This is a genomic window from Mycobacterium nebraskense, from assembly GCF_002102255.1.
Taxonomy (GTDB): Bacteria; Actinomycetota; Actinomycetes; order Mycobacteriales; family Mycobacteriaceae; genus Mycobacterium; species Mycobacterium nebraskense.
In genome coordinates this window covers 1-43,321 of record NZ_LQPH01000112.1, presented here as the reverse complement: position 1 = coordinate 43,321, position 43,321 = coordinate 1, and the positions used below count along the sequence as shown (strand labels likewise).

The 43,321-nt window shown below is 67.2% G+C and carries 36 protein-coding genes, 1 tRNA gene and 1 pseudogene; 21 read left to right on the top strand and 17 right to left on the bottom strand.

The genetic code is table 11. The features are described from left to right. Positions 1–117 precede the first annotated feature (117 nt). Positions 118–450, bottom strand: coding sequence for a chorismate mutase (locus AWC17_RS13325; RefSeq protein ID WP_082123234.1), 333 nt, complete (start codon positions 448–450; stop codon positions 118–120). A gap of 554 nt (positions 451–1,004) precedes the next feature. Between AWC17_RS13325 and pcrA the strand changes: the two genes are divergently transcribed. After that, complete coding sequence (pcrA, locus tag AWC17_RS13320) at positions 1,005–3,338, top strand: DNA helicase PcrA (RefSeq protein WP_047323788.1); 2,334 nt, start codon at positions 1,005–1,007, stop codon at positions 3,336–3,338. A 130-nt stretch (positions 3,339–3,468) separates the two neighbouring features. On the opposite strand, the gene AWC17_RS32705 is transcribed toward pcrA, so the two are convergent. Next, positions 3,469–4,047 carry a hypothetical protein gene (locus tag AWC17_RS32705; RefSeq protein WP_046184146.1) on the bottom strand — a complete coding sequence of 193 codons (579 nt, stop codon included), beginning with the start codon at positions 4,045–4,047 and terminating at the stop codon, positions 3,469–3,471. A 1-nt stretch (position 4,048) separates the two neighbouring features. Beyond that, positions 4,049–5,098: a M23 family metallopeptidase gene (locus tag AWC17_RS13310; RefSeq protein ID WP_244193496.1), complete on the bottom strand. Its 1,050-nt coding sequence runs from the start codon at positions 5,096–5,098 to the stop codon at positions 4,049–4,051. 323 nt (positions 5,099–5,421) lie between these two features. Between AWC17_RS13310 and sucC the strand changes: the two genes are divergently transcribed. The 3 genes from sucC to AWC17_RS13290 all read left to right on the top strand — a co-directional run bounded on the left by sucC (position 5,422) and on the right by AWC17_RS13290 (position 9,152). After that, positions 5,422–6,585 carry an ADP-forming succinate--CoA ligase subunit beta gene (gene sucC, locus AWC17_RS13305; protein WP_046184147.1) on the top strand — a complete coding sequence of 388 codons (1,164 nt, stop codon included), beginning with the start codon at positions 5,422–5,424 and terminating at the stop codon, positions 6,583–6,585. 16 nt (positions 6,586–6,601) lie between these two features. Continuing rightward, positions 6,602–7,504 (top strand): succinate--CoA ligase subunit alpha, encoded by a 903-nt coding sequence (sucD, locus tag AWC17_RS13300; protein WP_046184148.1) that lies wholly within the window; start codon positions 6,602–6,604, stop codon positions 7,502–7,504. A gap of 127 nt (positions 7,505–7,631) precedes the next feature. Further along, the gene (locus AWC17_RS13290; RefSeq protein WP_046184149.1) at positions 7,632–9,152 is read left to right on the top strand and encodes an acetyl-CoA acetyltransferase; all 1,521 of its coding nucleotides are present in this window, start codon (positions 7,632–7,634) and stop codon (positions 9,150–9,152) included. 89 nt (positions 9,153–9,241) lie between these two features. Here AWC17_RS13290 and AWC17_RS13285 read toward each other — a convergent pair whose 3' ends face one another. Next, positions 9,242–10,090 carry an LLM class F420-dependent oxidoreductase gene (locus AWC17_RS13285; RefSeq protein WP_046184150.1) on the bottom strand — a complete coding sequence of 283 codons (849 nt, stop codon included), beginning with the start codon at positions 10,088–10,090 and terminating at the stop codon, positions 9,242–9,244. 209 nt (positions 10,091–10,299) lie between these two features. Between AWC17_RS13285 and AWC17_RS13280 the strand changes: the two genes are divergently transcribed. The 7 genes from AWC17_RS13280 to AWC17_RS13250 all read left to right on the top strand — a co-directional run bounded on the left by AWC17_RS13280 (position 10,300) and on the right by AWC17_RS13250 (position 19,195). Then, on the top strand, positions 10,300–11,193 hold the full coding sequence (locus AWC17_RS13280) for a DUF5336 domain-containing protein (RefSeq protein WP_046184159.1): 894 nt from the start codon (positions 10,300–10,302) through the stop codon (positions 11,191–11,193). Between the two features lie 48 nt (positions 11,194–11,241). Further along, positions 11,242–12,612 (top strand): cell division protein PerM, encoded by a 1,371-nt coding sequence (locus tag AWC17_RS13275; RefSeq protein ID WP_046184151.1) that lies wholly within the window; start codon positions 11,242–11,244, stop codon positions 12,610–12,612. 21 nt (positions 12,613–12,633) lie between these two features. After that, positions 12,634–13,281, top strand: coding sequence for a phosphoribosylglycinamide formyltransferase (purN, locus tag AWC17_RS13270; protein ID WP_046184152.1), 648 nt, complete (start codon positions 12,634–12,636; stop codon positions 13,279–13,281). Next, positions 13,278–14,861, top strand: a complete 1,584-nt coding sequence (gene purH / locus AWC17_RS13265) for a bifunctional phosphoribosylaminoimidazolecarboxamide formyltransferase/IMP cyclohydrolase (RefSeq protein ID WP_046184153.1) — start codon at positions 13,278–13,280, stop codon at positions 14,859–14,861. Before purN ends, purH begins: the two co-directional genes overlap by 4 nt. Positions 14,862–14,902: 41 nt before the next feature. Then, on the top strand, positions 14,903–16,297 hold the full coding sequence (locus tag AWC17_RS13260; protein WP_046184154.1) for a sigma 54-interacting transcriptional regulator: 1,395 nt from the start codon (positions 14,903–14,905) through the stop codon (positions 16,295–16,297). Further along, a complete protein-coding gene (locus AWC17_RS13255; protein WP_046184155.1) occupies positions 16,290–18,278 on the top strand; it encodes a vWA domain-containing protein in 1,989 nt (662 codons plus the stop codon). Before AWC17_RS13260 ends, AWC17_RS13255 begins: the two co-directional genes overlap by 8 nt. Before the next feature lie 68 nt (positions 18,279–18,346). After that, positions 18,347–19,195, top strand: coding sequence for an aldo/keto reductase (locus tag AWC17_RS13250; protein ID WP_046184156.1), 849 nt, complete (start codon positions 18,347–18,349; stop codon positions 19,193–19,195). A gap of 3 nt (positions 19,196–19,198) precedes the next feature. Here the strand turns inward: AWC17_RS13250 and AWC17_RS13245 are convergent, their stop codons facing one another. From AWC17_RS13245 to AWC17_RS13215, 7 genes are all read right to left on the bottom strand, one after another. Then, positions 19,199–19,801 carry a DUF1707 SHOCT-like domain-containing protein gene (locus AWC17_RS13245; protein WP_046184157.1) on the bottom strand — a complete coding sequence of 201 codons (603 nt, stop codon included), beginning with the start codon at positions 19,799–19,801 and terminating at the stop codon, positions 19,199–19,201. A gap of 106 nt (positions 19,802–19,907) precedes the next feature. Next, positions 19,908–20,687, bottom strand: a complete 780-nt coding sequence (locus tag AWC17_RS13240) for an enoyl-CoA hydratase family protein (RefSeq protein WP_047323782.1) — start codon at positions 20,685–20,687, stop codon at positions 19,908–19,910. Between the two features lie 10 nt (positions 20,688–20,697). Next, the gene (locus AWC17_RS13235) at positions 20,698–21,864 is read right to left on the bottom strand and encodes an acyl-CoA dehydrogenase family protein (RefSeq protein WP_046186178.1); all 1,167 of its coding nucleotides are present in this window, start codon (positions 21,862–21,864) and stop codon (positions 20,698–20,700) included. Then, entirely contained in the window at positions 21,865–23,853 is a 1,989-nt protein-coding gene (locus AWC17_RS13230) for an ATP-binding protein (protein WP_046186177.1), read from the bottom strand. A 5-nt stretch (positions 23,854–23,858) separates the two neighbouring features. Next, positions 23,859–25,448: an acyl-CoA carboxylase subunit beta gene (locus tag AWC17_RS13225; protein WP_197083491.1), complete on the bottom strand. Its 1,590-nt coding sequence runs from the start codon at positions 25,446–25,448 to the stop codon at positions 23,859–23,861. Between the two features lie 2 nt (positions 25,449–25,450). Continuing rightward, positions 25,451–26,599 (bottom strand): acyl-CoA dehydrogenase family protein, encoded by a 1,149-nt coding sequence (locus tag AWC17_RS13220; RefSeq protein ID WP_046186175.1) that lies wholly within the window; start codon positions 26,597–26,599, stop codon positions 25,451–25,453. Then, complete coding sequence (locus tag AWC17_RS13215) at positions 26,596–28,314, bottom strand: acyclic terpene utilization AtuA family protein (RefSeq protein WP_047323780.1); 1,719 nt, start codon at positions 28,312–28,314, stop codon at positions 26,596–26,598. The genes AWC17_RS13220 and AWC17_RS13215 overlap by 4 nt, the downstream gene beginning before the upstream one ends. A 309-nt stretch (positions 28,315–28,623) precedes the next feature. On the opposite strand from AWC17_RS13215, the gene rpmF reads away from it, so the two are divergent. The 5 genes from rpmF (at position 28,624) to AWC17_RS13185 (ending at position 33,303) form a co-directional block, all read left to right on the top strand. Beyond that, positions 28,624–28,797 carry a 50S ribosomal protein L32 gene (gene rpmF / locus AWC17_RS13210; RefSeq protein WP_007168835.1) on the top strand — a complete coding sequence of 58 codons (174 nt, stop codon included), beginning with the start codon at positions 28,624–28,626 and terminating at the stop codon, positions 28,795–28,797. A 127-nt stretch (positions 28,798–28,924) separates the two neighbouring features. After that, the gene (gene mprA, locus AWC17_RS13205; protein WP_046186545.1) at positions 28,925–29,611 is read left to right on the top strand and encodes a two-component system response regulator MprA; all 687 of its coding nucleotides are present in this window, start codon (positions 28,925–28,927) and stop codon (positions 29,609–29,611) included. Positions 29,612–29,627: 16 nt separating this feature from the next. Continuing rightward, complete coding sequence (locus tag AWC17_RS13200) at positions 29,628–31,187, top strand: HAMP domain-containing sensor histidine kinase (protein ID WP_046186544.1); 1,560 nt, start codon at positions 29,628–29,630, stop codon at positions 31,185–31,187. A 68-nt stretch (positions 31,188–31,255) separates the two neighbouring features. After that, positions 31,256–32,746 carry a S1C family serine protease gene (locus AWC17_RS13190; RefSeq protein WP_047323779.1) on the top strand — a complete coding sequence of 497 codons (1,491 nt, stop codon included), beginning with the start codon at positions 31,256–31,258 and terminating at the stop codon, positions 32,744–32,746. Next, positions 32,746–33,303, top strand: a complete 558-nt coding sequence (locus tag AWC17_RS13185) for a MogA/MoaB family molybdenum cofactor biosynthesis protein (RefSeq protein WP_046186242.1) — start codon at positions 32,746–32,748, stop codon at positions 33,301–33,303. Before AWC17_RS13190 ends, AWC17_RS13185 begins: the two co-directional genes overlap by 1 nt. 7 nt (positions 33,304–33,310) lie before the next feature. Here the strand turns inward: AWC17_RS13185 and mscL are convergent, their stop codons facing one another. From mscL to AWC17_RS13165, 4 genes are all read right to left on the bottom strand, one after another. Beyond that, positions 33,311–33,769, bottom strand: a complete 459-nt coding sequence (gene mscL / locus AWC17_RS13180; protein ID WP_046186241.1) for a large-conductance mechanosensitive channel protein MscL — start codon at positions 33,767–33,769, stop codon at positions 33,311–33,313. 66 nt (positions 33,770–33,835) lie between these two features. Next, a complete protein-coding gene (locus AWC17_RS13175; protein ID WP_046186240.1) occupies positions 33,836–34,513 on the bottom strand; it encodes an SAF domain-containing protein in 678 nt (225 codons plus the stop codon). A gap of 66 nt (positions 34,514–34,579) precedes the next feature. Then, positions 34,580–34,915 carry an FmdB family zinc ribbon protein gene (locus AWC17_RS13170; RefSeq protein ID WP_082123171.1) on the bottom strand — a complete coding sequence of 112 codons (336 nt, stop codon included), beginning with the start codon at positions 34,913–34,915 and terminating at the stop codon, positions 34,580–34,582. Positions 34,916–35,003: 88 nt separating this feature from the next. Beyond that, positions 35,004–35,603: a 5-formyltetrahydrofolate cyclo-ligase gene (locus tag AWC17_RS13165; protein ID WP_046186239.1), complete on the bottom strand. Its 600-nt coding sequence runs from the start codon at positions 35,601–35,603 to the stop codon at positions 35,004–35,006. Positions 35,604–35,679: 76 nt separating this feature from the next. Here AWC17_RS13165 and AWC17_RS13160 point away from each other — a divergent pair, with 76 nt between their 5' ends. From AWC17_RS13160 to AWC17_RS13140, 5 genes are all read left to right on the top strand, one after another. Next, positions 35,680–36,591 (top strand): UTP--glucose-1-phosphate uridylyltransferase, encoded by a 912-nt coding sequence (locus AWC17_RS13160; protein WP_046186238.1) that lies wholly within the window; start codon positions 35,680–35,682, stop codon positions 36,589–36,591. 88 nt (positions 36,592–36,679) lie between these two features. Beyond that, positions 36,680–37,972 (top strand): molybdotransferase-like divisome protein Glp, encoded by a 1,293-nt coding sequence (gene glp / locus AWC17_RS13155; RefSeq protein WP_047323778.1) that lies wholly within the window; start codon positions 36,680–36,682, stop codon positions 37,970–37,972. Next, positions 37,972–38,646, top strand: coding sequence for a GNAT family N-acetyltransferase (locus tag AWC17_RS13150; RefSeq protein ID WP_197089813.1), 675 nt, complete (start codon positions 37,972–37,974; stop codon positions 38,644–38,646). The genes glp and AWC17_RS13150 overlap by 1 nt, the downstream gene beginning before the upstream one ends. Positions 38,647–38,832: 186 nt before the next feature. Then, positions 38,833–39,870 carry a divisome protein SepX/GlpR gene (gene sepX, locus AWC17_RS13145; RefSeq protein WP_046183715.1) on the top strand — a complete coding sequence of 346 codons (1,038 nt, stop codon included), beginning with the start codon at positions 38,833–38,835 and terminating at the stop codon, positions 39,868–39,870. Between the two features lie 50 nt (positions 39,871–39,920). Further along, a tRNA-Ala gene (locus tag AWC17_RS13140) sits at positions 39,921–39,993 on the top strand. Positions 39,994–40,773: 780 nt separating this feature from the next. On the opposite strand, the pseudogene AWC17_RS34180 reads toward AWC17_RS13140, so the two are convergent. Beyond that, positions 40,774–41,052 (bottom strand): annotated as a pseudogene (locus AWC17_RS34180) (transposase); the annotation flags it as partial. A gap of 122 nt (positions 41,053–41,174) precedes the next feature. Continuing rightward, complete coding sequence (locus AWC17_RS13130; protein WP_046183713.1) at positions 41,175–41,828, bottom strand: hypothetical protein; 654 nt, start codon at positions 41,826–41,828, stop codon at positions 41,175–41,177. Positions 41,829–43,321 lie beyond the last annotated feature (1,493 nt).

Sequence of the window (43,321 nt, the reverse complement as noted above, 5' to 3'; positions counted from 1 at the left end):
CGAGGCCACTCCGCCCTCGGCGGACGACCACCAATCAGCCGACTCGCTGCCTGACAACAACGTGTCAGGTCACGACACCTAGCAGCCGGACGCGACCCAGCCAGGTGATGGCCCGCCTCAGTGGCCGAGCCGGCCCCTGCCCAACCGCAGGAGCAGGATCGCGAGGTCCTTACCGTCGGGACCGAGCTCGCTGTAGCGCTCGATCACCTTCATTTCGCGGCTGTGGACGAGCCGTGTGCCGCCGGATGCCATCCGTACCTTGCCGATCGCCTGAGACACCTCGGTGCGCCGCTTCACCGCGGCGAGGATCTCCGCGTCCAAGCGGTCGATCTCGTGGCGCAACTCGTCGACGCTCAACTCTTCGGCGGCCGCCGTCTGTGGGGTTTCCACCGTCTCAACCTTCATCTCTGCTAACTCCGCATTCTCGGGATGTGGGGGCTGTGGTCTCATCCGGTTTCGGGCCTCACAAAAGAGACGAGCCCCGATCTCCGGAAGTGGACCACGGGGCTCTCTGAAAGCAGCTAGACCACGGGGACCGCTAACCGGTACCCGTAGCAAAATCGGCGGCAGTTCGGGGTGGGGCGCTGCCGGCGGCACTGCGCGTTGAGCACTAAACGAGTGTGCCACTAAAAACAGCTTCGGCGCAAAAAGGGGCTTGTGAGCTGGCTATTGCGCGGTCGGCGACCGAACGGCGACTCCCGGTGTTCGATTGTGCCGACGCCCAGCCGTGGTGGCTCGCCGGTATGGATTCCATTTACACCGGGCGAAATTGAGCGCTTATCGCGGATTGCGCGAGATTGACGGCCAGGCAAACTAGAGCGCGATTATGAGTGGCTTTTAGACTCGGGTCTAATTGGTCACCGTTTCAAACGCCCGGCGCGTATTGGATTGCAAAACACCCTTTTTGCAGGCCCGGATATGCCCGGCGAAGGGTGGTCGGAGCACTAGCCTGGTCTGACGCCTGGGCGCGTTGCGTCGGTGGGCGGCGGTAAGTTTGGACCAACATGAGTGTGTACGCAACCGATGCCAATGTGGCCTCCGACGCAGATCAGCTGCTGGAGGGCCTCAACCCGCAACAGCGCCAGGCGGTGGTGCACGAGGGTTCGCCGCTGTTGATCGTGGCGGGGGCGGGCTCGGGCAAGACCGCGGTGTTGACGCGCCGCATCGCCTATCTGATCGCAGCGCGCGGTGTCGGGGTGGGGCAGATCCTGGCCATCACCTTCACCAACAAGGCCGCGGCCGAGATGCGTGAACGCGTGGTGCGCTTGGTGGGCAACCGGGCCCGTGCCATGTGGGTGTCCACCTTCCACTCGACGTGCGTGCGCATCCTGCGCAACCAGGCGTCGCTGATCGAAGGCCTCAATTCCAACTTCTCTATCTATGACGCCGACGATTCCCGCCGTCTGCTGCAGATGATCGGGCGCGACATGGGGCTCGACATCAAGCGCTACTCACCCCGATTGCTGGCGAACGCGATCTCCAACCTGAAGAACGAGCTGATCGACCCCGCCGAGGCGGTGGCCAAACTAACGGATGATTCCGACGACCTGGTCCGCACCGTGGCCTCCGTTTACGGCGAATACCAGCGGCGGCTGCGCGCGGCCAACGCGCTGGACTTCGACGACCTGATCGGCGAAACCGTCGCAGTACTGCGGGCCTTCCCGCAGATCGCCCAGCACTACCGTCGCCGGTTCCGTCATGTTCTGGTCGACGAGTATCAGGACACCAACCATGCGCAGTACGTGCTGGTGCGGGAACTGGTCGGTCACGACGGCACGGAATCGCCCGACGATGTGCCGCCGGCGGAATTGTGCGTGGTCGGCGACGCTGATCAGTCGATTTATGCGTTCCGCGGTGCCACCATCCGCAACATCGAGGACTTCGAGCGCGACTATCCGGAAGCGACAACCATTCTGCTGGAACAGAATTACCGCTCGACGCAAAACATTCTGTCGGCGGCCAATTCCGTGATAGCGCGGAACTCCGGACGGCGGGACAAACGGCTGTGGACCGACGCCGGCGCCGGCGAATTGATCGTCGGCTACGTCGCGGACAACGAGCACGACGAGGCCCGGTTCGTGGCGGAGGAGATCGATGCGCTCGCCGACCGGGGCGAGATCAGCTACAACGACGTGGCCGTGTTCTATCGCACCAACAACTCGTCGCGGTCGTTCGAAGAGGTGTTCATCCGCGCGGGCATTCCCTACAAAGTCGTTGGGGGAGTGCGGTTTTACGAGCGCAAAGAGATCCGCGACATCGTCGCCTATCTGCGGGTGCTGGACAACCCCGGTGACGCGGTCAGCATGCGGCGCATCCTCAACACCCCGCGCCGCGGCATCGGTGATCGTGCCGAGGCTTGCGTGGCGGTGTACGCCGAGAACACCGGCGCGAGTTTCGCCGACGCGCTGGTGGCCGCGGCCGAAGGCAAAGTGCCGATGCTCAATTCGCGCGCGGAGAAGGCGATCACCGGTTTCGTCGAACTGCTCGACGAGCTCCGGGGCCGCCTCGACGAGGATCTCGGCGATCTGGTCGAGTCCGTGCTCGAACGTACCGGATACCGCCGGGAGCTGGAGTCCTCCACCGATCCGCAAGATCTGGCCCGCTTGGACAACCTCAACGAACTCGTCAGTGTGGCACACGAATTCAGCACCGACCGGGCCAACGCCGTCGCGTTGGGCGAGTCGTTACAGGCCCCGGACGACGAGGACGTGCCGGACACCGGTGTGCTGGCGGAGTTCCTGGAACGGGTATCGCTGGTTTCCGACAGCGACGAGATCCCCGACGACGGCGCCGGCATGGTCACCCTGATGACGTTGCACACCGCCAAGGGGCTGGAGTTCCCGGTGGTGTTCGTCACCGGCTGGGAGGACGGAATGTTTCCGCATATGCGGGCGCTGGACGATCCGACCGAACTGTCCGAGGAGCGGCGGCTGGCCTACGTCGGCATCACCCGCGCCCGCCAGCGGCTGTATTTGAGCAGGGCCATCATCCGCTCCTCCTGGGGGCAGCCGATGCTGAACCCGGAATCGCGCTTTTTGCGGGAGATTCCGCAGGAACTCATCGAGTGGCGGCGCACCGCGCCGGCCCCGTCGTTCAGCGCGCCGGTGAGCGGCGCCGGCCGGTTCGGTACGCCGCGCGCGGCCCCGACCCGCTCGGGCGCGGGCAAGCGTCCGCTGCTGGTGCTCGAGCCCGGCGACCGGGTGACTCACGACAAGTACGGGCTGGGCCGCGTCGAGGAAGTGTCCGGGGTAGGCGAATCAGCCATGTCGCTCATCGATTTCGGCAGCGCCGGACGAGTCAAGCTGATGCACAACCACGCCCCGATCAGCAAGCTCTAGCCGCCACGGGCGCGTAGCCCATCACTCACACGGATAGCGCCTGCGGACCATTAGATGATTCGGGAATCCGATATCGCAGGTGATAGCGGATTCGAAAGTCGCCTAAAGGTCGGCCGGGCTCGCACCCGGGTCAGACCTCCAGCCAGCGTTTGGTTCGCGGGTGCATGGCCAGCACCACGCTGGCGATCGGCAGCAACGGCAGCAGGTGCACGATCCACGCGACACGGGCACCCGCGATGAACACACCGATGTAGGTCAGCACCGCGACCACGGCGCCAACCACGATGAGGTAGCGCCCAAAAGGCCGGTGCTGCAGCAACATGATCACGCCGGAAACGGTGGTGATGGCGAACACCAGGGCGAGGAACGCCACGGCGATGCAGAACAGGCGGTCGGTCCGCCACCAGCCGGCGATCAGGTCGGTCGCCACCACCGAGGTGGCCCACCCACTGATGATGCTGACCGCGCAAGCGGCGACGGCGGTCCGGTCGCTCGGCACATCGGCCGGCGCACCCAAAGTTGCTCGGCGCCCCGCGCGAGAAGCGCCCTGGTACGGCGGTGGCTGTGACGGAATGTGGGTGGTCGGGGATTCCGCCGCTACGGGGACCGGTCCGGTGGGTGCCCGGCGGATGATCCGCGTCTTGGAGTCCGACGGGGAAGTGGACTCGGGCGGCTGGGGACCGGGAAGCGGTTGATTCGGCGCGGTCACCTCAACCAGCGTAGTTACCGACCATAAGACCCCGCTTAGCCAGCCACGGCACGGGGTCGATTCGTTCGGTGCCGCCCTGGAGCACCTCGAAATGCAGGTGCGGGCCGGTGGAGTTACCCCGGTTGCCCATGGTGGCGATCTGGTCGCCGGCCATCACGCGCTGGCCGGCGCTGACCAGCGTGGTGTTGACGTGGCCATAGAGCGTCACCGTGCCGTCGGCATGGCGCAGCTTGACCAGCATGCCGTAGCCGGCGGCGGGGCCCGCATCGATCACGACGCCGTCGGACACGGCGAAAATCGGTGTTCCGATCGAGTTGGCCAGGTCGACGCCGGCGTGCAGGACGCCCCAGCGGTAACCGAAGTTAGAGGTGAAGATGCCCTTCGTCGGCATCACATACAGCGGTTGCTGCAATCGCGCCTCACGCTGAGCGCGATCGTTGGCGAAAGCAACGCCCTTGGCGAGCTCTTGGTTGTGTACCGCGGCGGTCGCGACCGGCTCGAGCGCGACCACCTGGGCGCCGCGGATGGTGTTGTTGCCCGACCCGCCGGTGAGCGCCGACGCGTTCGCGGTCAGCACGGCGTCGGTCTTGGGCGTATCGGCGTGGCTGGTTGCGGTGTGGGCGGCCGCTGCGGCCGCGCCGGCGGCCATCGCCGAGATCAGCAGGCGACCCCTGGCCGCGCTGGTCGGTTCCTTGCGATGCTGCCCGCCGCGTCGTCCCACACCCACAACATCGACGGTGTGCGTGCGACCCGGACGCGGAGCGGCCGCGGGTTCGACGACCACGCGCGGCAACACCTCGGTTACCGGGGCGGCCAGCCACAGCGTGGCCGGATCGTCGGCCTCGTTCAGGTCGTCAAGCTCGGGAGCCAGCAACACTTGCGCTTCGTTGTCGAAGGGCGAGTCGTTGCTGTAGTCGAGCTCGCCGAGATCGCTGACCTCGTCGCGCCAATCGAAGTCATCGAAGTTGAAGCCGTCGAGCGGGAGGATTTCGGTGACTTCGTTGCGATCGGGCTCAATTCCCCGGCCGCCGGCCGCGCGACTAACCCTCACCACGCCTGCTGTTTCAGCAGTAGAAGGAGCCAAACGGTGCTGGGACAAGCTGAAATGTCCTCGTATCGTGACCATAACGTTATCTGGACCCTAGGACGGTATCCGCTAACTCGCGGAACTGGCAACCTCGTCGCGCAATCCGGTGGAAATTGTGATTTGGGTCACGAACCGGGTGCGCCGGGATGCCGTGAGCTGTGCCACATCGCCGGACGCGCCGGAAAGGGCCGGTTGGCCAGTGGATACAGTTCGTCCGTGCGAGTTGCCGAGCGCGGCACCGCCCATCAAGAGGCCTAGAAGTTGAGTCGAGCGAAGACAGAGAGTCCATGGACCTTTTCGAGTATCAAGCAAAAGAATTGTTCGCCAAGCACAACGTACCGACTACTCCGGGACGGGTGACCGACACCGCCGAGGGCGCCCGGGACATCGCCACCGAAATCGGTCGTCCGGTGATGGTCAAGGCGCAGGTGAAGGTCGGCGGTCGCGGCAAGGCGGGGGGCGTCAAGTACGCGGCGACTCCCGAAGACGCCTACGAACACGCCAAGAACATCCTCGGCCTCGACATCAAGGGTCACGTCGTCAAGAAGCTGTTGGTCGCCGAGGCCAGCGACATCGCCGAGGAGTACTACATCTCCTTCCTGCTCGACCGGGCCAACCGCACCTATCTGGCCATGTGCTCGGTGGAGGGCGGCATGGAAATCGAGGAGGTCGCCGCCACCAAGCCTGAGCGGCTGGCCAGGGTTCCGGTCAACGCCGTCAAGGGTGTCGACCTTGCGACCGCGCGTTCCATCGCCGAGCAGGGCCACTTGCCGGCCGAGGTGCTCGACGCGGCCGCGGTGACCATCAACAAGCTGTGGGAGCTCTTCGTCGCCGAGGACGCCACCCTGGTCGAGGTCAACCCGTTGGTGCGCGACCCGCAAGATCGAATCCTGGCGCTGGACGGCAAGATCACGCTCGACGCCAACGCCGACTTCCGTCAGCCCGGCCACGCCGAGTTCGAGGACCGCGACGCCACTGACCCGCTGGAGCTCAAGGCCAAGGAACACCACCTCAACTACGTCAAGCTCGACGGCCAGGTCGGCATCATCGGCAACGGCGCGGGCCTGGTGATGTCGACCCTCGACGTCGTCGCCTATGCCGGGGAGAAGCACGGGGGCGTCAAGCCGGCCAACTTCCTCGACATCGGCGGTGGCGCCTCGGCGGAAGTGATGGCCGCCGGGTTGGACGTGGTCCTGGGCGACCAACAGGTCAAGAGTGTGTTCGTCAACGTCTTCGGCGGCATCACCTCTTGCGACGCGGTGGCCACCGGCATCGTCAAGGCGCTGGAAATCCTCGGCGACGAGGCCAACAAGCCGCTGGTGGTGCGCCTCGACGGCAACAACGTCGAGGAGGGCCGCCGCATCCTGGCCGAGGCCAACCACCCGCTGGTGACAGTGGTGCCGACGATGGACGAGGCCGCCGACAAGGCCGCCGAGCTGGCGAGCGCCTGAGAAAGGACTTGGAAACGTGTCGATCTTCTTGAACAAAGACAACAAGGTCATCGTCCAGGGCATCACGGGCAGCGAGGCCACCGTGCACACCGCCCGAATGCTGAAGGCGGGCACCCAGATTGTGGGCGGCGTCAACGCGCGCAAGGCGGGCACCACCGTCACGCACGAGGACAAGGGCGGCCGGATTATCAAGCTGCCGGTGTTCGGCGGCGTCGCCGAGGCGATGGAGAAGACCGGCGCCGACGTGTCGATCATCTTTGTGCCGCCGAAGTTCGCCAAGGACGCGATCATCGAGGCCATCGACGCCGAGATCCCGCTGCTGGTGGTCATCACCGAGGGAATTCCGGTGCAGGACACCGCGTTTGCGTGGGCCTACAATGTGGACAAGGGCAGCAAGACCCGCATCATCGGCCCGAACTGCCCCGGCATCATCACGCCCGGCGAGGCGCTGGTGGGCATCACGCCGGCCAACATCACCGGTTCGGGCCCCGTCGGGCTGGTGTCCAAGTCCGGCACGCTGACCTACCAAATGATGTACGAGCTACGCGATTTCGGGTTCTCGACGTCGATCGGCATCGGCGGGGACCCGGTGATCGGGACCACCCACATCGACGCCATCGAGGCGTTCGAGAAGGACCCCGACACCAAGGTCATCGTGATGATCGGTGAGATCGGCGGCGACGCCGAGGAGCGTGCCGCCGACTACATCAAGGCCCACGTCTCGAAGCCGGTCGTCGGGTACGTCGCGGGATTCACGGCGCCAGAGGGCAAGACGATGGGCCACGCCGGCGCCATCGTGTCCGGCTCGTCGGGCACCGCGGCCGCCAAGAAGGAAGCCTTGGAGGCGGCCGGCGTCAAGGTCGGCAAGACCCCGTCGGCGACCGCGGCGCTGGCCCGGGAGATCCTGCAGAGCCTGTAGCGGGTCGCCACCATCGAACCGTGGCGATCGCGAGCGCGGCGTGGCCGGGCGAAGCGGGTCGCCACCATCGAACCGTGGCGGCCCCCCGATTAGGCCTGGGGACGGACCTGCGGTAGATAGTGGGTCTATGAATCTCGACCCGAACACCCCCGTCCTCGTCGGCGTGGGGCAGGCCGCGGAGCGCATCGACGACCGGAACTACCGCGGAATGTCGCCCGTCGAGCTGGCCGCCGCGGCGGCCAATGGCGCCGTCGACGACTGTGGTGCCGAGGACGTCGCGGCGGCGATCGACACCGTGGCCGGTGTCAGGCAGTTCGAGATCTCCGGCATGATCAATGCGCCGCTGGGGCGGTCGAACAACTACCCGCGATCCGTGGCCAACCGCGTCGGCGCTTCGCCCGCCCGCGCAATTCTCGAGATCGTCGGCGGCCAGGGACCCCAGCACCTGATCAGCGAGCTGGCCGGCGAGATCGCCGCGGGCCGCTCTCGGGTGGCGATGGTGTTCGGTTCGGATGCGACGTCGACACTGCGCTACTTCGCGAAAGCCGAAGCCAGGCCCGACTTCACCGAGACGGTCGACGGTGACTTGGAAGACCGGGGCCAGGGCATCGAGAAGCTCGTCTCGCGCTACACCGTCATTCACGGTCTGACCAGCGCGCCGATCCAGTACGCGCTGCTGGAGAATGCCCGGCGGGCCGGGACCGGCCTGGGGCCGGCGGAGTACCGGCGGCAGATGGGTGAGCTGTTCGCGCCGTTCACCAAGATCGCCGCCAGCAACCCGTTCGCCGCCGCACCGGTGGAGCGCACGGTCGACGAGCTGATCACCGTGACCGAGCGCAACCGGATGATCGCGGAGCCGTACCCGCGGCTGATGGTCGCCCGCGACCAGGTGAACCAGGGCGCGGCCGCGCTACTGATGTCGGTCGACGCGGCGCGTCGCCTCGGGGTGCCCGAGGAGAACTGGGTGTACCTGCACGGCCACGCCGACCTCGAGGAGCAGGCCCTGCTGCAGCGCCCCGATCTCGGGCATGCGCCGTCGCATGTTCTGGCGGTGCGCGAGGCGCTGGCGATGGCCGGCATCGGCATCGATGATGTCGCCACCTTCGATCTGTACAGCTGCTTTCCGGTGCCGGTGTTCAACATCTGCGACGGCATGGGCATCGCGCCCGACGATCCGCGCGGCCTGACCCTGACCGGCGGTCTGCCGTTTTTCGGCGGGGCCGGCAACAACTATTCGATGCATGCCGTCGCCGAGACCGTCGCGCAATTGCGAAGGACCCCGGGTGAATTCGGTCTCGTCGGCGCCAACGGCGGCATCCTGAGCAAGTACTCGGTCGGCGTGTACTCCACCACTCCGGCGGGATGGAAGCCCGACCGCAGCGCGCAGGCGCAGCAGCAGGTCGCCAACTGGCCGACTGAGGCGGTGACCGAGAACGCGGACGGTGTCGGCACCGTCGAGACCTATACGGTGCGGCGCGACGACGGCCGCCCGACCGGGATCATCATCGGCCGGCTGGACGACGGTAGCCGGTTCCTTTCCACCACCGAAGACGACGAATTGATCGCGCTGCTGATCGACGGCGACCCGCTGGGACACTCGGTGCGGGTCCGCTCCTTCGACTACGGCAACCGCTGCACGTTGGCCTGACGCCGGGTCCTTCCGCGACACATAAACCACGCACACGACACGCCCGGTGCGGGTCGCCGTGGTTTAAGTCTCGCGGATACGAAGGGTTCTCAGACGAGGGCGGCCAGCTTGCCGGCCAGCCGCTCGACATAGGCGACGACCTCGTCCTCGGCGCGGTCCGGCAGGCCGAACAGCACCTCGGTCACCCCGAGCTCGGCCCATTTGGCGAGCTTCTCGGGGACCGGCTTGAAGTCCAGCGCGACGATCTGTGGGGCGCCGTCGCGGCCGGCGGCCGCCCAGGTGTCCTGCAGCAACTTCACCGGTTCGTCGATATCGAAGTCGCGCGGAGTGGTGATCCAGCCGTCGGCGCTGCGGGCGATCCACTTGAAGTTCTTCTCGTTTCCGGCCGCGCCGACCAGCACGGGAATGTGTGGCTGCACGGGCTTGGGCCACGCCCAGCTGGGCCCGAACTTGACGAACTCGCCGTCGTAGGCGGCTTCCTCTTTGGTCCACAGCTCCCGCATGGCTTCGATGTATTCGCGCAGCATGGTGCGGCGCCGCGCGGGCGGCACGCCGTGGTCGGCGAGCTCGTCGGTGTTCCACCCGAACCCGACGCCGAGGCTGACTCGCCCGCCGGACAAATGGTCGAGGGTGGCAATGCTTTTCGCCAACGTGATCGGGTCATGTTCGACGGGCAGCGCCACCGCGGTGGACAGCCGCACCCGCGACGTGACGGCGCAGGCCGCGCCCAGACTTACCCATGGGTCTAGTGTCCGCATGTATCGGTCGTCCGGCAGCGATTCATCACCCGTCGTCGGATGGGCGGCCTCCCGCTTGACCGGGATGTGGGTGTGTTCAGGCACGTAAAAGGTCGTGAAGCCGTGTTCGTCGGCAAGCTTCGCGGCCGACGCCGGAGAGATGCCACGGTCGCTGGTAAAAAGCACAAGCCCGTAATCCATGGAGAGAATTAGAACGTGTTCTACCTCCGCTGAGCAAGCTGCCGCCGTGGCCGCTGTCCCGAAGTGCGCTAGCGTGGTTGATCGATCGCGTCGCAACGCAACCGCCGTGCACGGCGTTTATGGAACGGCGCGCCCGCAAGCACAGCGTCGCGACCCAACTGTGGCGCCCGCAAAGGCACTTCAAGGCACTGGAAGCAACAGGAGGAGCCATGACCTACTCGCCCGGTAGCCCCGGATACCCACCCGCGCCGTCCGGCGGCTCCTACGCAGGCGCCACCCCGTCGTTCACCAAGGACGACGACGGCACGTCGAAGCTCCCGCTCTACCTGAACGTCGCTGTGGTCGTGCTCGGCCTGGCGGTGTATCTGCTGAATTTCGGGCCGACGTTCACCATCGGCGCCGACCTCGGCCCGGGCGTCGGCGGACGTGCCGGCGATGCGGGTACCGCGGTCATCATCGCGGTGCTGGCCGCGCTGCTCGCGGGGCTTAGCCTGCTGCCCAAGGCCAAGAACTACGCCGGAATCGTCGCGGTCATCGCGGTTCTGGGTGCGTTGCTCGCCGTCACCGAGACGATCAACCTGCCCGCCGGGTTTGCGGTCGGCTGGGCGATGTGGCCCCTGGTGGCGTGCAGCGTGCTTCAGGCGATCGCCGCTGTCGTCGTCGTTCTGTTGGACGCGGGCGTGATCACGGCGCCGACGCCGCGGCCGAAGTACGACCCCTACGCCCAGTACGGGCAGTACGGGCAATACGGGCAATACGGCCAGCAGCCCTACTACGGTCAGCAGGGCGGCCAACAGCAGCCGCAGCACCCCGGCTACGGGTCGCAGTACGGCGGTTATCCCGCCAGCCAGGCCCCCACCCAAACCGCCGTTGCGACCGGCGGTTTCGGTGCCCAGCCCGCGCAGTCCGGGCCGCAGCCGGCCGCGCAGCAAGGACCGTCCACGCCGCCCACCGGCTTCCCCAGCTTCAGCCCGCCGCCCGCGGCCGGTGCGGGCTCCGAGGGTTCGGCACCCAATTACTCCAACCAGGCCGGGGGCCAGCAGCCCTACGGCCAGGGCCAGGAGCAGTCGCCCTCGTCGCCGTCTGGTCCAGCGCCGTCCTAACCATGCGCCTTCGCGCCTAGTCGGGGACGTGCGCCAAGAGTGACACGGGTGGAGGACAACCGGCCAGCGGGCGCTCGCCAGGCGCGTGACCTGGTCCGGGTCGCGTTCGGCCCGGCCGTGGTGGCCTTGGTCATCATCGCCGCGGTCACGCTGTTGCAGCTGTTGATCGCCAACAGCGACATGACCGGGGCGCTGGGCGCGATCGCCAGCATGTGGCTGGGCGTGCACCAGGTGCCGATTTCGATCGGCGGCCGCGAACTGGGCGTGATGCCGCTGCTGCCGGTGCTGTTGATGATCTGGGCAACGGCGCGCAGCACGGCTCGGGCCACCTCTCCGTATTCCTCGTGGCTGGTGGTCCGCTGGGTCGTCGCGTCGGCGCTGGGCGGCCCCCTTTTGATCGCGGCGATCGCCATGGCCGTCATCCATGACGCCTCGTCGGTGATCACCGAGCTGCAGACGCCCAGCGCCCTGCGCGCGTTCGCCAGTGTGCTCGTCGTGCATGCCGTCGGTGCCGCGATCGGCGTGTGGTCCCGGGTGGGCCGACGGGTGTTGGCGGTGTCGTCACTCCCGTTTTGGCTGGGCGACGCGCTGCGCGCCGCGTCCGCCGGTGTGCTGGCGCTGCTCGGGCTCTCCGGCTTGGTCACGGCGGCTTCGCTGGTGGTGCATTGGGCGACGATGCAAGACCTCTACGGGATCACCGATTCGATATTCGGGCAGTTCAGCCTCACGGTGCTGTCGATGTTGTACGCGCCCAACGTCATTGTCGGCGCCTCGGCGATGGCGGTGGGGTCCAGCGCTCACCTCGGCTTCGCGACGTTCAGTTCGTTCACCGTCTTCGGCGGCGACATTCCGGCGCTGCCGATCCTGGCCGCCGCCCCCAGGCCGCCGCTGGGCCCGGTGTGGGTCGCGCTGCTCATCGTCGGCGCGGCGTCCGGGGTGGCGGTCGGACAGCAATGCGCTCGGCGTGCGTTGCCGCTGATTCCGGCAATGGCCAAGCTTCTGGTCGCTTCGGTTGTCGGCGCGCTGGCGATGTCCTTGCTCGCATACGGCGGCAGCGGGCGGCTGGGAAACTTCGGCGATGTCGGCGTCGACCAGGGCGCATTGTTGATCGGGGTGTTCTTCTGGTTCTCGGTCGTGGGCGGGATCACGCTGGTGATGACCGGTGGCGTCACGGCCCGGCCCCGCCGACCCAAGCCCGTGCCGGCCGCGGCCGAAGAACCGGCCGACTTTGCCGGGGTCTTGGACGAGCCGGACGACGAGCCGGACGACGAGCCGCCGGCGGATTTTGCCGATCACGACGACTTCGCCGCGCACGACGCGCTGGTCAGCGACGACGACGCATCGGTGAGCGACGACGACGTCGCGCCGCCTCCCGACGAAGCGGAGCCGACCGCGACCGACCGCGAGCGCGGCGAGTAGCTCCCACTAGGCTCTCTCCTTGTGGCCGAACCGCTCCATGTGCCCCCGAGTGCGCCGGCGCGGGTGGTGGTGCTGGCGTCGGGCACCGGGTCGCTGCTGAGCTCCCTGCTCGACGCCGCCGTCGGCGACTACCCGGCCCGCGTGGTCGCGGTCGGTGCCGATCGCGACTGCCTGGCCACCGAGATCGCCGCGGGGGCGGCACTGCCGACTTTCACCGCCCGGCTCGCCGATCACCGTGACCGCGCCGCCTGGGATGCGGCCATCACCCAAGCCACCGCCGCGCACTCGCCCGATCTGGTGGTGTCGGCGGGCTTTATGAAAATACTTGGGCCCCAGTTCCTTTCGCGTTTCTACGGACGGATCATCAATACGCATCCGGCATTGTTGCCGGCCTTCCCGGGTGCGCACGGCGTGGCCGACGCGTTGGCCTACGGCGTCAAGGTCACAGGTTGTACGGTGCACCTGGTGGATGCCGGGACGGACACCGGGCCGATCTTGGCGCAGCAATCCGTGCCGGTGCTCGACGGCGACAGCGAAGAGACCCTGCATGAACGCATCAAGGTCACCGAACGGAAGCTCCTGGTGGACGTGGTGGCCGAGATCGCGACCGGCGGCCTGACCCTGGTCGGAAGAACAGCGACGATCGGACGAAAGGCGACCCAGCAATGAGCACCGACGACTGGCCGGAGACGGCGAAAAGGCCGATCCGCCGCGCGTTGATCAGCGTCTACGACAAGACCGGGCTCGTCGAACTCGCGCGGGGACTGGCGGAGGCGGGCGTCGAGATCGTCTCGACCGGATCGACGGCGAAGACCATTGCCGAAAAAGGGATTCCGGTCACGCGGGTGGAGGAGCTGACCGGCTTTCCCGAGGTGCTCGACGGCCGCGTCAAGACGCTGCACCCCCGGGTGCATGCCGGCCTGCTGGCCGATCTTCGCAAACCCGAGCACGTCGCGGCGCTAGACGAACTCGGGATCGCGGCGTTCGAACTCGTCGTCGTCAACCTGTATCCGTTCAGCGAGACCGTCGATTCCGGCGCGAGCATCGACGAGTGCGTCGAGCAGATCGACATCGGCGGGCCGTCGATGGTCCGCGCGTCCGCGAAGAACCACCCCAGCGTGGCGGTGATCACCGACCCCCGCGGCTATGACGGGGTGCTTGTCGCGGTGCGTCACGGCGGCTTCACCCTCGGCGAGCGCAAAAAGCTCGCGGCGCTGGCGTTTCAGCACACCGCGGAATACGACATCGCGGTGGCGGGCTGGATGGAGTCGACGCTGGCGCCCGAGCATCCGCCGACGGCGTTCCCCAAGTGGTTGGGGCGCAGCTGGATCCGCTCGACGATGCTGCGCTATGGCGAGAACCCGCACCAGCAGGCGGCGCTCTACAGCGACCCCGGTGCCTGGCCGGGACTGGCGCAAGCCGAGCAGCTGCACGGAAAAGAGATGTCGTACAACAACTTCACCGACGCGGATGCGGCCTGGCGGGCCGCCTTCGACCACGAACAGACCTGCGTCGCAATCATCAAGCACGCGAACCCCTGTGGGATTGCCATTTCGTCGGAATCGGTGGCCGACGCGCATCGCAAGGCCCACGAATGCGATCCGCTGAGCGCCTTCGGTGGCGTCATCGCGGCCAACACCGAGGTCAGCCTCGAGATGGCCGAGTATGTGAGCACGATCTTCACCGAAGTCATCGTCGCGCCCGCGTACGCGCCGGAGGCTCTGGAAGCCCTGACGCGCAAGAAGAACGTCCGGGTGCTGGTGGCCTCCGAGCCGCTGACCGGTGGCACCGAGCTGCGGCCGATCAGCGGTGGGCTGCTGGTGCAGCAACGCGACGAGCTCGACGCGCACGGCGACAACCCGGCGAACTGGACCCTGGCGACGGGGTCGCCGGCCGATCCGGCGACGCTGACCGACCTGGTCTTCGCGTGGCGGGCGTGTCGCGCGGTCAAGTCGAACGCCATCGTGATCGCCGGCGGCGGCGCCACCATCGGCGTCGGCATGGGACAGGTGAACCGGGTGGACGCCGCTCGGCTGGCCGTCGAACGGGGCGGCGACCGAGTCCGCGGTGCGGTCGCGGCCTCGGACGCGTTCTTTCCGTTCCCCGACGGACTCGAGACGCTGACCGCCGCCGGGGTGAAAGCGATCGTGCACCCCGGAGGGTCGGTCCGTGACGACGAGGTGACCGCGGCGGCAGCCAACGCCGGCGTCACGTTGTATCTCACCGGGGCCCGCCACTTCGCTCACTGAACGCTCAGCGCGTGGGGCCATTCCCCAACGCGTACTTTGGAGTGGTGCCATCACCCAGCAATCTGCCCCGCACCGTCGGCGAGCTGCGCGCCGCCGGCCATCGTGAACGGGGAGTCAAACAGGAAATCCGCGAAAACCTGCTGACGCGCCTCGCCGACGGCGCGGATGGGGAAGCGGTCTGGCCCGGGATCCTGGGTTTCGAGGACACCGTCCTGCCTCAGCTGGAGCGGGCGCTGATCGCCGGACACGACGTCGTCCTGCTCGGCGAACGTGGTCAGGGCAAGACGCGACTCCTGCGTGCCCTGGTCGGGCTGCTCGACGAGTGGACGCCGGTGATCGCCGGGGCGGAATTGGGCGAGCATCCCTACTCGCCGATCACGCCGGAGTCGATCCGCAAGGCCGCCACCCTGGGCGACGACCTGCCGGTGGAGTGGAGGCACCGCAGCGAGCGCTACACCGAGAAGCTGGCAACCCCCGACACCAGCGTCGCGGACCTCGTCGGCGACATCGACCCGATCAAGGTGGCCGAGGGTCGCAGCCTCGGTGACCCGGAAACCATCGCCTACGGTTTGATTCCGCGCGCGCACCGGGGCATCGTCGCGGTCAACGAGCTTCCCGACCTCGCCGAGCGCATCCAGGTGTCGATGCTCAATGTGATGGAGGAGCGCGACATCCAGGTCCGCGGGTACACGCTGCGCCTGCCGCTGGACGTGCTGGTAGTCGCCAGTGCCAACCCCGAGGACTACACCAACCGGGGCCGCATCATCACCCCGCTCAAAGACCGGTTCGGTGCGGAGATCCGCACCCACTACCCGCTGGAGCTCGAGGCGGAGGTGGGCGTCATCGTCCAGGAGGCGCATTTATCCGCGCAGGTGCCCGACTACCTGATGCAGGTGATCGCCCGGTTCGCCCGGTATCTGCGGGAGTCCAATTCCGTCGATCAACGCTCCGGGGTGTCGGCGCGGTTCGCAATCGCCGCGGCCGAAACCGTGGCGGCCGCCGCCCGCCACCGCGGCGCGGTACTGGGGGAGACCGATCCCGTGGCCCGCGTGGTCGACCTCGGCACGGTGATCGACGTGCTGCGCGGCAAGCTGGAATTCGAGTCCGGTGAGGAAGGCCGCGAGCAGGCCGTGCTCGAGCACCTGTTGCGCCGCGCCACGGCCGACACCGCGTCGCGGGTGCTCGGCGGCATCGACGTCGGGTCGTTGGTGTCCGCGGTCGAGGGCGGTTCGGCGGTCACGACGGGCGAGCGGGTGTCGGCCAAGGACGTCCTGGCCGCCGTTCCCACGTTGCCGGTGGTGGACAAGATCGCGGCCAAGGTCAACGCCCAGTCGGAGGGTGAGCGCGCCGCGGCGCTGGAACTGGCGCTGGAGGCTTTGTATCTGGCGAAGCGGATCGACAAGGTGTCCGGAGAGGGCCAAACCGTCTATGGCTAAACCTTTTAAGGGGCACCGTCTACGCTACTCGGCGTACACCGGCGGCCCCGACCCGCTGGCCCCGCCGGTGGATCTGCGCGAGGCTCTCGAGCAGATCGGGCAGGACGTCATGACCGGCACGTCGCCGCGCCGTGCGCTGTCCGAGCTACTGCGGCGCGGCACCAAGAACATGCCGGGCGCCGACCGGCTGGCCGCCGAGGCCAACCGGCGCCGACGGGAGTTATTGCGCCGCAACAACTTAGACGGCACCCTGCAGGAGATCAAGAAGCTGCTCGACGAGGCCGTGCTGGCCGAACGCAAGGAACTGGCCCGCGCACTCGACGACGACGCCCGCTTCGGCGAACTGCAGCTCGACGCCTTGCCGGCGTCGCCGGCCAAGGCCGTTCAGGAACTCTCCGACTACAACTGGCGCAGCAACGAGGCCCGCGAGAAGTACGACCAGATCAAGGATCTGCTTGGCCGCGAGATGCTGGATCAGCGCTTTGCCGGCATGAAGGAGGCCCTCCAAGGCGCCACCGACGAGGACCGCCAGCGCGTCAACGACATGTTGAACGACCTCAACGAGCTGCTGGACAAGCATGCGCGCGGTGAGGACACCCAGCAGGACTTTCAAGACTTCATGAATAAGCACGGCGAGTTCTTTCCGGAGAACCCACGCAATGTCGACGAGCTGTTGGACTCGCTGGCCAAGCGCGCCGCGGCAGCGCAACGCTTCCGGAACAGCCTGAGCCCAGACCAGCGTGCCGAGCTGGATGCCTTGGCGCAGCAGGCATTCGGGTCGCCGTCGCTGATGCAAGCGCTGAACCGGCTCGACGCGCATCTGCAGGCCGCCCGGCCGGGTGAGGACTGGACCGGGTCCGAACAGTTCTCCGGCGACAACCCGTTCGGGATGGGCGAGGGCACCCAGGCGCTGGCCGACGTCGCCGAGCTCGAGCAGCTCGCGGAGCAGCTCTCGCAGAGCTATCCGGGCGCCACCATGGACGACGTCGATCTCGACGCGCTGGCGCGCCAACTCGGCGACCAGGCTGCCGTCGACGCCCGTACGCTCGCCGAATTGGAACGCGCACTGGTCAATCAGGGATTTCTGGACCGGGGTTCCGACGGCCAGTGGCGGCTATCGCCCAAGGCCATGCGCAGGCTGGGCGAGACGGCGCTACGCGATGTGGCGCAACAGCTTTCCGGCCGGCGCGGTGAGCGGGATCATCGGCGCGCGGGAGCGGCCGGCGAACTCACCGGTGCCACCCGGCCCTGGCAGTTCGGTGACACCGAGCCGTGGAACATCTCCCGCACGCTGACCAACGCGGTGCTGCGGCAGGCGGGAACCGCCACCCCGGACGGCACCGTCGGATCGCTGAAGATCACCGTCGACGACGTCGAGGTCTCCGAGACCGAGACGCGCACCCAGGCCGCGGTGGCGCTGCTCGTCGACACCTCGTTCTCCATGGTGATGGAGAATCGTTGGCTGCCGATGAAGCAGACGGCACTGGCGCTCAACCACCTGGTGGGCACGCGATTTCGTTCGGACGCCTTGCAGATCATCGCATTTGGGCGTTATGCCCGGACGGTGACCGCCGCCGAGCTCACCGGCCTCGAAGGCGTCTACGAACAGGGCACCAATCTGCACCACGCCCTGGCGCTGGCCGGTCGTCACCTACGGCGGCATCCCAACGCGCAGCCCGTCGTGCTGGTGGTGACCGATGGCGAGCCCACCGCTCACCTGGAAGACTTCGACGGCGACGGCACGACCGTATTCTTCGACTACCCCCCGCATCCGCGGACCATCGCCCACACCGTGCGCGGGTTCGACGACATGGCCCGCCTCGGTGCGCAGATCACCATCTTCCGGCTGGGCAGCGACCCCGGCCTGGCCCGGTTCATCGACCAGGTCGCCCGGCGCGTCGAGGGACGTGTGGTGGTGCCCGACGTCGACGGCCTCGGCGCGGCCGTGGTGGGCGACTACCTCCGGTCCCGCCGCCGCTAGCCCGTCGTCGACCCAAATGGGATAGGTGCTCACTCGACCGGGTACACGGAGCGAGAAGGAGGAGATGCATGAGCAAGGTTCCAACGATCGAACTCAACGATGGTGTCAGCATCCCGCAGCTGGGCTTCGGCGTGTTCCAGATCAAGCCCGACGAGACCGCGGCGGCGGTCAAGACCGCGCTCGAGATCGGCTACCGGCACATCGACACCGCCGAGATGTACGGCAACGAAAAGGAAGTCGCGCAAGGCATTCGCGACGCCGGGCTCGACCGCGCCGACGTGTTCGTCACCAGCAAGCTCAACAACGGCTTTCACAAGCCCGACGATGCGCGCCGGGCGTTCGACCGAACGCTGAAGGCTCTGGAGTCCGACTACGTCGACCTGTTTCTCATCCACTGGCCGCTGCCCACGCTCTACGACGGCGACTTCGTCTCAACCTGGAAAGTCTTCGAAGAGTTCGCGCGCGATGGGCGCGCCCGCAGCATCGGCGTCTCCAATTTTCAAGTCGCACATCTGGATCGGCTCGCCGACGAAACCGACACCGTCCCGTCGGTCAACCAGGTCGAGGTTCATCCTTACTTCGGTAACGAACAGGTCCGGGCGTACGGACGCGACCACGGCATCGCCACCGAGGCATGGGCGCCCATCGCACAGGGCAAGGTACTCGACGATCCGGTGATCAACCGCGTCGCCGACGCACGGGGCAAATCCGCGGCACAGGTGGTGTTGCGCTGGCACATTCAGCGCGGCGACATCGTCTTCCCCAAGTCGGTCACCCCCGAACGGGTCAAAGCCAACTTCGAGCTTTTCGACTTTGAGTTGGATGACTCCGACATGGAGGCGATCTCAGCGCTGGACAAGGGTGAATCGGGAAGAAACGGACCCAATCCCGATACGTTCGACTACGTGCCCGGCTGACTGCTATCCGCGCGGCCGGCGGGCCTTGCGAAGGATGCCGACACCGCCCCATAGCGAAAAGCCGCGGATCTTCACCGTCGGTGCGCCGGGCGTGCCCTGTCCGAGCACGCTTCGGTCGAAGTTGCCCATGACGCCGCGGCCGTGAATTTCGACGTTGACTTCGGGCGGCAGCAAAATGTTCTGCACCCCCATGATCGACATCGCGTGGATGTCGACCTCGGTCGAGGTGAAGTCGGCGTAGCGCAGATCCACCACCCCGCTGCCCCACAACGTGAACGTGGTCAGCTTCTTGGGCACGTTCCACCGGCCCCGCCGCTCGAAGCCGCTCATCAGGGCCAGCAGGAGGGTGGACGGCGCCGGGTTGGGCTTGCCGCCGCGGCGCGGGTTGATCGGTGAACCCGGCAGATCGGCCCGGAGCTGGTCCAGTTCCTCGTACGTGGTCGCCGCGTATGCCCTGGTCAGCCGGTCTTCGTAGTCCTTCATCTGCAGCCGGCCCTGTTCGGCCGCGTAGGCCAGCAATTGCGCGAGCTGTATGCGATCGGTGTCGGCCGCGCGCGCCGATTCAGCGCGCGTGTCCTTCGCATCGCGTTGCGCAGAGTTGCTCATCACCCACGAGCCTACGACGTCCAGCTATTGCTGCAAGAGGATTGGTCAAACTGCAACCTCGCGCCGTGCCGGCAGGTTCGGCCCGTGGGTCTTGTTTGACACCTGGCTAACTCGCCCAGCTGGGTGCGCGCTTCTGCAGAAACGCCAGCATGCCTTCGCGGGCTTCGTCGGAGACGAAGAGCCGGGCCGATTCTTCGGCAAGCCGTTCGGCGTCGCGGTCGAACCCTTCCAGCACCGCCGCGGTGGTCAGCGCCTTGGAGGCCGCAAGCCCCTGGGGCGAACCGCGGCCCACGTCGGCGAGCAGTCCTGCCACCGCGGCGTCGACGTCCTCGGCTGCCATCGTGATCAGTCCGATGTCCGCGGCTGCGGCGGCGTCAAACGTCTCGCCGGTCAGGTAGTAGCGCGCCGCGGCCCGCGGCGACAGTTTCGGCAGGAGCGTCAGCGAGATGATCGCGGGGGCGACGCCGATGCGGGCCTCGGTCAGGGCGAACGTGCTGCGCGGACCGGCGACGGCGATGTCGCAGGCACCGACAAGTCCGAACCCGCCGGCGCGGACATGCCCGTCGATGGCGCCGATCACCGGCAGCGGCGAGGAGACGATGGCGCGTAATACCGTGGTCATTTCCCGGGCGCGGGCCACGGCCAGGTCGAACGGGTCGCCCCCGCCGGCCTCACTCAGGTCGGCGCCGGCGCAGAAGGTGTTGCCGGTATGCCCCAGCACCACCGCGCGCACGCCCGGGTCCGCCGCGGCGTCGCGCAGCCCCTGATGCAGCTGCTCGACGAGCGCGGTTGAGAGCGCGTTGCGGTTGTGGGGCGAGTTCAGCGTCACCCGCGCGAACGGGCCGCCGGTATCGGCCGGACCGGCGTATTCGACCAGCGTCTCCATCAGCAGGGCCTCAGTAGCTTCTGGGCAGGCCCAGTGATGTCTGCGCCACGAAGTTGAGCACCATCTCGCGGCTGACCGGGGCGATCCGCCCGAGCCTGGCCGAGGTGAGCATGGCGGCGACGCCGTACTCCTTGGTCAGCCCGTTGCCGCCCATCGACTGCACGGCCTGGTCGACCGAACGGGTAGCCGCTTCGGCCGCAGCGTATTTGGCCATGTTGGCAGCCTCCGCCGCGCCCGCATCGTCGCCGCTGTCGTAGAGCGTGGCGGCCTTCTGCATCATCAGCTTGGCCAGTTGCACCTCGATGTGGCACTGCGCCAAGGGATGCGACAGTCCTTGGTGCGCGCCGATCGGCGTGCCCCACACCTGGCGGGTCTTGACGTAGTCGGCGGCCTTCTCGAGAGCGAACCGCCCCATGCCGACCGAGCTGGCGGCGCCCATGATTCGCTCGGGGTTCAGCCCGGCGAAGAGCTGCGCGATCGCGGCGTCCTCGGAACCGACGAGCGCATCGGCCGGCAGCCGAACGTCATCGAGGAAGACCTGGAACTGCCGTTCGGGGCTGATCAGCTCCATTTCGATTGGCGTATAGGTGAATCCGGGGGCGTCGGTGGGCACCACAAACAGTGCCGGGCGCAGTTTTCCGGTCTTGGCCTCCTCGGTGCGGCCCACCACCAGGACGGCCTGCGCTTGGTCGATACCGGAGATGTAGACCTTCTGGCCCTTGAGGATCCAGTCGCTGCCGTCGCGGCGCGCGGTTGTGGTGATCTTGTGCGAGTTGGAGCCGGCGTCCGGTTCGGTGATGGCGAAGGCCATCGTCAGGGTTCCGTCGGCGATGCCGGGAATCCAGCGCTTCTTCTGTTCTTGGGTGCCGAACTTGCTGATTATGGTGCCGTTGATCGCCGGCGACACCACCATCAGCAGCAGCGCGCTGCCCGCCGCCGCCATCTCCTCCATCACTAGCGACAGTTCGTACATACCGGCGCCACCACCGCCGTACTCCTCGGGCAGGTTGACCCCCAGGAAGCCGAGCTTGCCCGCCTCCGACCACAATTCGTCGGTGTGCTCGTGCGCGCGGGCCTTCCGCAGGTAGTACTCGCTGCCGTAGTTGGCGGCCCACGCGGCCACGGACTTGCGCAGGGCCTGCCGCTCCTCGCTCTCGATAAAGCTGGTGTCGGTCATTTAAGAATCTCCTTCTGCTTGGGGCGCTTCGACGCGCGCTAGGACGGTGCCCACTTCGACTTGCTGGCCGGTCTGGACGTTGAGTTCGACGAGCACGCCCTCGGTCGGCGCGGTGATGGTGTGCTCCATCTTCATCGCCTCGAGCCAGATCAACGCCTGGCCGGCGTCGACGGTCTCGCCGACCGCGGCGCCGATCCGGATCACGTTGCCCGGCATGGGCGCTACCAGCGAACCCTGTTCGAGGGCCGAACCCGGCTCCGGGAAACGCGGCAGAGCGACCAGGTGGACGGGCCCGCGCGCCGAGTCGACGTAGACGTCGTCACCGTATCGCGCGACCGCAAAGGCGCACGCCACCCCGGAGTCGTCGGCCAGCACGACCTCGTCCGGCGCGGCCGAGACCAGCTGGACCGGCTCAGTAACGTTGGGGCCGGTAAGCAGCAATCCCGCTCTGGTAAAGCGGTATTCGACTCGATGCTCGCTACCATCGGCGTCGCGGTAGCTCTTCACCTGGTAGCCGGACGCCAGGTTGCGCCAGCCGCTGGGCAACGAGCCCAGGACGGGGGCGGCCGCGCGGTTATGTGCGGCGTCGGCGAGCGCGGCGGCGATCGCGGACAACCGGACGGTGGCGGTGTCGGCCAGGGGGGCCGACAGGTTCTCCAACCCGTGCGTGTCGAAAAACGCGGTGTCGGTGGCGCCCTCGAGGAACGCGGGGTGGCGCAGCACGTTGACCAGTAGCTCACGGTTGGTGCGCACGCCGTGCAGCCGGGTGCGGGCGAGCGCGTCGGCGAGCACCAGCGCCGCATGCCGGCGCATCGGCCCATACGAGATGACCTTGGCCAGCATCGGATCGTAGTGAATGGACACCGTGGAACCAGCGACGATGCCCGAATCGACTCGAATGCCGGTCCGGTGTCCCAGCGTGCGGAACTGCGACTGGACGCCCGGCACTTCGACCCTGTGCACGCGGCCGGCCTGCGGCTGCCAGCCCTGGGCGGGGTCCTCCGCGTAGAGCCGGGCCTCGATCGAATGCCCTTGAGCGGCGGGGGGTTCGGTGTCGAGCCGATGGCCGTCCGCGACGGCGAGTTGTAGTTCAACGAGGTCGACCCCAGTGGTCTCCTCGGTCACCGGGTGCTCGACCTGCAGCCGGGTGTTCATCTCCAGGAAGTAGAACTCGCCGTCATCGTCGGCGAGGAACTCGACCGTCCCGGCGCCCGTGTAGCCGATCGCTCCGGCGGCCAGCCGGGCCGCGTCGAACAGCTTGTCCCGCATGCCCGGTGTGCGCTCGACCAAGGGGGACGGGGCTTCCTCGATGATCTTCTGGTGCCGGCGCTGGATGGAGCATTCCCGTTCACCGACGGCCCAGACGGTGCCGTGGGTGTCGGCCATGACCTGCACCTCGATGTGATGCCCGGTCGGCAGGTAGCGCTCGCAGAACACGGTCGGGTCGCCGAACGCGGACTGCGCCTCGCGCCGGGCCGCCTCCACTTCGTCGGCGAGAGCGGACAATTCGCGCACCACCCGCATCCCGCGGCCGCCGCCGCCGGCGGACGCCTTGACGAGCACGGGCAGCTGCGCCTGGGTGACCGTGTCGGGGTCGAGTTCATCGAGCACGGGAACACCCGCGGCGGCCATCAGCTTCTTGGATTCGATCTTGGAGCCCATCGCCCGCACCGCGTCCACCGGCGGCCCGATCCACGTCAGGCCCGCGCCCTGCACGGCGGCCGCGAATTCGGCGTTCTCCGAGAGAAACCCGTAGCCGGGGTGGACCGCGTCGGCACCCGCCGCGCGGGCGGCCGCGATGATCGCCTCGGCGTTGAGATAGTCGTTGGTCTTGGGCAGCCGCACCCGGGCGTCGGCCTCGGCGACGTGCGGCGCGGCGCCGTCCGGGTCGGTGTAGACGGCCACGGTGCCCAGGCCCAGCCGTCGGCAGGTGGCGAAGACTCGTCGGGCGATCTCGCCCCGGTTGGCGACCAACACTCGAGTGACCATGGGGCTCACATCCGGAAGACGCCGAAGTTCGACGTCCCCTTGATCGGGCCATTGGCGATGGCGGACAAACACATTCCCAACACGGTTCGGGTGTCGCGCGGGTCGATCACCCCGTCGTCGTAAAGCATCCCGGACAGCACCAGCGGCAACGACTCGGCTTCGATCTGCCCCTCGACGGCCGCCCGCATCGCGGCGTCGGCCTCCTCGTCGACCTGCTGGCCGCGGGCCTCGGCGGCGGCCCGGGCGACGATCGACAAGACACCCGCAAGCTGGGCACCGCCCATCACCGCGGATTTGGCGCTGGGCCAGGCGAACAGGAACCTCGGGTCGTAGGCTCGGCCGCACATGCCGTAGTGGCCGGCGCCGTAAGAGGCGCCGATCAACAGCGAGATGTGCGGGACGGTCGAATTGGAGACGGCGTTGATCATCATCGAGCCGTGCTTGATCATCCCGCCCTCTTCGTAGTCCTTACCCACCATGTAGCCGGTGGTGTTGTGCAGGAACAACAGTGGCGTGTTGGAGCGGTTGGCCAGCTGAATGAACTGGGTGGCCTTTTGCGACTCCTCGCTGAACAGCACGCCGCGCGCGTTGGCCAGGATGCCCAGGGGGTAGCCGTGCAGGCGGGCCCAGCCGGTGACCAGCGAGGAGCCGTACATGGTCTTGAATTCGTCGAATTCGGAGCCGTCGACAATGCGGGCGATCACCTCGCGCGGGTCGAACGGGATGCGCAGGTCCGCCGGCACGATGCCGATGAGCTCCTCGGCGTCGAACAGTGGGTCGGTGACCGGCCCGGGCGCGGGGCCCTCTTTGCGCCAGTTCAGCCGGGCCACGATGCGGCGCCCGATGCGGATGGCGTCGAGCTCGTCGGCGGCGAAGTAGTCGGCCAAACCCGATGTCCGGGCGTGCATTTCGGCGCCGCCCAGTGATTCGTCGTCGGATTCTTCGCCGGTGGCCATCTTCACCAGCGGGGGACCGGCCAGGAACACCTTCGAACGTTCTTTGATCATCACGACGTGGTCGGACATGCCGGGGATGTAGGCGCCACCGGCGGTGGAGTTACCGAAAACCAGGGCAATGGTGGGAATGCCGGCCGCCGACAGGCGGGTCAGGTCGCGGAACATCTGCCCGCCGGGGATGAAGATTTCTTTCTGGGTGGGCAGGTCCGCCCCGCCGGATTCCACCAGCGAAATGACGGGCAGCCTGTTCTCGAAGGCGATCTGGTTGGCCCGCAATATCTTCCGCAGCGTCCACGGGTTGCTGGTGCCGCCCTTGACCGTCGGGTCGTTGGCGACGATCAGGCATTCCACGCCCGACACCACGCCTATCCCGGTGACTGTGCTGGCGCCGACCGTGAAGGCGCTGCCCCACGCCGCGAGCGGGCTGAGCTCCAGGAACGGAGAGTCGGGGTCGACGAGCAGCTCGATGCGTTCCCGGGCGGTCAGCTTGCCGCGGCCGTGATGGCGCTCGACATACTTGGGGCCGCCGCCCGCAAGCGCTTTGGCGAGTTCGGCGTCGATCTCCTCGAGCCTGGTGGTTGCCGTCGACGCCGCGTCGGTGTAGGTGGGGGACGTCGCGTCAAGGGTGGACTGCAGCACGGTCATGATTGGAATCCAAGGGTTTTCGCGGCCAGTGAGGTCAGGATTTCCGTCGTTCCGCCGCCGATGCCCAGGATCCGCATGTCGCGGTACTGGCGTTCGACTTCGGATTCAGCCATGTAGCCCATGCCGCCGAACAGCTGGACGGCTTCGTTGGCCACCCATTCGCCGGCCTCGACGGCGGTGTTCTTGGCGAAACACACCTCGGCGATCAGGTTGGTCTCGCCGGCCAGCTGACGCTCCACCACATTGCGGGAGTAGACCCGGGCGACGTCGATGCGACGGGCCATCTCGGCCAGCGTGTTCTGTACCGACTGCCGCGAGATCAGCGGCCGGCCGAACGTTTCCCGGTCGCGACACCACTGCACCGTCAGGTCGAGACACCGCTGTGCGCTCGCATAGGCCTGCGCGGCAAGTCCGATGCGCTCTGAGACGAAGGCCTGCGCGATCTGCAGGAATCCACTGTTCTCGGCGCCGACCAGATTGTCCGCCGGCACCCGCGCGTCGTCGAAGGACAGCTCGGCGGTGTCCGAGGACCTCCAGCCCATTTTGGCCAGCTTACGGCTCACCTCGAAACCCGGTGTGCCCTTCTCGATCACGAGTAACGAAACGCCCGCCGCCCCGGGACCGCCGGTGCGCACCGCCGTGACGACGTAGTCGGCGCGGACCCCCGAGGTGATGTAGGTCTTGGCGCCGTTGACCACGTAGTGGTCCCCGTCCAGCACCGCCGACGTTCGTAGGTGCCCGACGTCCGAGCCGCCGCCCGGCTCGGTGATGGCGAGCGCGCCAATCTTGTCGCCGGCCAACGTCGGCCTCACGAACTCTTCGATCAGCCGCTGGTCGCCGGACGCGATCATGTGCGGCACCGCGATGCCGCAGGTGAACAGCGACGCGAAGACCCCTCCCGGAGCGCCGGCCTGGTGCACCTCTTCGCAGATGATCACCGCATCCGCGCCGTCACCGCCTCCCCCGCCGACCGCCTCGGGAAAGCCCGCGCCCAGCAGGCCGGCCGACCCGGCGCGCCGGTGCAAGTCGCGCGGCAACTCGCCGATGCGCTCCCACTCGTCGGCGTGGGGCAGGATCTCGCGTTCGGTGAAGGAGCGCACCGTCTTTCGCAGCTGTTCGCGCTCCGGCGTCGTCCACAGATTCATAAGAGCCTTTCGGGGATGTCGACGTACCGGCCGCGCAGCCATTCACCCAGACCCTTGGCCTGCGGATCGAAACGTGCCTGATAGGCGACGCCCTGGCCCAGGATGCCGTCGATGACGAAGTTGACCGCGCGCAGGTTCGGTAACACGTGGCGGGTGACGTCGAACTCCGCCGCTTCGGGCAGCAGCTCCTTGAGCAGCTCGACGGTCAGCGTGTTGGCCAGCCAGCGCCATTGTTCGTCGGTGCGGACCCAGACCCCGACGTTGGCCGAGCCGCCCTTGTCGCCGCTGCGGGCCCCGGCGATGCGGCCCAGCGGCACCCTGCGTACCGGGCCGGCGGGAAGCGGCTCCGGCAATGGCGGGGGATCGGCCGGTGCTAACTCCAAAGTCTCAGTAGCGCAAGGGATGTCGGTGCGGGCGCCGTCGGCGTGCACCGCCACATGCGGCACCTCCTTGGCGTCGACGTAGCCCGGGGTGAACACGCCGTAGACCTGACCGTCGCCCGGGGGGGCGGTCACGTGAAAGCCCGGATAACTGGCGAGCGCCAATTCCACGGCGGCCGAAGAGAACTGGCGCCCGACGTTCGCAGGGTCGGGGTCGCGGACCACGCAGTGCAGCAGCGCGCTGGCGGCTTCCTCGGTGTCGGCGTCGGTGTGGTCGGTGCGGGCCAGTGACCACTGCAGCTCCGCGGGCTTGACGGTCAGCGCGGCCTCGAGCTGCCGGCGCATCAAGTCGGCCTTGGCCTCGATGTCCAGACCGGTCAGCACGAAAGTCATGGAATTGCGGAATCCGCCGATGCTGTTCAGCGACACCTTGTACGTGGGCGGCGGCGGTTCGCCGAGCACGCCGCTGATGCGCACCCGGTCGGGACCCTCGGCGGACAGCTTGACGGTGTCCATCCGCGCGGTGACGTCGGGGTTGGCATAGCGGGCGCCGGTGATCTCGTAGAGCAGCTGCGCGGTGACGGTGTCGACGCTGACCAGGCCGCCGGTGCCCTGGTGCTTGGTGATCACCGATGAGCCGTCGGCGTGGACCTCGGCCAGCGGGAAACCGGCGTGGAGGAGGCCGGAGGACTCCAAAATCTCCGTAAAGAAGGAGTAGTTGCCGCCGGTGGCCTGCACGCCGCACTCGATGACATGGCCGGCGACCACCGCGCCGGCGAGCTGGTTGTAGTCGGCGCGCCCCCAGCCGAAGTGCGCTGCGGCCGCCCCGACGATCACCGAGGCGTCGGTGACCCGGCCGGTGACGACTACGTCGGCGCCGGCGCCCAGGCAATCGACGATGCCCCACGCGCCCAGGTAGGCGTTCGCCGTCAGGGGCGCGCCCAGCCCCAGTTCGGCGGCGCGCGCCAGCAGGTCGTCCCCTTCGACGTGGGCGACCCGGGCCGGGATGCCGAGGCGCTCGGCCAGGGCGCGTATCGCGTCGGCCAGCCCGGCAGGGTTAAGGCCGCCGGCGTTGGCGACGATGCGAACGCCGCGGTCCCGGGCCTCGCCCAGGCAGTCCTCGAGTTGGGTCAGGAAGGTCTTCGCGTAGCCCCGCTCGGGATGCTTCATGCGGTCGCGGCCGAGGATCAGCATGGTCAGTTCGGCCAGGTAGTCGCCGGTGAGGTAGTCCAGGTCTCCGCCGGTGAGCATCTCGCGCATCGCCGATAGCCGGTCGCCGTAGAAACCGGAGCAGTTCGCGATCCGGACAGCGTCGCGACCAGGAGCAGAGGCCATGCTGTCCTCCAATCTGCGATGCACCGGTGAGCGCAAACCAACCAACCAACCGGTAGGTTAGCGGGTCGCGCCGGTGTCACGTCAAGGACGCCCGCTCGCCTCCCGCCCCGAGGCTGCCGCCGTGGTCGTTGACGTCGCCCAATCTCAGCCGTGACGGCAATCTCGGCGCCGACGGGCGTCGTTTTGGTGAGCAGCGGGCCACCGACTATCCTGATAGCAATCGTCGCACGTTCGGCCCCACGGGCCACCCCCCGCGACATGCCCGACTAGCCTCCAGCTAGGCCCCGACACGAGGAGTTAGGCCCGACCATGGCCGTACCCAAGCGCAGGATGTCGCGCGCGAACACCCGTAGCCGTCGCGCGCAGTGGAAGGCCACCAAGACGGAGCTCGTCGGGGTGACGGTCGCAGGCCAGAAGCACAAGGTGCCCCGCCGGCTGCTCAAGGCCGCCCGCCTCGGTCTGATCGATCTCGACCGGCGTTAGTTTCCCGCGTTAGCAATTGCCCGACTCCTCCTCAGGGCTTTCGCCCCGCATCGTCGCCGGGCGAATCTCGGCAAACACCCGGCGCGCCTCTCAGCCCGCTCTCAGGCGTCGGGACGACACTAAGCCCGTGCGGATACTGGTCGTCGACGACGATCGGGCAGTGCGTGAGTCGCTGCGCCGGTCGCTTTCCTTCAATGGCTACTCGGTCGAGTTGGCCCATGACGGGCTGGAGGCGCTCGACATGATCGCCAGCGACCGGCCCGACGCGCTCGTCCTCGATGTGATGATGCCGCGACTGGACGGCCTCGAGGTCTGCCGTCAGCTCCGCAGTACCGGCGACGACCTGCCGATCCTGGTGCTCACCGCCCGCGATTCGGTGTCCGAGCGGGTCGCCGGGCTGGACGCCGGCGCGGATGACTACCTGCCGAAGCCGTTCGCCCTGGAAGAACTGCTGGCCCGGATGCGGGCGCTGCTGCGCCGCACCAAGCCGGATGATGACGCCGAATCGGTGGCCATGACGTTCTCCGACCTGACCTTGGACCCGGTGACCCGTGAAGTCACTCGCGGGCAACGCCAAATCAGCCTGACGCGCACCGAATTCGCGTTGCTGGAAATGTTGATCGCCAATCCGCGCCGCGTGCTCACCCGCAGCCGGATTTTGGAGGAGGTGTGGGGATTCGACTTCCCCACCTCGGGTAACGCGCTGGAGGTCTACGTCGGCTATCTGCGCCGCAAGACCGAGGCCGACGGTGAGCCACGACTGATCCACACGGTGCGCGGCGTGGGCTACGTCCTTCGGGAGACACCGCCGTGACGAGTCACAATCGACGATGATCCGGTACCAACGGCCCCAACGCGTGCCGCTGCGCGCCACCAGCTCGTTGTCCCTGCGGTGGCGCGTCATGCTGCTGGCGATGTCGATGGTGGCGATGGTCGTCGTGTTGATGGCGTTCGCCGTGTATGCGGTGATTTCGGCTGCGCTGTATAGCGATATCGACAACCAGCTGCAAAGCCGGGCGCAGCTGCTGATCGCCAGCGGTTCACTGGCCGCCGACCCCGGGAAGGCCATCGAAGGCACCGCCTATTCGGACGTCAACGCGATGCTGGTGAACCCGGGTCACGCGATCTACACCGCGCAGCAGCCGGGTCAGACGCTGCCGGTCGGCGCGCCCGAAAAGGCGGTGATCCGCGGTGATTTGTTCATGTCCCGGCGCACCGCCATGGATCAACGAGTCTTGGCCATCCACCTGCCCAACGGCTGTTCGCTGTTGATCTCCAAGAGCCTCAAACCGACCGAGGCGGTGATGACCAAGCTGCGCTGGGTGCTGCTGATCGTCGGTGGCATCGGCGTCGCGGTCGCCGCGGTGGCGGGCGGCATGGTCACCAGGGCGGGGCTACGTCCGGTGGCTCGCCTGACCGAAGCGGCCGAACGGGTGGCGCGCACCGACGACCTGCGGCCCATTCCGGTGTTCGGCAGCGACGAATTGGCCAGGCTCACCGAGGCATTCAACTTGATGCTGCGCGCGCTGGCCGAGTCCCGCGAGCGGCAGGCGCGGCTGGTCACCGACGCCGGGCACGAATTGCGTACCCCGCTGACGTCGCTGCGCACCAACGTCGAGTTGCTGATGGCTTCGATGGAACCGGGGGCGCCGCGGCTGCCGGAGCAGGAGATGGTCGAGCTCCGCGCCGACGTGCTGGCGCAGATCGAGGAACTGTCCACGCTGGTAGGCGATCTGGTGGACCTCACCCGGGACGACGCCGGCCAGGTGGTGCACGAACCGGTCGACATGTCCGAGGTGGTCGATCGCAGCCTGGAGCGAGTCAGGCGGCGCCGCAACGACATTCACTTCGACGTCGAAATGACGCCTTGGCAGATGTACGGCGACGCCGCCGGGCTGTCGCGCGCGGTGCTGAACCTGTTGGACAACGCGGCCAAGTGGAGCCCGCCGGGCGGCCATGTCGGCATCACCATGCGGCAACTGGACCCGTCGCACGCAGAGTTGGTGGTGTCCGACCACGGCCCCGGCATTCCGCCGCACGAACGCCGCCTGGTGTTCGAGCGGTTCTACCGTTCGACGACCGCACGTGCCATGCCGGGTTCCGGACTTGGGCTGGCGATCGTCAAGAAGGTCGTGCTGAATCACGGTGGATTGCTTCGTGTCGAGGACACCGTGCCTGGCGGACAGCCGCCGGGGAGCTCGTTTTACGTTCTGCTGCCCGGCCGGCCGATGCCGCCCTCGACGTATCCGACACCCGCCGCCGGGAACGCCGAGGAAGCCGAGGAAGAGACCGGCACCGACCCCACGGTCCCCGTGGCCGGCGACCAGTCGAACTCTCGGGAACCGGCGAACGTTATCTCAGCGGACTCTCAGTCCGCGCGGGCAAGGTAAGTCTGCAGCTACTGTTGAAGAGCCCAATCCAGCCGAATACTGAGATAGAGGAAGTGCGACCCAGCGCCATGACGAATGACCCGAGGTATTCGCCACCGCCGCAGCAGCCGGGATACCGTCCCGCGCCGAATCAGCCTGCATCCGCCCCGAGCCATCCGGGGACCTCTGCTTACGGCCAGGGGCCTCAGCAACCGTATAGCCAGCCATTCGACTGGCGGCATCAATCGCAGACAACCCAATTCCGGCAGCCTTACGACCCATACAGCGGCACCGGTCCCGGCCGGATACCGGGCGGAACCGGGGTAGGTCCAATGCCCGGAGGCTCCGGGACGGGACCGATTCCCGGCATGCTGCCGCCGATGCCGCCGCCCGGCCCCCAAAAACGGCCCCGCTCAGGGCTGTTGGCCGTCGGCGCACTGGCCATCGCGGTGGTGTCTGCCGGCATAGGCGGAGCCGCGGCGACGGCCGTCGAGCTGGGCACGCACACCACCAACGGCAAAGGGCACAGCGTCATCGGCGGAGCCGCGCCCAGCGTCCCGGCGGCGAACATGCCGCCGGGCAGCGTTGAACAGGTTGCCTCCAAGGTGGTGCCCAGCGTCGTCATGCTGGAGACGGATCTGGGCCGCCAGTCTGAAGAGGGCTCCGGCATCATCCTGTCCACCGATGGGCTCATCCTCACCAACAACCACGTGGTCGCGGCGGCCGCGGGGCCGCCGAAGGCCCCCGGGGCTCCCGGTGGTGCTCCCCCCGGCGGCCCGCCCGGCGCTCCCCCTGGCGGTCCGGGTGGTCCGGCTCCGAAGACCACGGTGACCTTCGCCGACGGCCGCACCGCACCGTTCACGGTCCTCGGTGCCGACCCGACCAGTGACATCGCCGTGATCCGCGTGCAGGGCGTCTCGGGCCTCACCCCGATTTCCCTGGGGTCCTCGTCGGATCTGCGCGTCGGCCAACCGGTGGTGGCCATCGGGTCGCCGCTCGGTCTGTCGGGCACGGTGACCACCGGGATCGTCAGTGCACTGAATCGGCCGGTGTCCACCACCGGTGAGTCGGGCAACCAGAACACCGTCCTCGACGCGATCCAGACAGATGCCGCCATCAACCCCGGTAACTCCGGCGGCGCGCTGGTGAATATGAACGGCCAGCTGGTGGGTGTGAACTCGGCCATTGCCACCCTGGGTGCCGACTCGCCGGACGCCCAGAGCGGTTCGATCGGGCTCGGGTTCGCGATCCCGGTCGATCAGGCCAAGCGCATCGCCGACGAACTGATCAGCAGCGGCAAGGCCTCCCACGCCTCGCTCGGTGTGCAGGTGACGAACGACAAGGGTTCCCCGGGCGCCAAGGTCGTCGACGTCGTGCCGGGTGGTGCGGCCTCGACAGCCGGAGTGCCCAAGAATGTGGTCGTCACCAAGGTCGACGACCGCCCTATCAGCAGCGCCGACGCCCTGGTTGCGGCCGTGCGGTCCAGGGCGCCAGGCGACAAGATTTCGCTGACCTTCCAGGATCCCGCTGGTGGTGGCAGCCGTACCGTGCCGGTGACCCTGGGGAAGGCGGATCAGTAATGCGAGTCGAAGAACCCTCGTCGGCGGGATTGTCGGAGCTCGGTTATACGGTGGCACCCATGGAAACGGGTGCGGAGTTGGTAGTTGGCCGGGCCCTGGTCGTGGTGGTGGACGATCGCACCGCTCATGGGGACGAGGACCACAGTGGGCCGTTGGTTACCGAGCTGCTGACCGAGGCGGGATTCGTCGTCGACGGTGTGGTTGCGGTCGCGGCGGACGAGGTCGAGATCCGCAACGCGCTCAATACCGCGGTGATCGGCGGGGTGGACCTGGTGGTCTCCGTCGGCGGGACGGGTGTCACGCCGCGCGACGTCACCCCCGAGGCCACCCGCGAGATTCTGGACCGCGAAATCCTCGGCATCGCCGAGGCCATTCGGGGCTCGGGGCTGTCCGCGGGCATCATCGACGCCGGATTGTCACGCGGCCTGGCCGGGGTGTCCGGAAGCACGTTGGTGGTGAACCTGGCCGGTTCCCGTTATGCGGTGCGCGACGGAATGGCGACGCTGAACCCGCTGGCCGCTCAGATCATCGGGCAGCTGTCGAGCCTGGAGATCTAGGCGCGCGTCACTGTGACTCGGCGTCGGCGCGCGGGCCGTGCTCGGGCGGGGGCGTCGTGCTTACTCCACCGTGCTTGCCGGACGAGTCTCCGTTGGTCTGGGCGAGAAGGTCGCGGATATCGGTGAGCAGAACGATCTGGGCGTCGTCCGCCTGTTCGACCTCACCACGCTTGCGCAGCGTGTTGTAGGGCAGCACGACGAAGAAGTAAACGACCGCGGCGATGAGCACGAAGTTGATCGCGGCCGACAGCAGAACGTTCAAGTCGATGGTCTGACCGCCGCCGATGCTGATCTTCAAGGCGCCGACATTGGATTGCTGCTTGACGCCGATCCGGTTGATCAGCGGCGTGATGATGCTGTCGGTGAACTTGGTGACCAGCGCGGTGAAGGCAGTACCGATGACCACCGCGACAGCTAGGTCGACGATGTTGCCCCGCGAGAGAAACTCCTTGAACCCTTTGAACATTCAGATGTCCTTCCTGGGATTGGACAGAGTTTGCTGTCGGCTGGGTGGCCAGCAGTGGCGAGGCACTCAGTGCAGGGTGAGCGTCACCACCTGACCCAGCGCCAAGCCCGCCACCGAGTTCGCCACGCGAGCCGGCAGCGCAACCAACACTACGCGGTCGCCGTCCCCGGCCTGGACCTTTGGCTTGGCCGACACGAGCACCACGACGGCGTCGGTGGCCACCACCTTGGGGACGGCCTGGGGCGTCTCCGCCGACCCGGTTGCCGGTGCGGCCAGCACGTCGACGACGTCGCCGACGCGGACGAGGTCGACCAGGGCGCTGTCGGCCAGGCGCAGCGGCACGATCCGGGCCCCGGGCCCCGCCTTCGACGCGATTGCGGCCTCGGCCAGCCGGCTGCCCAGCAACCGCACGTCGGTGAGCACCTCGCCGCGCCGCGTCGGTCCGGCCAGCGTCGAACCGGCCACGGCGCTCACGTCGGCCAGTGACCCATCGGGAACGGTTGCGGCCAAACGCTTTTCGAGACGAACATCGGCCGGGGTCAATGCGGCTCCGGGCCGCAGGTCATGATCGGCGACCACCACCTCGGCGTAGTCACCGGCCGGGTTGGAGCGCAGCGCAGCCAGGCCGGCCAACACGACAAGCCCGCCCGCGGCGACTCGCCGCGCCAGCACGGTCCGGGTCCAATCCGGACGCAGCATTAAAAGGCGGCTGAACAGGCTGGGATTCAGCGATGATTCGCCCACGCCGCAACGGTAAGCGCACCGCGGTCAGCGGCGGATGCGGGCGCAAATGCGACTGTGGATAGCCCGTTAGCTCGAGGCGGCCGCGGTGGACGCCGTGGAGCTGCTGCTCGACTTCTCGCTGGATCCGGACTTCTCGCTCGATCCGGACTTCTCGCTGGATGCCGAGCTCGATCCCGAGTCGCTCGACGAGGACCCATTGGTAGAACTCGTCGACTTCTTTCCGGACTCGCGGCTGTCGGTGCGGTAGAAGCCGCTGCCCTTGAACACCACGCCGACGGAGTTGAAGAGCTTGCGCAGCCGCCCGGAGCAGCGATTGCACGTGGTCAGCGCATCGTCGGTGAAGGCCTGCACGATGTCGAAGCGATCCTCGCACTCGGTGCACTGATAGCTGTAAGTCGGCACGAAAACCTCCGGATGATCACAAAGTCTGTTAGCACTCTAACGTCTCAAGTGCTAGAACCGCCACGTGACGTCGCTCATTCCCGATATGTCACCGCGGTTTGAGAGCGGTTAGTCCCATCCGCGGCGTGAGCGCGTCCGTCATCGGTATGTCGTGCGGCTCGGCGGGCAATTCATCCACCAACTCCGCGTCGCGCACCACCGCGAGCAGCCGCGCGTGTGGGTCACGGTCGCCCAGCGAGCGATCGTAGAAACCGCGACCCCGGCCCAACCGCACCCCGGAGCGGTCGACGGCCAACGACGGCACCAAAATCAGGCTCGCCTCCGCGATCGCCGATGCCGGTAGCCACGGTTCCGGCGGCTCCAGCAATCCCCAACGCCCGGATGTCAGTGTGCCGGGTCGGTATTCGCCCCAGCGCAACGGCACGGTTGCGTTGTCGGCGGTGGTGCGCGCAACCGGCAGCAGCACCCGTCCGGCCCGCCGCAGCAACACCTCCAGCATCTCAATCGAGCCGGGCTCGGCGCCCACCGGCACATACGCGCACACCGTGTTGTCGCTGCTCACGATGTTTTTTGCGGCTTCCAGGTGCTCGCTCAACATTCGCGCCTCGTCGGCCCGAACGGCGTCGGCAACGCGGCGCCGGGCCGCCTGCAGCTGCGCCCGCAACGCGGCCTTGCTGGTGGTCGGCATGCCTCAACCATGACAGCCAGGTCTTTGCCCGCGCCACATCGACTCGGCAAACCGCGTTCGGGTTATCGTGTGAACAATGTCAAGCCCAAAAGTGGTGGTCCCACACACGGCGATCGTGCCCGCTGCCGGTCTTGGTACCCGCTTCCTGCCCGCGACGAAAACGGTGCCCAAGGAGCTACTGCCGGTCGTCGATACCCCCGGCATCGAGCTGGTAGCCGCCGAGGCCGCTGAGGCCGGAGCCGACCGCCTGGTGATCATCACCTCCGAGGGCAAGGACGGCGTCGTCGCGCATTTCGTCGAGGACCTGGTCCTCGAGGGCACGCTGGAGGCCCGCGGCAAGAAGGCGATGCTCGACAAGGTGCGGCGCGCGCCGCAACTGATCAAGGTCGAGTCCGTCGTGCAGGCCGAGCCGCTCGGACTGGGACACGCCATCAGTTGCGTGGAGCCCACGCTGACGCCCGACGATGACGCCGTGATGGTGCTGTTGCCCGACGACCTGGTGTTGCCGACCGGCGTCCTGGAGACGATGGCGAAGGTGCGGGCGCAGTACGGCGGCACGGTGTTGTGCGCCATCGAGGTTGCGCCCGAAGAGATCAGCGCCTACGGGGTTTTCGATGTCGAGCCGGCACCCGGGGACGACAACCCTGACGTGCTGAAGGTCAACGGCATGGTCGAGAAGCCCAAGCGCGAAGACGCCCCTTCGCTGTTTGCCGCGGCAGGCCGCTACGTGCTCGACCGCGCCGTCTTCGACGCGTTGCGCCGCGTCGACCGCGGGGTGGGTGGCGAACTGCAGCTCACCGACGCGATCGCGTTGCTCATTTCCGAGGGCCACCCCGTGCATGTCGTCGTGCATCGCGGATCTCGACACGACTTGGGAAATCCCGGCGGCTACCTCAAGGCTGCGGTTGACTTTGCATTGGATCGTGACGACTACGGCCCGGATTTGCGGCGATGGTTGGTGGCGCGGTTAGGCCTGGCCGAGAAGTAGCCGGCCGATAACGCCCGGCCCAAGACGGCGCCCGTCAGGGCATGGAGGGCAGAGCCCGTCATGGCATTAGAGGGCAGAGAGGCGCGCTGTGCGTTCTGTTGAGGAGCAGCAGGCCCGGATAACGGCAGCCGCGGTGGCTCCGCGGCCCATCCGGGTGGCCATTGCCGAGGCGCAGGGATTGATGTGTGCCGAGGAAGTAGTCACCGAGCGGCCCATGCCCGGTTTCGATCAGGCCGCGATCGACGGTTACGCGGTGCGTAGCGTCGACGTGCTGGGCGTCGGCGAGGTGGGCGTCGACAGCCTGGGTGAGCCACCCGGCGACGCGGAGCTTGACGAAGACCGGCGCGAGGGCCTGGTCCTGCCCGTGATGGGGACCGTCGAGGCCGGTGCGCGCACGCCCAGCCGCCTGCAACCCCGGCAGGCTGCCCGCGTGCACACGGGAGCCCCGCTACCCACGCTGGCCGACGCCGTCATCCCGCTGCGCTGGACCGATGGCGGGAGCACCCGGGTGCGGATCTTGCGGGGAGCGCCGTCGGGCGCGTATGTGCGCCGCACCGGGGACGATGTGCAGCCCGGTGACGTCGCGGTGCGGGCCGGCACGGTCATCGGCGCGGCGCAGGTCGGCCTACTGGCGGCGGTCGGCCGCGAACGGGTGCTGGTGCATCCGCGGCCCCGGGTGACGGTGATGGCCGTCGGGGGCGAGCTGGTCGACATCTCACGCACCCCGGGCAACGGCCAGGTGTATGACGTCAACTCCTACGCGTTGGCCGCGGCGGCCCGGGATGCCGGCGCGGAGGTCAACCGCATCGGCATCGTCAGCAGCAACCCGAGAGAATTCCGCGAAACCGTCGAGGGCCAGATCAACCGGGCCGAGGTGGTGGTGATCGCCGGCGGCGTCGGGGGCGCCGCGGCCGAGGCGGTGCGGTCGGTCCTTTCCGATCTGGGGGAGATGGAGGTCGTCCGCGTCGGGATGCATCCCGGGTCCGTCCAGGGATTCGGGCAGCTGGGCCGCGACGGCGTCCCGACGTTCCTGCTGCCCGCGAACCCGGTCAGCGCCCTGGTGGTCTTCGAGGTGATGGTGCGGCCGCTGATCCGCCTCTCGCTGGGCAAGCGGCAGCCGATGCGCCGGATCGTGCAAGCGCGCACGCTGTCGCCGATCACGTCGGTCGCCGGGCGCAAGGGTTACCTACGCGGCCAGCTGATGCGCGACCAGGAGACCGGTGAATATCTGGTGCAGGCGCTGGGCGGAGCCCCCGGCGCGTCCTCGCACCTGCTGGCCACGCTTGCCGAAGCGAACTGCCTCGTGGTGGTGCCCAGCGGCGCCGAACAAATACGCACCGGCGAGATCGTCGACGTCGCCTTCTTGGCTCAGCGCGGATAGTGCGACAACTAAACGCGCTCGTCAACCGCCTGCGCACCAATGCCCGTCATCCGGGATGGCCGCTGGACGTCGGGCCGCTGCGGGTTCCGGCGGGAGTTGTCCGGTTGCGGGCGGTGCGGATGCGCGACGGTGCCCAGTGGAGCCGCATCCGATTGGCCGACCGTGCGCACCTCGAGCCGTGGGAGCCCAGCGCGGAGGGCGATTGGACGAGCCGGCACACGGTCGCCGCGTGGCCGGCGCTGTGCTCCGGCCTGCGCGCGGAGGCCCGCGCCGGCCGCATGCTGCCCTACGTCATCGAGCTCGACGGGCAGTTCTGCGGCCAGCTGACCATCGGCAACGTCACCCACGGGGCGTTGCGGTCGGCGTGGATCGGCTATTGGGTGCCGCAGGAGGCGACCGGCGGCGGGGTGGCCACGGCGGCGTTGGCGCTGGGCCTGGACCACTGCTTCGGCCCGGTGATGCTGCACCGCGTGGAGGCCACCGTGCGGCCCGAGAACGCCGCCAGCCGGGCCGTATTGGCAAAAGTGGGCTTCCGCCAAGAGGGGTTGTTGCAGCGCTACCTCGAGGTGGACAAGGCGTGGCGGGACCACCTGTTGATGGCGATCACCGCCGAAGAGGTGTCCGGATCGGTGGCATCGACCCTGGTCCGGGGCGGGCACGCCAGCTGGGCCTGACCGCGCCGCGCATCTAGCTTCCTGGGCCCTAGCAGCTTGGCCGCTGTGTGGCTACCGCGACACGAGTGACTCGTGGTGCTTGTGGGAGGGAAATTACAGGTGTGTAATTGTCCTGGTCACTAAGACCCGGCCGCGCTGGCCACCGGTGGGCCTCGCGGGGATCGGAACCGAAGAGAGCAGGTCGTCATGCCAAGCATTCCGCAGTCACTGTTGTGGATCTCGCTCGTAGTGCTATGGCTGTTCGTCTTGGTGCCGATGCTCGTCAGCAAACGCGACGCAGTGCGGCGCACCAGCGACGTGGCCCTGGCGACCCGGGTCCTCAACGGTGGCGCGAATTCCCGCCTGATCAAGCGCAGCGGTCCGGCCGCCGGTCACCGCAGCGATCCCGACTGGAAGCCGCCGGAAGAGTCGGCCGACAGCGAGCTCGACGAGGAGCGGGACCTTGCCGAGGATGAGGGCGAAGAAGCCGGCGACGACCACGACACCGACGAGCTGCGCCAGCTGCGTCCGGTAGTCATGAAGGTCGCGGCGCCGGAGCGCATCGAGCCCGACTACCTCGATGTCGACGTCGTCGAGGACTCGCAGGCGCTCCCGGCAGGCGTCGCCGAGGCAGTCGAGGACGAAGCTGACGAGGACGACGAGGATTCCGACACCGACGTGGTCGCCCACGGCGGGGGCGAAGACGACGACTACGAATACGTCGAGGACTCTTCGGGTCTGGAGCCGGAAGCCGAAACCGACGACGACGACGAGGAAATGCCGGCGCCGGCGCCACGGAACGCCTCGCGGCGCCGCCGATTCGACGCGAAGACCGCCGCCGCGGTCAGCGCCCGAAAGTACAAATTCCGCAAGCGCGTGCTGATGGTGATGGCCGTCGTCCTCGTCGGCTCGGCCACTGCCGCGTTCAAGATTTCGCCGAGCGCCTGGTGGGCGTGCGGCTCCGCCACCGCCGTGACGCTGCTGTACCTGGCTTATCTGCGGCGCCAGACCCGCATCGAGGAGAAGGTGCGTCGCCGCCGGATGCAGCGGATGGCGCGGGCGCGAATGGGCGTGGAGAACGCCTATGACCGCGATTACGACTTGGTCCCCTCGCGGCTGCGGCGCCCGGGCGCGGTGGTCTTGGAGATCGACGACGAGGACCCGATCTTCGAGCACCTGGACTACGCGATGCCGATGCGGAACTACGGCTGGCCGAGGGAGTTGCCGCGGGCCGTCGGCGAGTAGGGCTGGCCGTTCGGCGGTTCGGCCTGCGGCTGGTAGCCTGCTAGCGATCAGGGGCTATGGCGCAGTTGGTAGCGCGACTCGTTCGCATCGAGTAGGTCAGGGGTTCGAATCCCCTTAGCTCCACAAGGTTTGAGCAGGTCAGGGCATGCGCCTTGGATTAGCCTTCGGAAGCCGTCCGCAGCAATCTGGATCGCCGTGAGTCGTGCCACGGTGTACCGCGTCCTTGCCGAGAAGTGACGGGCAGCAGCGCGGTCCGACGCCGAAGGCAACGGTGTTTCGCCGTTGGTGGGTGTGGTCCATCTTGAGGACGTCAGGCGGCCGACTGTCGAGGAGACTACCCGCTCGGGGTTGGCGTTGGGATATTCAATTGCGTCGTCTCGGCACCAGTCGATGCTGGCGGGCGGGGGGAGTAACTGATACCGGCGGGCTGGGTCCCGACGGGCACGGTTGCCACAACCGACAGAGCAGCAGCGCCGACCTATTGCCCTGCATGTGAGGGCTTAAGGCCCGACCCAGCATAGGTATTGGCGTGCAACACTGCGGGTACGGCACGAAAAGGACTCGACATGAGAATGAAATCAGAAGCTAAGACGGCGATCGCGCTGTTCGGAGGTGCGGCGATACTTTTCGTAGCGGTCGGATACGGCGGTGGCGGCAGTAAGTTGCCAACCGGCACGACTGCAACGACGACAGCCCCTTCGTCGAGCGTGATGCCTGTGTCCCTATCTGCAGCCTCTCATGGAGACCCGCCCAGCGGGTGTATTCACAGAGCCAACTGTTAGTTCACACTCGGCACGAATTTGCGCCTGGTGTTCTCCTACAGCCGGATGGTCGCCGAAAGCTAGGCGCCGCTATTTGTCGGTGAACTCGCGGCCGCACACCGCGTTGACCGCCTCGGAGAGCCTCGCCACCGACCGTGACTCCCATCTCCACATAAGTGAGACGGTTGGCGACCAGGCCGTCGCAGATCTTGACATGAATCACGTCGATGAAGCCGCCGGAAACACGGCTCCAGCGACCGGTGGCACCATCGGTCATTACGGCGATCACCTTGTCGGTGATGCGGCTGACAGTGTCCTAGCTGATCGTGGCACCGTAGATATCGGCGAAGTTCGCGGCGATCTCGCCGGTGGTTAAACCTTTGGCACTCAACGACAACACGATCTGGTCGATGCTGGTTAGGCCCAGACGTTGGACGGCCGATGGAATTAAGTGCCCGACCTGATCGAAAGCTCAGCCCGCGCCGCAGTCTCGTGCATCAATTTCATGAGTAGCGGCAGCGAATTCACAGCCTCGTGCCGCCGTCATTCGGCAGCGTTGGCAGCTCGCTGTGTGACTTTGCCATCCGCAGATCGCAACGTCCGCACACCAACCAACACGAGCACCACACCGACTACGACGGGAATCACGAGGTCAAGAAACAGGTAGTGAAGAGGTGGCATCGCGAACCAATCCGAGCAAGCATGCGTGAACAACGCCGAGATCAGCAAGTGCGGGCAGCCAGGGCCATACATTATGGCCAGGGGTATCACGGACTCCACGACGGCCGCCACGACAACCACTGCCCCAACCGCCACGAATCCTTTCGCGATGGTCTCAGTCGCCCGGCGGCGGTCCCGAAACGGCAGCAGCACGAACACGAGTCCCAGCACAGAGAACACCGCACATATATAGACATCTACTTTGAAGAACACCTCGTAGTCGTACAACACCGGGTACAAACTCAGAGATGCAGCCGCGCTGAGCAAGACGACCGAAAGCAGAACCTGTCCCCGCAGGGCGGGATTCCGCCGGGACAACACAACGATCAGCAGCACCCCACCCACGATGGCGAGGCAGACTGCCACGACATGCTCGACGATATGGTTGCGAGTAGAGAAGGGAACGAGCCCTTCGACCAACCCCGCGGTGAGCAGCGCCGCGCCTACCCATGTGGACATCCAGTTAGGCAGGCTCATCGCCGGGAAGCCACCAACTGCGTATCTTGCAGATCCTGGGTGAGACATTTGACCGCGTCCTTGTACGGCTGGAGTAGCTGACAACCCCACCGCCCGCACTCCTTCAAAATGGGGTGGGTCTGAATGCATTGAAAACAAAACGCAGCATACACCTGGATCGGCGGCAACATTCTTGGTGAGCGACTTGAAAACGCAACACGGCCGTCGAGAAGGTGAGTCCTGCAGCTGGCAACGTCGTTGTCAGTTGCTCTTTTTCCGGCGGTGAGCCTATTGCGGTGATCGTGGTGGTTGTGCGGGCGGTATTGATGCCGAGGGCCGCGCCGCCGCCACCTAGCGAACCTGTCGTGCAACAGCCTGTCGAGATCGTCGGGCTAGCGCAGGGGTGGTAACCAGATCAGATGATCCGAATTCGATCCGTGACTTCGATGGCGGGGTATGGACCTCGGCTGCTCAACCTCCCAATTAATCATCGTCGCCAAGGCGCTGATGTGCCGTCACATCCCATCGCTGCTGCTCTTGTTGTGGCCGTGGCGCCGCGCAGTAAGCTCACAGCAACGAAGGGGTGGGGGACATCCCCTCTCATGTCATGCTCGACCGCCGCCTTGTACGGCTCAGCGCCCGCCACCTCTCCGCGAAAATCTGTCAGATAGTGGCGGCGTCCGCAGGGCGTCCGCAGTAGTCCCGCCAACCGTCGTCACCCCGCCAACATCACCAACGCGCTGAGCAGCGACTTACTGCCACAACCAACGCCGCCAATCGCAACAAACGCGCAAGTCGACTCGTTCGCATCGAGTAGGTCAGGGGTTCGAATCCCCTTAGCTCCACTGGAGACAGCGGTTCAGGGATCGAAAGCGGTCTACCCGAACCTCAGGTCAAGACTCCCGTCAAGATTCGGCGTGAAATCTGCTGCCGTGGCCATGCAAGGTGTGACGGGACCTGATCCGCACCGACTGATATAGGGCTGGCGCTGGAGTGCGCGTTCGCCATGTGGGGCTCAGCTTCGTGCCAAACGTCGGACCAACAGAGCGCCGCGCTAAGGCTGCTGGTATGACGAAGACTTTCTCCGACAGCGCCAACCCGCCGGCGGCGGCATCCACACACGTTTGAGAACACCGAACGTGAGAACACCGAACGCAAGGGTCTTGCCATCGTGCAAATCCTTTGCGGTGACCGCAAAGTGCACCGCCGGATCGCTAGTTTATCGCTCAGCTGCTTGCATCGCTCGTTTGCGAAGCGTCGTCTCACTGCGCCCGCGATCCGCTTGTTGAAGGCCGCCCGACAAACGCTTCTTCGACCTCAGCGCACGCACGACCACGCCTTTCGGCCGGTGAGGGTGTAGCGTCAGGGGTGCTGGTACTCCCAGCCCATCCGGAATGGCTCAGCTTATGACGCTGATCTGCCCGAGCATCCGCTCACTCCGGACCCATCGTTAGTATTTACCGTTCAGTCGGGATAATTTTGAATGTTCCATCGTTGTTTCAGCCGTTGATAGC

What these genes read in the sequence shown, in the direction of transcription:
- AWC17_RS13325 (WP_082123234.1), bottom strand. Translation starts at nt 450, where the DNA reads ATGAGACCACAGCCCCCACATCCCGAGAATGCGGAGTTAGCAGAGATG.
- pcrA (WP_047323788.1), top strand. Translation starts at nt 1,005, where the DNA reads ATGAGTGTGTACGCAACCGATGCCAATGTGGCCTCCGACGCAGATCAG.
- sucC (WP_046184147.1), top strand. Translation starts at nt 5,422, where the DNA reads ATGGACCTTTTCGAGTATCAAGCAAAAGAATTGTTCGCCAAGCACAAC.
- AWC17_RS13290 (WP_046184149.1), top strand. Translation starts at nt 7,632, where the DNA reads ATGAATCTCGACCCGAACACCCCCGTCCTCGTCGGCGTGGGGCAGGCC.
- AWC17_RS13285 (WP_046184150.1), bottom strand. Translation starts at nt 10,090, where the DNA reads ATGGATTACGGGCTTGTGCTTTTTACCAGCGACCGTGGCATCTCTCCG.
- AWC17_RS13280 (WP_046184159.1), top strand. Translation starts at nt 10,300, where the DNA reads ATGACCTACTCGCCCGGTAGCCCCGGATACCCACCCGCGCCGTCCGGC.
- purH (WP_046184153.1), top strand. Translation starts at nt 13,278, where the DNA reads ATGAGCACCGACGACTGGCCGGAGACGGCGAAAAGGCCGATCCGCCGC.
- AWC17_RS13255 (WP_046184155.1), top strand. Translation starts at nt 16,290, where the DNA reads ATGGCTAAACCTTTTAAGGGGCACCGTCTACGCTACTCGGCGTACACC.
- AWC17_RS13250 (WP_046184156.1), top strand. Translation starts at nt 18,347, where the DNA reads ATGAGCAAGGTTCCAACGATCGAACTCAACGATGGTGTCAGCATCCCG.
- AWC17_RS13245 (WP_046184157.1), bottom strand. Translation starts at nt 19,801, where the DNA reads ATGAGCAACTCTGCGCAACGCGATGCGAAGGACACGCGCGCTGAATCG.
- AWC17_RS13240 (WP_047323782.1), bottom strand. Translation starts at nt 20,687, where the DNA reads ATGGAGACGCTGGTCGAATACGCCGGTCCGGCCGATACCGGCGGCCCG.
- AWC17_RS13235 (WP_046186178.1), bottom strand. Translation starts at nt 21,864, where the DNA reads ATGACCGACACCAGCTTTATCGAGAGCGAGGAGCGGCAGGCCCTGCGC.
- AWC17_RS13230 (WP_046186177.1), bottom strand. Translation starts at nt 23,853, where the DNA reads ATGGTCACTCGAGTGTTGGTCGCCAACCGGGGCGAGATCGCCCGACGA.
- AWC17_RS13220 (WP_046186175.1), bottom strand. Translation starts at nt 26,599, where the DNA reads ATGAATCTGTGGACGACGCCGGAGCGCGAACAGCTGCGAAAGACGGTG.
- AWC17_RS13215 (WP_047323780.1), bottom strand. Translation starts at nt 28,314, where the DNA reads ATGGCCTCTGCTCCTGGTCGCGACGCTGTCCGGATCGCGAACTGCTCC.
- rpmF (WP_007168835.1), top strand. Translation starts at nt 28,624, where the DNA reads ATGGCCGTACCCAAGCGCAGGATGTCGCGCGCGAACACCCGTAGCCGT.
- AWC17_RS13200 (WP_046186544.1), top strand. Translation starts at nt 29,628, where the DNA reads ATGATCCGGTACCAACGGCCCCAACGCGTGCCGCTGCGCGCCACCAGC.
- AWC17_RS13190 (WP_047323779.1), top strand. Translation starts at nt 31,256, where the DNA reads ATGACGAATGACCCGAGGTATTCGCCACCGCCGCAGCAGCCGGGATAC.
- AWC17_RS13185 (WP_046186242.1), top strand. Translation starts at nt 32,746, where the DNA reads ATGCGAGTCGAAGAACCCTCGTCGGCGGGATTGTCGGAGCTCGGTTAT.
- mscL (WP_046186241.1), bottom strand. Translation starts at nt 33,769, where the DNA reads ATGTTCAAAGGGTTCAAGGAGTTTCTCTCGCGGGGCAACATCGTCGAC.
- AWC17_RS13165 (WP_046186239.1), bottom strand. Translation starts at nt 35,603, where the DNA reads ATGCCGACCACCAGCAAGGCCGCGTTGCGGGCGCAGCTGCAGGCGGCC.
- AWC17_RS13160 (WP_046186238.1), top strand. Translation starts at nt 35,680, where the DNA reads ATGTCAAGCCCAAAAGTGGTGGTCCCACACACGGCGATCGTGCCCGCT.
- sepX (WP_046183715.1), top strand. Translation starts at nt 38,833, where the DNA reads ATGCCAAGCATTCCGCAGTCACTGTTGTGGATCTCGCTCGTAGTGCTA.
- AWC17_RS13130 (WP_046183713.1), bottom strand. Translation starts at nt 41,828, where the DNA reads ATGAGCCTGCCTAACTGGATGTCCACATGGGTAGGCGCGGCGCTGCTC.